Source organism: Bradyrhizobium brasilense, from assembly GCF_029714345.1.
Classification (GTDB): Bacteria; Pseudomonadota; Alphaproteobacteria; order Rhizobiales; family Xanthobacteraceae; genus Bradyrhizobium; species Bradyrhizobium australafricanum.
Genome location: NZ_CP121669.1, coordinates 3,383,799 through 3,440,474 on the forward strand (window position 1 = coordinate 3,383,799; position 56,676 = coordinate 3,440,474).

The window sequence follows — 56,676 nt, forward strand, 5'->3', positions numbered from 1 at the left end:
AACTCTTCGTTGAGATCGACGATGTAGCGCGCCATGTCTTCCTTCTCTTCGAAGTTCATGCCGGCCATCGGCTCGTCGAGCAGGATGAGTTGCGGCTCGAGCGCCATCGCGCGGGCGAGCTCGACGCGCTTGCGCAGGCCGTAGGGCAGGGTGCCGGCGGTCGCCTTGCGCACCGATTGCAGATCGAGGAAGTCGATGATCTCCTCGACCTTGCGGCGGTGCTCCAGCTCCTCGCGGCGCGCGCCGGTCAGCCAGTACAGCGATCCCGTGATGAAGTTGTTCTTCAGGAGGTGATGGCGGCCGACCATGATGTTGTCGAGCACGCTCATATGGTGGAACAGCGCGAGATTCTGGAAGGTCCGGCCGATGCCGAGCCGGGGCCGCGCGTTCGGGTTGAGGCCGGTAATGTCCTGGCCGCGATAGAACAGCTGGCCTTCGGTCGGCCGGTAGCGGCCGGAGATACAATTGACGATCGAGGTCTTGCCGGCGCCGTTCGGGCCGATGATGGAGAACAGCTCGCCCTCGTTGACGCCGAAGCTCACTTCGGTCAGCGCGCGGACGCCGCCAAAGCGCAGTGAGACTCCGCGCACCTCGAGACTATTAGCCACCCTGTTCCCTCCAGATACGGGCGCTTTGGCGCGCTCTTTATCTTCGCTTCGATCTTACTCTTCGATCTTACATGGGCCGCCGAAGGGAGACCATCCGACTAATGATGCCGGCGTTCGGGAGATCGCTCGCCCCGATCGCCTGCGTCATGCGCGGTAACGCCGCACCCGCCTGCAAGCCCGTCCCTCGCGTCGTCTGCCTTCAGCGATCCATCGAGGAGCTGCGCGACGTTACGCGAGGTGGCTCTGAATACGAGAAAGCGATAGGTTGAATTGTCATGTGCCCGACATTTGGTCAGGAATTTTCGCTGGCATTCCAGGCCTCGGGTCCCTGGCTTCGCGCACGGCGTTGCTGCGGTGCAATATCGTTGCAGTCTCTTGGGGTAGGACGCCGTCGCTAGAATGATTGCTGCTGATTACCTGAGGCGCATCGCGGCCTGGTCGCGCGAACTGAGCGAGCAAGAAATCGAAATCGCACGCGCCGGCATTTCCGAGAAATCCTATCGCGCCAACGAATTCATCTTCATGCGCGGCGACAACTTCCAGTACTGGACCGGCATCGTCACCGGGCTGGCGCGCATGGGCATCGTCTCGCGCGGCGGCAAGGCGGCGAGTTTCGCGGGCCTCACCGCAGGCGCCTGGTTCGGCGAGGGGACCGTGCTCAAGAATGAGCCCCGGCGCTACGATGTGGTCGCGCTGCGCGACACGCGACTGGCGATGATGGATCGCCGGACCTTCGTCTGGTTGTTCGAGAACAGCGTCGGCTTCAACCGATTCCTGGTCGGCTCGCTCAATGAGCGGCTCGGCCAGTTCATCGCGCTGCTCGAATATGGCCGCACGCTGGACGCCACGGCACGGCTGGCGCGCTCGATCGCCTCGCTGTTCAATCCGATTCTCTATCCCGACCTGACGCTGCACCTCGAGATCACCCAGGAGGAGATCGGGGCGCTGTCGGGAATCTCCCGGCAGAATGCCAACCAGTGCCTGAAGCGGCTCGAGCGGGAAGGACTGTTGCGGCTCGAATATGGCGGGGTGACCATCCTCAACCTCGACCGGCTGCGCCACTATGGCGAGTGACTGGTTCCGGGCGCATTGAGCCGTTTTCGCAGGCCTAAAGTCCTGATTTCAAACGATTAAGCCATTAGACTTGGGGCAGGCTGGATGCTACAGACCGGCCTCGTCGGGATCGCGCGGTTTTCGCGCTCTCTGGAGATGACATGGCGGTTAAGGATTCGGCGGCTCAGGACTCAAAGCGGCGCGTTGCGCTGATCACCGGCGTGACCGGGCAGGACGGCGCGTATCTCGCCGAATATCTGCTCGGTCTCGGCTACACCGTGCACGGGATCAAGCGCCGGTCGTCCTCGTTCAACACCGCGCGCGTCGACCATCTCTACCAGGATCCGCACGCCGGCAACGTGCCGTTCCTGATGCACTATGGCGACATGACGGATTCGACCAATCTGATCCGCCTGGTGCAGCAGATCCGGCCGACCGAGATCTATAACCTCGCCGCCCAGAGCCACGTCCAGGTCAGTTTCGAGAGCCCGGAATACACCGCCAACGCCGACGCGATCGGCGTGCTACGGCTCTTGGAGGCGATTCGCATCCTCGGCATGGAAAAGGAAACGCGGTTCTACCAGGCTTCGACCTCGGAGCTTTACGGGCTCGTGCAGGAGGTGCCGCAGAAGGAAACCACGCCGTTCTATCCGCGCTCGCCCTATGGCGTCGCCAAGCTCTACGGCTACTGGATCACGGTGAACTACCGTGAGGCCTATGGCATGTTCGCCAGCAACGGCATCCTGTTCAACCATGAGAGCCCGATCCGCGGCGAGACCTTCGTGACGCGCAAGATCACCCGCGCCGTCGCCCGCATCGAGGTCGGCCTCGAGAACAAGCTCTATCTCGGCAATCTCGACGCCAAGCGCGACTGGGGCCACGCCCGCGACTATGTCGAGGGCATGCACAGGATCCTGCAGGTGGACGAGCCCGGTGACTTCGTGCTCGCGACCGGCGAGACGCGGTCGGTCCGCGAGTTCGTCGAGCTCGCGTTTGCCGAGGTCGGCCGCAGCATCGAATGGCGCGGCAAGGGCGTCGAGGAGGTCGGTGTCGACAAGGCGTCCGGCAACACCCTGGTGCAGATCGATCCGACCTATTTCCGCCCGACCGAGGTCGATCTTCTGATCGGCGACGCCAGCAAGGCGCGCGCCAAGCTCGGCTGGACGCCGAAGACGCCGTTCGCGCAGCTGGTGAAGGAAATGGTCGCCAGCGATCTCGTCGAGGCCAGGCAGGACGCGGCCAATGGCAAGCACGGCGTTTGAGCTGAAGGGCAAGACGGTCTTCGTTGCCGGCCATCGCGGCATGGTCGGCTCGGCGCTGATGCGCAGGCTGGCGCGTGAGGAGGCCGATCTCCTGACGGTGTCGCGCAGCGAGGTCGATTTGCGCGACCAAACCGCGGTCAACGCGTGGTTTGCCGCGAAGCGGCCGCAGGCTGTATTCCTCGCTGCCGCCAAGGTCGGCGGCATCGTCGCCAACAACACGCTGCGGGCGGAATTCCTCTACGACAATCTGGCGATCTCGAGCAATGTGATCGAGGCGGCCCACGCCAATGGCTGCGAGAAGCTGATGTTCTTCGGCTCCTCCTGCATCTATCCGCGCCTGGCGCCGCAGCCGCTGCGCGAGGATTCGATGCTGACCGGCCCGCTGGAGCCGACCAACGAGCCCTATGCCATCGCCAAGATCGCCGGCATCAAGATGGCCGAGGCCTATCGCAGCCAGTACGGCGCCGATTTCATCAGCGTGATGCCGACCAATCTCTACGGCCCCGGCGACAATTATCACCCCGAATACAGCCACGTCGTCGCCGCGCTGATCCGCCGCTTCCACGAGGCCAAGGTTTCGGGCGCCGGCAACGTCGCGGTGTGGGGCACCGGCACGCCGCGCCGCGAATTCCTCTATGTCGACGATCTCGCCGACGCCTGCGTTCATCTGATGAAGACCTATTCCTCGCCCGAACTGGTCAATATCGGCACCGGCGAGGACATCACCATTGCCGAGTTCGCGCGCGTCGTCGCGGCCGCTGTCGGCTATCGCGGCGAGATCAGCTTCGACACATCGCGCCCGGACGGCACGCCGCGCAAGCTGCTCGACGTTGGTCGGCTGGCGAGGCTCGGGTGGCGCGCCACCACCTCGCTCGAGGATGGCATCGCCCTCGCGTACCAGGCCTATCTGCGCGAGACGAAGTGACGCGGTAAACCTCCCGCCCTCCGACTGAGAATATCTGTCGGCTTGGCGACGCCGCGCGGCTAGGATGCGCGTGCCCAAGCGTGCCGCAAGAGCCGCCAGTGCGTCGGAGGAGACATCATGAAGGTTCTACGCCGCGAGTTCCTGCAACTTGCAGCCGCTACGGCGGCGCTTCCGCTCACATTTGGAAAAGCGATTGCCGAGGCCTATCCGGCGCGGCCGGTTCGCCTCGTGATCGGCTATACCCCCGGCGGTTCGGCGGACCTGACGGCGCGCCTGATGGGGCAGTGGCTGTCGGAAAAGCTCGGGCAATCCTTCATTGTCGAGAACCGGCCGGGCGGCGGGACCAACATCGCCACCGAGCAGGCGCTGCGCGCGGCGCCCGACGGCTACACGCTGCTGCTGGTCGCGCCGGCCAATGCGATCAACGCGACGCTCTACCAGAAGCTGCCGTTCGATTTCATGCGCGAGATGGAGCCGATAGCGGGCATCATTCGCTTTCCCAACGTCGTGGTGGTGCACCCCTCGCTGCCGATCAAGTCGATTCCCGAATTGATCGCCTATGCAAAGGCCAATCCTGGCAAGCTCAACATGGCGTCCTCAGGCAACGGTTCGACGATCCACATGTCGGGCGAACTGTTCAAGATGCTGACCGGCATCAACATGCAGCACGTGCCCTATCGGGGCGGCGCGCCGGCGCTCACCGATATGCTGTCCGGCGTGATGCAGGTGATGTTCGATAATCTTCCGACCTGCGCCGAGCACGTCAAATCCGGCAAGCTGCGCGGACTTGCGGTCACCAGCACGACCCGTTCGGACGTGCTTCCGGACCTGCCGCCGGTCGCCGACTTCCTGCCGGGTTACGAGGCCAGCGCCTGGTACGGTCTCGCGGCGCCGAAGAACACGCCGCCTGAAATCGTCGACAGGCTCAACAGGGCCGTCAATGAAATCCTCGCCGATCCCAAAGCCAAGGCGCGCTTTACCGAGATCGGCGCGATCATGCTGCCGGGCTCGGCTGCTGACTTCGGCAGGCTGGTGGCTGACGAGACCGAGAAGTGGGGCAAGGTGGTCAAGTTCGCCGGCGCCAAGGTGGATTAGCTTCGCGCCGCCGCGCGCGGCGGCGCCTTCGACAGCGCCGTCGCCATGGCCGAGATCAGCGGCTTCATGAAGAACGCATCGTTCGCCGGGTAGATGTCGGTGGATAGGCCATAGGTTTTCAATTCGTCCGACACCACGGGCCCGACCGAGGCGATCGGCGTCTGTTGCAGGCCTTCGCGCAATTGCGCCTCGCATCGATGCGCCTGCGCCACCTCGAGCAGGCGGCGAACCTGTCCCGAACTCGTGAGCGCGATCGCGTCGATGCGGCCGCGCGCCATCTCCTCGATCGCGGTGACGATGTTGGCGTCGGCGGCCTGCGCATCATAGACATAGGGCAGCACCGCATCGACCTCGGCGCCCTGTGCCTTGATCGCGCCGATCAGGGTGGCGTGATCCTTGTCCGGATAGAGCTGCAGGCCGAGCCGATGGCCGGTCAGGTCGAGCTTCGACAGCATCTCGGCGACGCCTTCCGACGTCGGCTTCTCGGTCGTCATTTGCGGTTCCAGGCCGATCTCGCGCAGTGCCCGGCCGGGTTTGGGGCCACGGGCGAATTTGCGCGCCTTGGCGAGGCCATCGACGAACTCCTGCTCGACGCCGATCCGGTGCACGACCTTCATCAGCCGGCGCAGGCCTTCGCCAGTCATCAGCACGAGGTCGTCGAGCGGCCGTTCGATGGCGCGGCGAATCCAGCCCTCGATCGGCGCCGCATCAGGCGCATCGTGGATGGTGAACATCGGGCATTGCAGCACGTCGGCACCCTGCTCGGCGAGCAGGCGGGAAAACTGCGCCTCCTCGCGCGTCTCGAGGATCAGGATGCGGTAGCCGTTCAGCCGTTCAGCCATGATGGTCCCTAACAACATTGTCGTCATTTGTTCGATTTGACCCCCGCGCCGGGATTGGCGCAAGGCCGCCTGCGGTGTAGACGAGGGCCGAAAATGACCGTTCCACCAATCTGCTCAAGCTTTGGTCAATTGGCATGCCCGACCATCAATTCGTTTTGACCCTGTCCTGTCCGGACCGCCCGGGGATCGTCTCGGCGGTCTCGACGTTTCTTGCCCATAACGGCCAGAACATCCTGGACGCCCAGCAGTTCGATGACGTCGAAACCGGCAAGTTCTTCATGCGCGTGGTGTTCACCGCGGCCGACCTCGCGGTCGAGCTCGCGGCGCTGCAGACCGGCTTTGCGGCGATCGCCGAACGTTTCGGCATGGAATGGCAGATGCGCGATCGCGCCAGCCGCCGCCGGGTGATGCTATTGGTGTCGAAGTCCGATCACTGCCTGGTCGACATCCTTTACCGCTGGCGCACCGGCGAGCTCGAAATGATCCCGACCGCTGTTGTCTCCAACCATCCGCGCGAGACCTATGGCTCGCTCGATTTCGGCGATATCCCGTTCCATCATCTGCCGGTGACCAGGGAGACCAAGCGGCAGCAGGAAGACGCGGTGTGGAAGCTGGCCCAGGACACCAAGACCGATCTCGTGGTGCTGGCCCGCTACATGCAGATCCTGTCGGACGAGATGTCGGCGCGGCTGTCGGGCCGCTGCATCAACATCCATCATTCCTTCCTGCCGGGCTTCAAGGGCGCGAGGCCCTACCACCAGGCCCATGAGCGCGGCGTCAAGCTGATCGGCGCCACGGCGCATTACGTCACCAGCGATCTCGACGAGGGGCCGATCATCGACCAGGACGTCGAGCGTATCAGCCATCGCGACACGCCTGAGGATCTTGTGCGCAAGGGGCGCGACATCGAGCGCCGGGTGCTGGCGCGCGCGATCCGCTACCATCTCGCCGATCGCGTCATCCTCAACGGACGCAAGACCGTGGTGTTCGTGGACTGATCCGCGCTTCGCTCGGCCCGCACAAGGCGATGCGGGCTCTGCGGCCGGCCGACCATACGCTCAGTGGGGCGCGTCCTGCGGTGCCGTTGCCGGCTTCGCGTCGTCGCCGCGCTGGGCCGCGGGCATCAGCCGCTTGCGTTCCCGATCCTGCATGAACTTGTCGTATTCGGGGGTGCCCGGTCGCGGCGGCGCATCCGCCGGCAGGCCGCCGGCCCAGGATGGAATGGTATCGGCCATGCCGGCCGAGAGCTTCTGGTTCATGGAGCTGCATCCCCCGAGCGCGCCAGCCGCGAGCGCGAGGGCAGTCAGGACAGCGATGGGACGCGAGACGATTGGCATGGGAAGCAGGATACAGCCCCGGTCTTTATGGATGATGATCTCGGGCGCGACCGTTCGGCTGCAATTGTGCTTGTTTGTTGACATTGCCGCTGCGTTTGTACGATCGTACAAATGAATCGAGCCGGCGGCGGCCTTGAATGCGCGAGACCGCTTCTCGCGGAGGCATTGAGTCTTGTGGAGCGATATTGGTATCCTGATACTTGTCTCTGCAACCAGACCCGATCGCGTCGCGCGCGGCACGCGTCCATCGTCCGATTGACAGAGGGCACGGGGAGACGCCTTGTCGCGTTGCGGCTTGGCCGTGCATGCTTGAGTTAAAACAAGGCAAGAGCCGGGGACCAAGGCTCGATGCAGAACAGCGGAAGGGGGAGGGACGTCGATGTTCAATCGTCGCAAAATGTTGCTGTGGGGCGCCGCTTCGGCCGTGCTTCCCGGGTTGTGTGCCAGCGTGCCGGCGTGGGCGGACGACGCCGTCAAGATCGGGCTGATCCTGCCGATGACCGGCGGTCAGGCGTCGACCGGCAAGCAGATCGATAACGCCATCAAGCTCTACATGCAGCAGAAGGGCGACACCGTCGCCGGCAAGAAGATCGAGATCATCCTGAAGGACGACGCCGCGGTGCCGGACAACACCAAGCGGCTCGCGCAGGAACTGATCGTCAACGACAAGGTCAATTTCATCGCCGGCTTCGGCGTGACGCCCGCAGCGCTCGCCGCGGCGCCGCTGGCGACGCAGGCCAAGATCCCGGAAGTCGTGATGGCGGCCGGCACCTCGATCATCACCGAGCGTTCGCCCTATATCGTGCGTACCAGCTTCACGCTGGCGCAGTCCTCCACCATCATCGGCGACTGGGCCGTGAAGAACGGCATCAAGAAGGTCGCGACGCTGACCTCCGACTACGCGCCCGGCAACGATGCTCTGACCTTCTTCAAGCAGCACTTCACCGCCGGCGGCGGCGAGATCGTCGAGGAGGTCAAGGTCCCGCTCGCCAATCCGGACTTCGCGCCGTTCCTGCAGCGCATGAAGGATTCCAAGCCCGACGCGATGTTCGTATTCGTGCCGGCCGGGCAGGGCGGCAACTTCATGAAGCAATATGCCGAGCGCGGGCTCGACAAGAGCGGCATCAGGGTGATCGGACCGGGCGATGTCATGGACGACGATCTGCTCAACAACATGGGCGATGCCGCGCTCGGCGCGGTGACGGCGCATCTCTATTCGGCCGCGCATCCGTCCGCGATGAACAAGGAGTTCGTCGCCGCCTACAAGAAGGCGTTCGGCAACCGCCCGGGCTTCATGGCGGTCAGCGGCTATGACGGCATCCATCTGATCTACGAGGCGCTGAAGAAGACCAATGGTGCGACCGACGGCGACAAGCTGATCGAGGCGATGAAGGGCATGAAGTGGGAGAGCCCGCGCGGCCCGATCTCGATCGATCCGGAGACCCGCGACATCGTGCAGAACATCTATATCCGCAAGGTCGAGAAGGTCGACGGCGAGCTCTACAATGTCGAGTTCGCGACTTTCGAGGCCGTCAAGGATTCCGGCAAGACCAAGAAATAGCATCGTCATCGGCGGCGTGCGCCCCGGCCCTCACCACGTCATGCCCGGCCAAAAGCGCGAAGCGCGTCTTCGCGCAGGTGTGCCGGGCATCCATGTCTTTCTTCCCGGCGAGCAGAAAGACGTGGATGGCCGGGACAGGCCCGGCCATGACGATGACCTTGACGTTCGAGCTGTTGTTCATGTTGCGTCCTCACGGCTAAGCTGACTTCATGGCCTCTATCCTGACCAACCTGTTCGACGGCGTCGCCTACGGCATGCTGCTGTTCGTGCTTGCCTGCGGGCTTGCGGTGACGCTCGGGCTGATGAATTTCGTCAACCTCGCGCATGGCGCCTTCGCCATGGCCGGCGGCTATATCTGCGCCGTGCTGGTGAACAATTCCGGCTGGCCGTTCTTCGCAGGCCTGCCGCTCGCCTTTGTCGGCAGCGCGGTGATCGGCATCGCGCTGGAGCGCACGCTGTACCGCCATCTCTATAGCCGCAGCCATCTCGATCAGGTGCTATTCTCGATCGGCCTGGTGTTCATGTCGGTCGCGGCGGTCGACTACATCATGGGATCGTCGCGGGTCTTCATCAAACTGCCGGCGGCGCTGGAAGGCCAGATCGACCTGTTCGGCGTCGGCATCGGCCGTTACCGGCTGATGATCGTCGTGATCTGTGGCTTGCTCACGCTGGTGCTGCAGTTGATCCTCGCCAAGACCCGGTTCGGCAGCCGGCTGCGCGCCGCGGTCGACGATCCGCGCGCTGCGATCGGGCTCGGCATCAACGTGCCGCAGGTGTTCGCCTTCACCTTTGCCTTCGGCTGCGGCCTCGCAGGTCTCGGCGGTGCGCTGAGCGCGGAGATCCTCGGGCTCGATCCGTATTTCCCGCTGAAATTCATGATCTACTTCCTGATCGTCGTCACCGTCGGGGGCTCGTCCTCGATCACCGGACCGTTCCTGGCGTCGCTGCTACTCGGCATCGCCGATGTCGCCGGCAAGTATTACGTGCCGAAGCTCGGTCCCTTCGTGATCTACACTGTCATGATCGTGATCCTGCTCTGGCGTCCGAACGGCCTGTTCGGCCGTACCGCGGCGCGGTGAGGCTGATATGACCGCGCTGTCCGACGTCTCCACCCACGCGATGGCCAGCGCGCGCTGGCGGATCAGCGAGGTCGCGTTCTGGGCGCTGGCGCTCGCCTGCGCCTTCCTGTTCCCGTCGCGCTATTTGATCATGACCGACATCGTGCGGCTCGGCTTGTTCGCGCTGTCGCTCGACCTGATCCTCGGCTACGCCGGCATCGTCTCGCTCGGCCACGCTGCCTTTTTCGGCGTCGGCGCCTATTCGGCCGGCTTGCTGGCGCTGCACGGCATCATCAACGAGCCCGTGATCGCACTGGTCGCCGCCGGTCTGGTCGCGGCGGTGCTCGGCATCCTGACTAGCTTTCTCGTCATCCGCGGTGTCGATCTGACGCGGCTGATGGTGACGCTCGGCATCGCGCTGCTGCTGGAAGCGCTCGCCGAACGCTTCTCCAACATCACCGGCGGCACCGATGGGCTGCAGGGCATCGAGATGCAGCCGATCCTCGGTCTGTTCACGTTCGACATGTTCGGCAAGACCGGGTTCTTCTACTCGCTGATCGTGCTGTTCATCCTGTTCCTGCTCGCGCGACGCGTGGTGCATTCGCCGTTCGGCCTGTCGCTGCGCGCGATCCGGAACAATCCGCTGCGCGCGGCCGCCATCGGCGTGCCGGTCAACCGCCGCCTGATCGCGGTCTATACGCTGGCCGCCTTCTATGCCGGGATCACCGGCGCGCTGTTCACCCAGACCACGGCGCTCGCCTCGCTCGACGTGTTTTCCTTCGAGCGCTCCGCCGACCTGATGCTGGTGCTGGTGATCGGCGGCACCGGCTATCTCTATGGCGGCCTGATCGGCGCCGTCGTGTTCAAGATGCTGCAGGAGCTGTTTCAGAGCATCACCCCGCAATACTGGCTGTTCTGGATCGGCCTCGTGCTGGTCGTGATCGTGCTGGTCGGCCGTGCGCGCATCCATCGCTGGGTGCTGTTCGTGCCCAACCTGATCATCCGCCAGTTCGCCGGCCGCAAGGCCGCCGTTGCCGTACCGGAGAGCGACGCGTCATGACGATCGCGCTGGAAACACGTGGCCTCGAAAAATCCTTCGGCGCCCTTCGCGTCACCCGCGATCTCTCGCTCAAGGTGATGCAGGGGGCCCGCCACGCGCTGATCGGGCCGAACGGCGCGGGCAAGACCACTGTCATCAATCAGCTGACCGGCGTGCTGACGCCGAACAGCGGGCGCATCCTGCTCGAAGGCAGCGACATCACCGGCCTGTCCGTCCACAAGCGGGTGCTGCGCGGGCTGTCGCGCACGTTCCAGATCAACCAGCTCTATCCCGACCTGACCCCGCTCGAAACCATCGGGCTTGCGGTCTCCGAACGGATGGGGCGCGGCGGCGACTGGTGGCGACGGATGGGAACGCGGAGCGACGTCAATGCCGAGATCGCCGAGATACTGTCGCGCTTCCATCTGCTCGACGTGATGACGGAGCCCACCTCGACCTTACCCTATGGCAAGCAGCGCCTGCTCGAGATCGCGGTCGCGATCGCCGCCAAGCCGCGCGTGCTGCTGCTCGACGAGCCCGCGGCCGGCGTGCCCGAGAGCGAGCGTCACGACATCCTGGCGGCGGTGGCGGCACTGCCGCGCGACGTCACCGTGCTCCTGATCGAGCACGACATGGACCTCGTGTTTTCCTTCGCCGACCGCATCTCGGTGCTGGTCAATGGCGGCCTGCTCACCGAGGGCCCGCCCGATGAGGTCGCGCGCGATCCGCAGGTGAGGGCGGTCTATCTCGGCGAGGCCGCCGATGCCTGACCTTCTTTCTATCGAGGGCCTGCGTGCCGGATACGGCGAGGCGGTGGTGCTGCCCGATATGTCGCTGGCGCTTGCGGAGGGCCAGGTGCTCGCGCTGCTCGGCCGCAACGGCACCGGCAAGACCACGCTGATCAATTCGATCGTCGGCATCGTCAGGCGCCTCAGTGGCAGCGTCGCGCTCGCCGGCCGCGACATCACGGCGATGCGGCCCGACCAGCGCGCCCGCGCCGGGATCGGCTGGGTGCCGCAGGAGCGCAACATCTTCCGCTCGCTGACGGTGGAAGAGAACATGACCGCGGTGGCGCAGCCCGGGCCGTGGACGGTCGAGCGGGTTTACGAGATGTTTCCGCGGCTGCAGGAGCGGCGGCGCAATTTCGGCAACCAGCTGTCCGGTGGCGAGCAGCAGATGCTGGCGATCGGCCGCGCGCTGACCCTGAATCCGAAAGTGCTGCTGCTCGACGAGCCAACCGAAGGCCTCGCGCCGATCATCGTTGAGGAATTGTTAAAGGCGATCGGAACCATCACGCGCTCGGGTGGCATCTGCTCGATCATCGTCGAGCAGAACGCGCAAAAGATTCTGGGGCTGGCCGACCGCGTTGTGATATTGGAACGCGGCACGATCGTGCACGATGCTGCAAGCAGCGCGCTGAAAGCCGATCCCTCCGTCCTCGAGCGCCACCTCGGCGTCTCAGGGGCCAAGGCACATTAGAAGGCACATGAGAAACGTCCGGGAGTTGACCATGCAGCGAACCAAGCCTCCGTTCCGCGCCGACGAGGTCGGCAGCTTGTTGCGGCCGCCGAAGATCAAGGAGGCCCGCGCCAGATTGGAGAAGGGCGAGATCTCGGCCGACGAACTGCGCAAGGTCGAGGACATGGAGATCGAGAAGGTCGTGCACAAGCAGGCCTCGGTCGGCCTGAAGCTTGCGACCGACGGCGAGTTCCGTCGCTCCTGGTGGCACTTCGATTTCCTCAGCCATCTGACCGGCTGCGAGCTGTTCCATCCCGACATGGGCATCCAGTTCGCCGGCGTGCAGACCCGGCACGACGCCATCAGGGTGATCGGTAAGCTGGATTTCTCCGATCATCACCCGATGCTCGATCACTTCCGCTTCCTGAAGAAGTACGCCGACCAGGCGCATGTCACGCCGAAGATGACGATCCCCTCGCCGGCGGTGCTGCATTTCCGCGGCGGCCGCAAGCTGATCTCGAAGGAGGTCTATCCGGACCTCGAGGAATTCTATCAGGACCTCGGCAAGACTTATCGCAAGGCGGTCAAGGCGTTCTACGATGCCGGTTGCCGCTATTTGCAATTTGACGACACGGTGTGGGCCTATCTGTGCTCGCAGGAGGAATTGCAGAAGTCGCGCGACCGCGGCGACAATCCGGACGGCCTGCAGGACATCTACGCCCGGGTCATCAACTACGCGATCGCCGACCGTCCGTCCGACATGGTGATCACGACCCATGTCTGCCGCGGCAATTTCCGCTCGACCTGGATATCCTCCGGCGGCTACGAGCCGGTCGCCGAGACCCTGCTCGCCGGCACCAATTACGACGGCTATTTCCTCGAATATGATTCCGACCGTGCCGGCGGCTTCGAGCCGCTGCGCTTCCTGCCCAAGGGCAACAAGGTCGTCGTGGTCGGCGTGATCACCTCGAAGTTCGGCGAGCTCGAGAAGAAGGACGACATCAAGCGGCGGCTGGAGGAGGCATCCAAGTTTGCCCCGATCGAGCAGCTCGCGGTGTCGCCGCAATGCGGCTTCGCCTCGACTGAGGAAGGCAACATTCTCTCCGAGGAAGAGCAGTGGGCCAAGCTGCGGCTCGCGGTCGAGGTCGCGAACGAGGTGTGGGGGAAGTAAGGCCGCATTCTCCGTCATTGCGAGGAGCGAAGCGACGAAGCAATCCATCTTTCCCCTGCATGGAGGTATGGATTGCTTCGCTGCGCTCGCAATGACGTGGAGAGCGCCGTGTCACTGCTCCGCCAGATAGACCTCACCGAGCAGCGAGGAGTTCGACCACGGCACCTGCTTGCCCTTGGTCGCGGCGACGACCTCGGCGCGGACCCGGGTCAGCATCTGCTGCACCTCGAGGCCGGGCGTGCCGACATGGCGCGACAGCGCCGCCGAGAACGGGCTGTTGGCGCCTTCGCCGTCGAGCGCGACCTGGCCCGGCGCGGTCGCAAACGCGATCAGCGTGCCGGCGCCGAGCGTCGAGCCCGATCCGAGCGAGGCGGGCGCGGCAAGGCCGGAGCCCGCTTCGATGCCGCGGCTTGGACCTGCGGAGGCCAGCTGCGGTGCCATCGGATTGTTGCGGCAGGCATCGAGGATCAGGATGTTGGTGCGGATCTGGTCGTCGAGCCCGGCCATGATCGTGTCCATGTCGACCATCGCGTCGGTCATGCGCGCGCCCGCCCTGAACTCGATGTCGACCGGCACGAGATAGTTGCGGCCGTCGACCTGCACGCCGTGACCGGCATAGTAGACCACGGCGATCTGCGACCGCGCCGCCTCGCGCAGGAAATCGTTGATCGTCTTCCGCATCGTGTCGCGATCGAGATCGAGCCCCTCCGAGACGGTGAAGCCGATGTCGCGCAGGCTCCTGGCGATGGCGCGCGCATCGTTGGCCGGATTGGGCAGCGCCTTGACATGCGCATAGGCGCCGTTGCCGATCACCAGCGCGAGGCGTCGGCCGGTTGCTGCCGCCGGGGCCGCCGCGGCGGGCGGCGCCGGTGCCGGTGTCTTGACGGAAGCGGCCGGTGGCGCGGCCGGGCTGCTCTCAGCGGCCGGCGCTGCCGCGGTCTTGCGCGGTGCCGCGTCGGCCTCCTTGAGCAGCGCGAGCCGTACCTTCGCGGTGGCCTGGTTGGCCTTGCTGCCGGCATCGGATGCCACGCCTTCGAGCACCGAGGCGTAATCTTCCTTGGCATGCGCAGCATCACCCTTCGCTTCATAGCTGAGGCCGCGCTGGGTATAGGCCGAGATCAGCACGCTGCCGGGCGGCGTCATGATGTTGACGGGCGCTTTGGCTTTGGCGAGCCGGATCGCTTCCGTCGTGTCCGCAATCGCGCGCTCGATCTCGCCCTTGGCGCGCCAGATCACGGCGCGGCTGATCAGCGGCTGCGGCAGCGACGGGTCGATCCTGACCGCCTCGTTGATGTCGGCGAGCGCGCCGTCGAGATCGCCGAGCGCCCGCTTCGAGGCGCCGCGGTTCTGATAGGAGAAGGCCGACTTCGGACCGGCCTTGATCGCGGCGTCATAGTCGGCGATCGCTTTGGCATAGTCGCCCTTGCTGCGATAGGCGTTGCCGCGGTTGTGAAAGATGATGCCGCTCGGCGGCCCCAGGCGCAGCGCATCGTTGAAGTCGGCGATCGCGATGTCGTACTCGCCTTTGTCGAAATAGGCTGAGCCGCGCAAATTGTAGACGGCGGTGCTGGGCTTGAGGCGCAGCGCATCGGTGGCGTCGGATATCACCTGGGCGTAGTTGCCCTTCTTGTTCCAGCCGACCGCGCGCCAGAAATAGATGGTCGCGAGCTTTTCGCCGGAAAACACCTTCAGCGCGATGATCTTGGTGCAGGCGTCGATCATCTGGTCGGCCGGCGTGGTCTCGGTCGTGCAGAGCGGACCGAGCTGGGAGCGCGCCTGGGCGAAACAGGGCGCCGACCAGAGCAAGGCGGCAAGGAGGGTGGGGATCAGGAGCAGGCGGCGCATCGGTCATCCGGGTGGTAAAGCCGTCATGGCGATCGATGACGGTAGGGCGATCCAAGAGACGGTCCAGGGGGCGGTCCTGACTGTTTGGTGATCGGGCAGCAGAGGGGGGTTCAACTGGTGGGAAAATGGTGATAAGACGCTGCCAGTCATCATTTCTGCCCACTCCCGTCCCACTCGCCGCTGCCCACCCAAGGCGCCATGAAGAACGACGAAATCCTCAGCCAGATCACGGATTTCTGCCGCCGCTCCGACATGGCGGAGACGACGTTCGGCCGCCGTGCCGTCAATGACGGCAAGCTGGTGTACCGGCTGCGGGAGGGTAAGCGCATCACCATCGATACGCTCGACCGCATCAACGCCTTCATCGCGACCTCGACGCCGGGCGGCGTGGCGCCGCCGCGCGGCCTCGTGGTGCCGCCGGAAAAGCGCGATCCACGGGGCAATTTCCGGTTTTTCGAGAACCGCCAGCGCTATTTGCTGTTCGTCCACACCTGCAGCGAGAAGCGGGTGATCGCCGACCGGGTTGCGCTGGAGCTGGCGGCCATCCACCCGCGGCCGCCGGCGCTGCGGGTGTTCGATGCCGGAATGGGCGACGGCACGGTGCTGGCCCGGGTCCTGCGCGCCATGCATGGCCGCTTCCCACATATGCCGTTCTATGTCGCCGGCAAGGAACTGAGCCTGGAGGACGTCCGCCTCACCCTCGACAAGGTCCCCGACCGCCTGTTCGAGCATCCGGCCAGCGTCTTCGTGTTCACCAACATGTATTACGCCGAGGCGCCGTGGCTGACGCCCAAGAACTCCGCGGCGGCCGCCAGCATGATCTGGCACGACGTGGCCCTGCGGGGCGCGTCCTCGGGTGAGTTCGAGGCCCAGATCGCCGAACTCGGTCCGTTCCTAGAGCAGAACTGGCGCGCCAATCTCAGCCCCGGCAATGCGATGCCGATCTATGAGCGGCCGGTGGCGCTGGTCCTGTACCGGGACGATCACCGGTTCCTGCTCGATTCCATCATTCCGCGGGCCGGCCGCACCGAAGCCAATTTCGATCTTGTGATCGCCTCGCAACCTTACCGTGCCAAATCCTCGGTGAACTTCCGCGCCAAGCGGATTATCGCGCCGCTGGCCCGCGCGCTGCGCGGCGGCGGGCGGCTGATAGGAATCCACTCCCACGGCGGCGATCCCGGGCTTGAAATGATTCAAGCGGTCTGGCCCGGAGAAAATCCTTTCGCCGTCAGCCGCCATGAGATACTGCGCGCGGTGAAATACGAACTGGGCTCCGCCGGCCGCGAGCTGAACTTCAACGCCTACGCCGATAACCGTTCGATCTTCCGATATGATATGGAAGCGCTGCCCAATGAGGTGACCGGCACGATCGGAACCTCGACGGCCTTTGCTGCGTGGAATGCGGCGGTGTATGTCGCGCAGATCGAAGATGAGCGGTTGACCGAAACGACCGAAAACGGACGAGCTCTCGAGGCCACACGCGAAGTTCTCCGCAAACACAACGGGCTGTGGTTCTACGACGAATCCTACGTCATCTCGCGGCGACGAGACTGACATGCCGGGGACATATTCACCAACCAACGTCGGACTTCGACTTAACAAGGGGTTTGCTTGATGCGCGCGTCTTACCTGTTCACCAGCGAGTCGGTCTCGGAAGGCCATCCGGACAAGGTCTGTGATCGTATTTCGGATGAGATCGTCGATCTGTTCTATCGCGAGGGACCGAAAGCGGGCATCGACCCGTGGCAGATCCGCGCGGCGTGCGAGACGCTCGCGACCACCAACAAGGTGGTGATCGCCGGCGAAACGCGCGGCCCGAGCTCGGTCACCAACGACCACATCGAGAGCGTGGTTCGCTCTGCAATCAAGGACATCGGTTACGAGCAGGACGGCTTCCACTGGAAGAACTGCGACATCGAGATCCTGCTGCATCCGCAGTCGGCCGACATCGCGCAGGGCGTCGACGCGCTGCAGCCGGGCGAGGTCAAGGAAGAGGGTGCCGGCGACCAGGGCATCATGTTCGGTTACGCCACCAACGAGACGCCGGACCTGATGCCGGCGCCGATCTTCTACGCCCACAAGATCCTGCGGCTGATCTCTGAAGCGCGCCACTCCGGCCGCGAGAAGGTGCTGGGTCCGGACTCCAAGAGCCAGGTTACGGTGCAGTACGAGAACGGCAAGCCGGTCGGCGTCCGCGAGATCGTGGTCTCGCACCAGCATCTGATCGAGGACCTGTCGTCCAAGCAGATCCGCGACATCGTCGAGCCCTATGTCCGCGAGGCGCTGCCGAAGGAATGGATCAGCGACAAGACGATCTGGCACATCAATCCGACCGGCAAGTTCTTCATCGGCGGTCCCGACGGCGACTCCGGCCTGACCGGCCGCAAGATCATCGTCGACACCTATGGCGGCGCGGCTCCGCATGGCGGCGGCGCGTTCTCCGGCAAGGATCCGACCAAAGTCGACCGCTCGGCCGCCTATGCCGCGCGCTACGTCGCCAAGAACATCGTCGCGGCCGGTCTCGCCGACCGCTGCACGCTGCAGCTCGCCTATGCGATCGGCGTGGCGCGTCCGCTGTCGATCTACATCGACACCCACGGCACCGGTAAGGTGTCGGAGGATCAGCTTGAGAAGGCGGCGGCAAAGGCGATGGATCTGACGCCGCGCGGCATCCGCAGCCATCTCGATCTCAACCGCCCGATTTACGCGCGCACCTCGGCCTACGGTCATTTCGGCCGCACGCCCGACAATGAGGGCGGCTTCTCCTGGGAGAAGACCGACCTCGTCGAGCAGCTGAAGCGCGCGCTCTGATACTTGCGTCATTCCGGGGCGCTCGCGGGAGCGAGCGAACCCGGAATCCCTAATCATCACCTCGAGATTCCGGGTTCGCCTCTTCGAGGCGCCCCGGAACGACCAGTTCAACAACAGGACGCTCAAATGAACGCCCCCACGAAGCCCGGCTTCACCGACTACATCGTCAAGGACATTGCGCTCGCCGATTTCGGCCGCAAGGAGATCTCGCTGGCCGAGACCGAGATGCCCGGCCTGATGGCCACCCGCGAGGAGTTCGGCCCCAAGCAGCCGCTGAAGGGCGCGCGCATCGCGGGCTCGCTGCACATGACGATCCAGACCGCGGTCCTGATCGAGACGCTGGCCGCGCTCGGCGCCGACATCCGCTGGGTCTCCTGCAACATCTATTCGACCCAGGATCACGCCGCGGCCGCGATCGCCGCCGCCGGCATTCCGGTGTTCGCGATCAAGGGCGAGACGCTGACCGAGTACTGGGACTACACCGCGAAGCTGTTCGACTGGCACGGCGGCGGCACGCCGAACATGATCCTCGATGACGGCGGCGACGCCACCATGCTGGTGCATGCCGGCTACCGCGCCGAGCAGGGTGATACCGCCTTCCTCGACAAGCCGGGCTCCGAGGAAGAGGAGATCTTCTACGCGCTGGTCAAGCGCCTCCTGAAGGAGAAGCCGAAGGGCTGGTTCGCCGAGATCGCCAAGAACATCAAGGGCGTCTCGGAAGAGACCACCACGGGCGTGCATCGCCTCTACGAGATGGCCAACAAGGGCACGCTCCTGTTCCCGGCGATCAACGTCAACGACAGCGTCACCAAGTCGAAGTTCGACAACCTCTATGGCTGCCGCGAGTCGCTGGTCGACGGCATCCGCCGCGGCACCGACGTGATGCTGTCGGGTAAGGTCGCGATGGTTGCCGGCTTCGGCGACGTCGGCAAGGGCTCGGCCGCCTCGCTGCGCCAGGCCGGCTGCCGCGTCATGGTCTCCGAGGTCGATCCGATCTGCGCGCTGCAGGCGGCGATGGAAGGCTATGAGGTCGTGACGATGGAAGACGCGGCGCCGCGCGCCGACATCTTCGTCACCGCCACCGGCAACAAGGACATCATCACCATCGAGCACATGCGCGCGATGAAGGATCGTGCCATCGTCTGCAACATCGGTCACTTCGACAACGAGATTCAGATCGCCGCGTTGCGCAATCTGAAGTGGACCAACATCAAGCCGCAGGTCGACGAGATCGAATTCCCCGACAAGCACCGCATCATCATGCTGTCGGAAGGCCGCCTCGTGAACCTCGGCAATGCGATGGGCCACCCGTCCTTCGTGATGTCGGCCTCCTTCACCAACCAGACGCTGGCGCAGATCGAGCTGTTCGCCAACAACAAGGACAGCAAGTACGCCAAGAAGGTCTACGTGCTGCCCAAGACGCTGGACGAGAAGGTCGCCCGCCTGCACCTCGCCAAGATCGGCGTCAAGCTGACCGAGCTGCGCAAGGACCAGGCCGACTATATCGGCGTCAAGCAGGAAGGTCCGTACAAGTCGGATCACTACCGCTACTGATCCGCGGTCATCGCGAGCGATGAAGTGAAGAGCCCCGGCATGGTCCGGGGCTTTTTGCTGGACTTGCAGGCGCCTCTCCATTCGTCAGGGCGACACCGATTGTGTGGCGTGGCCTGCATCTACAAGCCGTCGTCCCGGCGAAGGCCGGGACCCATACGCCGCGGCGGATGTTGTCGGCGGGACTCGTCATTCCAGCATCGCACAACAATGAACTTCGGTGGTTATGGGTCCCGGCCTTCGCCGGGACGACGATGAGGATGGTTCTCGGTTCATGATGTCTGCCAAGCTCTCGGTGTAATCACCCGCGCATGCGCATGAGAGAGCGGCTGAACACTCTGATCACTTCACCTCAATATCGACACCCCGTGCCGTGCCGTGCCCCAGCTGCCGCGAGATATCGCCCGCGCAGCCCCGCAACGCAGTTGCGATCGCGCTGTCCCAGCTGGCGTCGAAGGTGCCTTCCGGCCCCATCGCGGTGATGACCAGCGCGACGTGGCCGGCGTGATCGAACACCGGCGCGGCGAAGGCGTTGACGCCGGGCAGGGGATCGCCGATCGCGCGCGCCAGCCCGCGGCTGCGGACCTCGGCGAGGATCTCGGCCGTCTTCGCGTCCGCCGGCGGACGCTTCGGATTGTAGCCGACGCCGAGGCGATCGAGGCCGCTCTCGAGTGCGGTCCTGATCGCGTTCGGCGGCATGAAGGCGGCGAAGGCGCGGCCGGTCGCGGTCTCGAGCAGCGCCACCACCGATCCGACGCGCATCGCGATGTGCACCGGATGGCTCGGCTCCTCGAGCCGCACCACGGTCGCGCCGTGGGTGCCCCAGACCGACAGCGACACCGCGTGATTGATGCTGTCGGCGAGCGCTGCGATCCGCGGCGTTGCGATCCGCACTGCGGACTGCCGGCGCAGGCTGATCAGGCCAAGCTCCAGCGCCAGCGCCCCGATCTCGTAACGGCCGGTGGTCTCGTCCTGCTCGATCAGGCCGATGCGGGAAAAGCTGACGAGATAGGGATGCGCCTTGGCCGGCGGCATGCCGGCTTCGCGGGCGAGATCGCGCAGCATCATCGGTTCGCCGCTGCGGGCCAGCGCGCGGAGCAATTCTCCGCCGACCTCGATCGACTGTATGCCGCGGCTCTCTCTCGTCATGTGGCCCTGTTTGGGTTCGCGCGTTCGCACTTAGCAGGAAACTTTGCCGTCCGCGAGACGTCGATCTGCGCGGGAAGTCGTTGTGAGTGACAGGTCCCCACCCGTCATCCTGAGAGCCTGACTGAAAAATGGGTGAGTGATCTGAGTGGGGTGTGATTCCATCGGATTTGCAAAGATTCGAGGGAGAGCACGATGCCCTGGACCAAGATCACTCGGGAGCAATATCGGCGGGACGATCTGCGTTATGCAAGCGATATGACCGATGCGGAGTGGGCGCTGATCAGACGCCTGTTGCCGCGAGCGAACCGGCGCGGCCGGCCGCGTAAGACGGAGCTGCGTCGTGTGATCGAAGCGATCCTCTATATCGTTTCGACTGGCTGCCAGTGGCGGGCGTTGCCGCAGGAGTTCCCGCCCTATTCGACGGTGCAGGGCTATTTTTATAGATGGCGGGATACAGGCCGGTGGCAGAGGATTGTCAGCGTGCTTGTCCGACGGGCGCGAAAAAAGCTTGGACGGACACCGAAGCCGACGGCAGCCGTGATCGACAGTCAAAGTGCGCCAACCACGCAAGCTGGCGGACCGCGCGGCTACGATGCAGGCAAGCGCATCTACGGCCGCAAGCGGCATATTGTGACGGATACCAATGGCCTCCTCCTCGGGGTTCATGTTCATCCGGCCAACGTTCAGGACTGCCATGGCGCCGTACCGCTGCTGAAGAACGTGCGGATGAACTTCCCCCGGCTGCGCCACGTCTTTGCCGACCGGATCTACCGCGGAAATCAACTCCTCGACGCACTCTCAGACTGCGGTCCATGGACTATCGAGATCGTCGAGCGGCCTCAAGGCGTCAAAGGCTTCCAGCTCCTGCCGAGGCGGTGGGTGGTTGAACGCACATTCGCTTGGTTCGGCAGATGCCGCCGCCTCGCCAAGGACTTCGAGGCGACGGTCGCAACCGAAGCTGCCTGGCTGCTGATTGCACACATCAGGCTCCTGACCCGCAGACTCGCGGCTGCAGCTAAGGTTGGGTGATTTATGAGTCAGACTCTGAGGAGCCCGCGAAGCGGGCGTCTCGAAGGATGCACGGCCCGGCTGGTGGCCGATCCATCCTTCGAGACTCGCTCCGCTCGCACCTCCAGCGACAAAGGCGAAGCCTTTGCGCGGGGATGACGGTACTCACAACTTGCTTCTCTCCGCCGCCGTCTCACCTGCAATGTGCTTGCCCGCGATATAGCCAAAGGTCAGCGCGGGCCCGAGCGTGATGCCGGCGCCGGGATAGTTGCCGCCCATGATGCTCGCCATGTCGTTGCCGGCGGCATAGAGGCCGGCAATCGGCTGGCCGTCGGCGTCGAGCGCGCGGGCGTTGGCGTCGGTCCTTATGCCGGCATAGGTGCCGAGATCGCCGATCACCATCTTGATGGCGTAGAACGGCCCGTGCTGGATCGGCGCGATGCAGGGATTGGGCCCGTGCAGCGCATCGCCCTGGTAGCGGTTATAGGCGCGCGAGCCCTTGCCGAAGGCGGGATCGCGGCCCTCCGCCGCGGTGGTGTTGAACTCCGCGACGGTCGCCTCGAGCGCCTTGGCGTCGATGCCGGCCTGCGCGGCGAGCTCCGCCAGCGTCGCGCCGCGCTTGAGATAGCCGGTCTTCAGATGATGGCCGAGCGGCATCGGGCGCGGCGGCACGCAGCCGAGGCCGTATTTGCGCAGCGTCCCGTGATCGCAGATGAGATGCGCCGCGATCTCCTCGCCGGGCTTCGCCGCCTTGATCATCGCCTGCACGAAGTCGTGGTAGGAATTGCCTTCATTGGCAAAGCGCCTGCCGTCGGCCATTACCGCGATCACGCCCGGCTTGGCGCGATCGATGAAATGCGGCATCACGCCTTTCGAGCCGTCCTTGCGCGTCGTGACCGAGACCGGCACCCAGGCCGCGGCGTTCGGCAGCGAGTCGTCGACGCGGCCGCCGGCGGATTCCGCAAGGCGCAAGCCGTCGCCGGTGTTGCCGGTCGGGCCCGGCGAGTAATGCTCTTTTCCGGTCGGCGCATGCGGAAACATCTTCTGCCGTCGCGCGACGTCATGCGGGAAGCCGCCGCAGGCGAGCACCACGCCACGCTTGGCGTTGACGCGGATCGTGCGTCCTTCACGCACGACGACTGCGCCGCGCACCGCACCGTTCTCGACGATCAATTCGCGCACCGGCGAGTTGAGCCAGAGCGGGATCTTGAGGTCGAAGGCGGATTTCGCCAGCCGTCCGGCGAGCGCGTTGCCGTTGGTCAGCGTCATGCCGCGGCCGTTGCGCATCACGTCGATGGCGTGCTTCGACAGCCGTTTGGCGACATAGGCCGCCGAGGTCAGCGACCGGGTCGCGCGCATGAAATGCACGATCTCCTTGCCGGAGCCGAGCATCATGCCGAACACGGTGAGCTCGGGCAGGGGACTGCCGAGATTCTTGAGGGCGTCGCCGAGTTCGTGGGCGTCGAACGGCCGCGTCACCATCGAGCGGCCGCCCTGCGCGCCGCCCGGCGCTTCCGCATGATAGTCGGGGAAGGTCAGCGGCATGTCGAAGCGTATCGCGGTGCTGGTGGTGAAGAAGTCGACCGCCTTCGGCCCCTCGGTCAGGAACGCATCGACACGGGCGGCGTCAAAACTGTTGCCGGCCTCGTGGCGCAGATAGGTTTTGGCCTGATCGGGGCTCTCCTCGATGCCCCAGGCCTTGGCCAGCGAGGTGCCGGGGATCCATAGCCAGCCGCCGGAGCGCGCGGTGGTGCCGCCGAACCGCGGCTCCTTCTCGACCACCAGGACCTTGAGGCCGTGATGGCCGGCGGTGACCGCCGCCGACAGCCCGGCGCAGCCGGAGCCGACGACCAGCGCGTCGCAATCATAAGCTTCTTCGTTGGCCACGCGATCGATCCTATTTCTTGAGCAGCGGGCACTTCGACTCGGAGACCGGACGATAGGCGTCCTCGCCCTTCACCGTCTTGACGATGTCGAGATAATCCCACGGCTCCTTGGACTCCGAAGGCTTCTTCACCTTCGCCAGATACATGTCGCGGATCACGCGGCCGTCCTCGCGCAGCTTGCCGCCATGCACGAAGGTGTCCTCGATCGGCAGCTCGCGCATCTTGGCCATCACCGCCTTCGGATCGTCGGTGCCGGCGGCCTGGATCGCCTTGAGATAATGCAGCACCGAGCCGTAGACGCCGGACTGGATCATGGTCGGCATCACATTGGCGCGGGCGTAGAACTTCTTCGACCAGGCGCGCGTCTTCTCGTCCATGTTCCAGTATGACGCCGTCGTCATGTAGGTGCCCTGCGCGGCGTTGAGGCCGATCGCATGCACGTCGGTATCGAACATCAAGAGGCCGACCAGCTTCTGGCCGCCCTGCACGAGGCCGAACTCGCCGGACTGCTTGATCGAATTGTCGGTGTCCTGGCCGGCATTGGCGAACGCCACCACGTCGGCCTTCGAGCTCTGCGCCTGCAGCGCAAAGGAGGAGAAGTCGGCGGTGTTGGTCGGATGCTTGACGCTGCCGAGCACCTTGCCGCCCATCTCGTTGATGAAGCGCGTCGCGTCCTTCTCGAGCTGCTGGCCGAAGGCGTAATCCGCGGTGACGAAGAACCAGGACTTGCCGCCTTCCTTGATCACCGCCGAGGCCGTCACCTTGGACAGTGCGTAGGTGTCGTAGGCGAAATGCACCGTGTTGGGGCTGCACAGTTCGTCGGTCAGCGAGCTCGCGCCGGGACCGGACAAGAGCGCGATCTTGTTGCGCTCGCGCACCATGTTGTGCACGGCGATCGCGATGCCGGAATTCGGGATGTCGACGACCGCGTCGACCTTGCCGTTGTCGAACCAGCCGCGCACGACCTGCACGCCGACATCGGTCTTCATCTGGTGGTCGGCGGAGATGATCTCGATCGGCTTGCCGAGCACGGTGGGGCCGAATTCCTCGACCGCCATCTTGGCCGCCTCGACCGAGCCCGGGCCGGAATTGTCGCGGCCCCAGCTCGACAGGTCGGTCAGCACGCCGATGCGCACGACGTCATCGGAAACCTGGGCGTGAGCGGCCGTGGTGATCGCCGCGACAAGGGCTGCCGCCAGAAACTGTCTCATCATTCCTCCCTTTGGATGTCCGCGCTCTTCGGCGGGCCATCTCAGGATTAGGAATTGTCTAATCGGTTTGTCAATGGCGAATTAGGTGTGTGAATAGTGTCACAAAGGTGGCGCCCGCGCGGCGCGACGCTTCACATTTGGTGAGCGAACGCTTACATGGCTCGTCCGGGACGGCACCGCGGCAAGGCTTCCGGCTCATTCGCCAGACTGCGCCGCAGCGCCAAGTCACTATGAAACAGGGGAATTTTCGCGGACGGCGACGCGTTTCGCCGCCCGGACTGGGCCGCCCGTCAGGGGAACGGCTCCTGCGGGGCGGGGCATGAAGAGCGTCGGCGGGCAGCGATCATAGACGGATCATGTTGAGACAGCTCTTCGCGCCGCAGCTCGTCATTCTTTACGTGCTGGTGGCCTCTACGCTCTACGTCCACTTCCGTGGCAAGCAGCGGTTGCGCTTCGCCCGCCAGCTCGGCGATCACTCGACCTACCTCGCGCCCTACAATGTGCTGATGTATGCCGGCTCCGCCGTGCCCAACACGCCGGTGATTCCGGTCGAGCAGTTTCCCGAGCTCAGGAAGCTCTCCGACAATTGGGAGACGATCCGCGACGAGGCCACGCGCCTGTTCGACGAAGGCTTCATCCGCGCCGCGGCCAGGAACAACGACTGGGGCTTCTACTCCTTCTTCAAGAGCGGCTGGAAGCGCTTCTATCTGAAATGGTACGACGATTTCCTGCCGTCGGCGCGGACGTTGTGTCCGAAGACGGTGGAGCTGCTCAACTCGATCCCGAACGTGCATGGCGCGATGTTCGCGATGCTGCCGCCGGGCGGCAAGCTCGGGGCGCACCGCGATCCCTTCGCCGGCTCGCTGCGCTATCACCTCGGCCTCGTGACGCCGAACTCGAACCAGTGCCGCATCCTCGTCGACGGCGTCGAATGCGTCTGGCGCGACGGCGAGGCCTTCATGTTCGACGAAACGTTCATCCACAGCGCCGAGAACAAGACCGACGTCAACCGCATCATCCTGTTCTGCGACGTCGAGCGCCCGATGAAGTTCGGCTTCATGACGGCAATGAACCGCTGGGTCAGCCACAACATCGTCAAGGCGTCGGCGACCGAGAACGTCGACGGCGAGCATGTCGGCGCGCTGAACAAGGTGTTCGGCAAGCTCTACGAGATCCATCTCGCCAGCCGCAAGGTCAAGGAGTGGAATCGGAACGTGTATTACACGCTCAAATATTCCGCGACCGCGCTGATCCTCGGCCTGATCGTGATGTCGGCGCTGCACTGATTGCAGAGGCGTTGCCGCGTTGAAAGCAAAAGCCCCGGAGCACGCTCCGGGGCTTTCTGTCTGGGACGAGAGCTGTGAGGCGGAACAGCGTCAGTCGCGCTCGAAAACCTTGGCGCCGGGGTAGATTCGTCTGGCGTAGGCGACGACCCACTCGCGGTCCTGGGTCTCCAGGAACGGAGTTCGGATCTTGCACGACCCGACGATCAGGTGCCACAGGCCGTTCAGCTTCTGAATGTTGACGATCATCTGAGTGTCCCTCGAAACCCGCGTTCCAGTCGACACCTGCTACCCGTGACAGTCTTGCGATTGACGGCTCGGAGCAGTGATCCTGATCACGCTGGAGTAGCCGCGAGTGTAAAAATCTCTCGCCATCGCTCAACTGTACGGGCGTAAGCACGGGCCATCACAAGGAATCAGGCGGGCTATACCAAGGTATGTTGGTGTCGGTCCGCAGCTGCAGCCGCAGCGTCGGGGCCGTTCAACTTTGCGCGGCGGCGCGCCTTCGCACTCCGATCCGTTACATGGGCGTGATAACGTCCGATCTGGCGTTTCGCATTGAGGGGACCTTGCCATGTCGGAGTCATCAGGAGCTTTTGCGACCACTGCGCTGAGCGGCTACGAGCTGCTGGCCGATCCGCAGCTGAACAAGGGCACGGCGTTCTCCGAGGCCGAGCGCGAGGCGTTCGACCTGCATGGCCTGTTGCCGCCCAATATCCTGACGCTGGACGAGCAGGTGTCGCGCCGCCTCGAGGCGCTCCGCGGCTTTGAGACCGACATCGAGCGCTATGCCTTTCTGCGCGAGCTGCAGGACACCAACGAGACGCTGTTCTACGCGCTCCTGGTCGGCAACCTGGAAGAGCTGTTGCCGATCGTCTACACGCCGACCGTCGGCGAGGGCTGCCAAAAATTCAGTCGGCTGTTCCGCAAGCCTCGCGGGCTGTTCCTCAGCATCCCACATCAGCACCGGATCGACCGCATTTTCGCCCATCCGCGCTTCGATCACGTCGAGGCGATCGTGGTGACCGACGGCGAGCGCATCCTCGGCCTCGGCGACCAGGGCGCCGGCGGCATGGGCATCCCGATCGGCAAGCTCGCGCTCTATACCGGCTGCGGCGGCCTGCATCCGGCAACGACGCTGCCGATCATGCTCGACGTCGGCACCGACAATCCCGATTGCCTCGCCGATCCGCTCTATGTCGGCTGGCGCAACGAGCGCGTCCGCGGCCAGGCTTATGACGACTTCATCGAGGCTTTCGTCGCGGCGGTGGTGAAGCGCTGGCCGCGCGTCCTGCTGCAGTGGGAGGATTTCGCCAAGAACAACGCGACGCGCATGCTCGAGCGCTATCGCGACCGGCTCCTGACCTTCAATGACGACATTCAGGGCACCGCGGCGGTGGCGACCGGCGCCTTGCTCTCCGCGATCAACGTCACCGGCGTGCCGCTCACCGAGCAGCGCGTCGCCGTGCTCGGCGCAGGCTCGGCCGGCTGCGGCATCGCCAGCCTGATCCGCGCCGCGATGATCGATGCCGGCCTGCCGGAGAGCGAGGCGGCGAAGCGCTTCTTCATGGTCGACCGCGACGGGCTGCTGCTCGAGGGCATGGGCGGGCTCGCCCCGTTCCAGCTTCCGTTCGTGCAGGACAGGCAGGCGATCGCGGGCTGGCAGCTCAGCCATCCTGACAAGATCGCGCTGCTCGACGTCGTGCGCAACGCGAGGCCGACGGTGCTGATCGGCGTCTCCGGCCAGGCCGGCGCGTTCTCCGAGCCGATCGTCCGCGCGATGGCCGAATGCAACAAGCGGCCGGTGATCTTCCCGCTGTCCAATCCGACCTCGCGCGAGGAGGCGATGCCGGTCGATATCGAGGCGTGGACCGAGGGGCGGGCGCTGATCGGCGTCGGCAGCCCGTTCCCGCCGATCATGCGCGACGGCGCGCGCTTCAAGGTCGACCAGACCAACAACTCCTACATCTTCCCGGGCGTCGGCGTCGGCGCGCTCGCGGTCGGTGCCAGCCGGGTCAGCGACGGCATGTTCATGGCCGCCGCCAAGGCGCTGGCCAGCGTCTCGCCGGCGCGCGACAACCCGAAGCACAATCTGCTGCCGCCGGTCAGCGCGTTGCGCGACGTCTCGCAGACCGTGGCGCTCGCGGTCGCGCTGCAGGCGCACAAGGAGGGATTGGCGAGGGACGTTCCGATCGACCAGGTCGAGGCGCGGATTCACGCCAAGGTCTGGACGCCGCGCTACGTGCCGTACCGCCGCAGCGATCGGGCTTAGAGCTCGGCGCGGCGGCGCGGCGCGATCTTCCGCGCCGCGCGCGGGCCGCATCGATTTTGCGACCATCATGATCGGGGTGGGCCGGGCTCGACCCCGCTCGCGTCTACTCGATGGGCTTGACCGAAGTAAGAATTTTCTTCAATCTTGGCATGCCAAATGCCAGTGGCGGTCCTTCGGGGATTTGGACGTCGCGGTGTCCGCAGCCCGCGATCGCACAACATCGACACAACGAGGAAACGGGGAGGGAAGTCGAATGGCCAATCTTGGCATGTCGCGCAGGGAGTTGCTGATCGGGTCCATGCTCACGGCGGTCGCCGCGGCGGCGCCGCGACCGCTCCGGGCCCTCGACAATACGGGCGCGCTGGCGCGATCGAAGACTGGCATGGTGACGAGCCCGCACGAACTTGCCACGCAGGCAGGGCTCGAGGTGCTGCGCAAGGGCGGCAATGCGATCGAGGCGGTCATCGCCATCGGTGCCACGCTGTGCGTGACCTATCCGCATTTCAGCGGCCTCGGCGGCGACAGCTTCATGGTGATCAGCGACCGCAAGGGAAACGTCCGGACGCTGTCCGGCGCAGGTCAGGCCGCGCTCAATTTGCCGAACTACAGCGGCTCGGTCCCGATCCGGGGGCCTGGGTCGGCGCTGACCGCGGCCACGACCGTCGACGTCTGGGACCAGGCGTTCGATTTCAGCCGCAAGTCCTGGGCCGGAAAGCAGAGCTGGGCGTCGCTGTTCGCGCGCCCGATCGAATACGCCGGCAAGGGCTTCCCGGTCACGCCGTCGCAGCGCTTCTGGCAGGACATGGAAGCGAAGAACCTGAAGGACTGGCCCGACATCCAGCGCATCTTCATGCCCGCCGGCCGGATGCCTGAAATCGGCGAGCCGCTGGTCCAGGCCGAGCTCGCGAAATCGCTGGAGATGCTGGCGGCAAATGGCGGGCGTGATTTCTACGAAGGAAAGCTCGCCGCGCGCATTGCGGCCGGACTGAAGCAGATCGGCTCGCCGCTGACCGCCGACGATCTGGCACGCTGCCGCGCGCGCGACGAGACGCCGTTGCGCGTCGGCTATCGCGGCGGCGAGCTGCTCGGGCTGCGCCCGCCGACGCAGGGTCTCACAACGCTCGAGATCATGGGTATCCTCGACCGCTTCGAGCTCGCGAAATATCCGGAAGGGAGCGCGGACTACTATCACCTGCTGGTCGAAGCGGTGAAGCAGGCCTTCATCGACCGCAGCCGCTACATCAGCGATCCGGAATTCGTCGACGTTCCGGTCAATCAGCTGCTCTCGGCGAGCTACCTCGACGCGCGCGCGAAGGCGATTAACCTCGAGAAGGCGATGCCGTGGCCGCACGTGTTCAAGAAGGGCGACACGGTTTATCTCGCCGCGACCGACCGGGACGGCAATTGCGTCAGCATGCTGCAAACCGTCTACTACGATTGGGGAAGCGGCATGGTGGCCGGCGACACCGGCATCATCTGGCACAACCGCGGTGCGTCGTTCAACCTCGACCCGGCGAGCCCCAACTGCCTCAAGCCAGGCAAGCGGCCGTTCCACACGCTCAATCCGGGAATCTATCTCAAGGGCGGACGGCCGCACCTGCTGTACGGCACGCAGGGAGCCGACGGCCAGCCGCAGACGCTTGCGGCGGTGCTGACCAGGCTGATCGACTACAACATGGATCCGCTCACCGCGCTGTCGCGACCGCGTTTCCTGCTCGGCAAGACGTTCTCCGATGCGCGCGACAGCCTGAAGCTGGAGAAGGATGCCGGTGAAGAGGTCTTCAAGGCGCTCGCCGGGCGAGGCCACGAAATCAGTCCGATACCAGCCCAGAGCCCGCTCGCAGGACATCCGGGTGCGATCCGGATCGACGCCGACGGGAGCATCACCGGGGCGCATGATCCGCGCAGCGACGGGCGGGCCCTCGGGCTGTCATGAGACGAAGCGCGGTGGATTGACGGAGCCGCCCGGCGGTTGCCGGGCGCATCCGGCAGCCATGTGCGAAGCATGGTCCCCCCGTGGGCGAGCGGTGGCGGACGACGCCCTCGACGCGTTGCGATCTGTCGCTCGCCATGGCCGACTGAAGGCCGACTAAAGTTCAAGCCTCGACGTTCCGTTCCGGTGGAACTTTCCGGCGCGCCTTATCGTTTGTGCTCAAACAAACCAAGTCAATATCCGTCCGGGGGCCTGTGCGAGGGAGACACCCCCATGGCAAGATTTGGCCCAACGCTTGGTCTGACCCCCGGCCTCGACGCCAACCGGCTCACACCATCCGAGCATCAGCTGCAGATGCGCCGTGCGGTGATCGCCTCCACCGTCGGGACCGCGATCGAGTGGTATGACTTCTTTCTCTACAGCACCGTCACCGGCCTGGTTTTCGCAAAACTGTTCTTTCCGCATTCCGATCCCTGGGTCGGCACGCTCGAGGCCTTCGCCATCTATGCGGTCGGCTTCGTCGCGCGGCCGATCGGGGCCGCGATCTTCGGGCACTATGGCGACCGCATCGGCCGCAAGTCGACGCTGATCGCGACGCTGCTGTTGATGGGACTGGCGACCGCGGCGGTCGCATTGGTGCCGACCTATTCCAGCATCGGCATCTGGGGCGCGGTGATCCTGACCGTGTTGCGCTTCATCCAGGGCGTCGGCGTCGGCGGCGAATGGGGCGGCTCGGTGCTGATGTCGATGGAATGGGCGCGCAACGATCGCTCCCGCGGCCTGATCGCGTCATGGCCGCAATTCGGCGTGCCCTGCGGACTGTTCCTCGCCAATCTCGCGGTGCTGGCTTTCAGCCAGATGTCGGGCGACCAGTTCCTGTCGTGGGGCTGGCGCATTCCGTTCGCGCTCAGCATCGTCCTGGTCGGTGTCGGCCTCTACATCCGGCTCGGCATTCTGGAAACGCCTGTGTTCAGCAAGCTGCTGGCCGAGCGTCAGCTCGACCGCACGCCGATGCTGACGGTGATCCGCGATCATCCGAAGGAGATCCTCCTGTCCGCCTTCGCGCGGATGTCCGAGCAGGCGCCGTTCTACATCTTCACCGCCTTCGTGTTCTCCTACGGCGTCGGAACGCTGCACGTGTCGCGCGACTTCCTGCTGACCGCGGTGCTCGCGGCCTCGGTGCTGTCGTTCGTCTCGATCCCGCTGTGCGGGCACATCTCCGATCAGATCGGCCGCAAGAACATGTACATGATCGGCGCTGCCGTGACCGGCGTGTTCGGCTTCATCTATTTCGCGATGCTTAACACCGGATCGGAAACGATCATCTTCCTTGCGATCTTCCTGTCGCTGATTCCGCACGACATGCAGTACGGCCCGCAGGCGGCCCTGATCGCAGAGAGCTTTACTGGTCGCCTGCGCTACAGCGGCGCCTCGCTCGGCTATCAGCTTGCTTCCGTGATCGCCGGCGGTCCGGCACCGCTGATCGCGACCTGGCTGTTCGGCACGTTCCATTCGGCGACCGCGATCGCGGCCTATATCGCGGCTTGCGCAATCATCACGCTGGTCGCGACCGCGATGATGACCGACTACACGGGCAGGGACATCAATGCGCCCGAGGCGCATCAGCAGCGGGTTTGAGTAGCAAGGGAGCAATCGATGATGAAGTGGCGAAAAGAATCGGCGCTCGATCTCTATAACCTCGTCGCCGCGATCTTCCTGCTCGCCGCGCCGTGGCTGTTCGTGCGGGCCGATCCGACCGCGGCGATCGATCTCAGGATCAGCGGCGCGGCGATCGCGATCATGTCGCTGGCGGCGATCGTCGCGTTCTCGATCTGGGAAGAATGGATCAACCTGGTCGTCGGCTGCTGGCTGATCGTCTCGCCCTGGCTGCTCGGCTTCACGCATACCCGCGCGATGCATTTTGCCATCGCCGCCGGCGCGGTGGTGGCGTTCATGGCGCTGCTCGAGCTGTGGCTCGAATACGAGAAGACGCATTTCGGCCCGGCGGCGCCGCAGGCCGCCGAAAGGCCGTAGGATCCGCCACCGGCGAGACCGAGGGGTGTGGCTCCTTGTCTTTGAGCATGACCTCCTCGGAAAACCGCTTCGCGCTTTTCCGGATCATGCTCTAGCAGCCGCGGCAAATCCCCTTGATCTTGCGGTCGACGATCGCGTCCTCCTGATCGATGATCTGCTGCGATGTCGATGTCGTCGCCGGAATATCGGCGGCGCGCGGCTGGCGATGGCCGACCGGCGCCGACCACGGCCTGCTCGCGGTTTCGTTTGACGCGTAGGCGCGGGGCTGCTGGACCGCCGCCTGTGCGAAGCAAGCGGTCGCCATTGCCGCGGACATAATCGCAGCCAAGCCAAGTCGTACGCCGGGTCGTTGAAGATCGATCATGAAAACCTCCATACCGTCATCGCCGCGTTTTGCGCGCGGCCTTGATGACATGGAGTGCCCCGGTCGCTCCGGTATTCCCCGCTCCATCTGATGTGATCGGGCGCTCGCGGCGCGGTGATCGCGCGTGATGAAATAATTTCCGGGCGCGCGCGGTCCTGATCACAGGAGCCGAGCTAGGTCGGCTTCATCCACCGTACGGAGAAATCCCATGACCAAATTGACCCTCGCAGTGCTTGCGCTGGTTGCGGCAGCCGCCTGTTCGACGCAGGCGTCCGCCGCCGGCAACAACGCTGCGGTGCGGCGCGCCAATGCTGCGATGACGACAACGACGGTCAGCAGCAAGACCACAGATTGCGTGCGCGCGCCGAAGGTCGGATCGTTCGCGACCGCCCCCTTCACCGAGCCGCCCTGCATGCCCGGCACGATGCGCTGACGGCGCACAGCAAAAAGCCCCGGACCTGAGGTCCGGGGCTTTGGGCCTGGCCTTGTTCCTGAGGCGGTTATTCCGGCTTGCCGATCGTCACCGCGAGCTTGCCGACGCCGTCGACGCCGCATTCGAGCTTGTCGCCCACCTGCAGCTGCGAGACGCCGGCTGGCGTGCCGGTCATGATGATGTCGCCGGCGGCGAGCTTCACCTGCTGCGAGAGCTGCCAGATGATTTCAGGCACGTTCCAGATCAGCTCGGTGAGGTCGCCCTTCTGGGCTTCCTTGCCGTTGACGGTGAGCCAGATCTTGCCCGCGGTCGGGTGGCCGATCTTCGCGGCCGGCTGGATCGCCGAGCAGGGCGCGGAATAGTCGAACGACTTGCCGATCTCCCAGGGCCGCTCCTTCTTGCGCGAGGCGATCTGCAGGTCGCGGCGGGTCAGGTCGATGCCGACGGCATAGCCGTAGACATGCTCGAGCGCCTTGTCGGCGGGAATGTTCAACCCGCCGCTCTTCATCGCCACCACCAGCTCGACCTCGTGATGCAGGTCCTTGGTCAGCGGCGGATAGGGGATGGTCGTGCCGTCGGGCACCAGCATGTCGGCATGCTTGCCGAAGAAGAACGGCGGCGCGCGCTCGTCATTGCCCATCTCCCTGATATGCTCGAGATAGTTGCGGCCAACGCACCAGATGCGGCGGACCGGATAGGTGCCGGATTCGCCGACGACGGGAAGCGAGGGCTGCGGGGGAAGCGGAATGACGGTGGATGCGGCGTTCATGAACGGGTCCCGGAGGGTTGAAGGAGGGAGCGCGGGCGGTATTTACGCGCTTACGCCGCTCAGGGCTAGTGGCCGCGGCTGCATCCGGCGCAGAGGTGAGGCCAGCTTTCCGCCGAGCGCGGCCGCCTTTGGTCGACAAAGGCGGTGGTGCCCATGAGGAAATGGCTTTCGATGGGCCTGGCGCTGGTCGCCGTGGTCCTGATCGCCGCCGCCGTTCGCTTTTTCGCGGTCGTTCCGGAGCGGATCGATCGGGCGCAGAACAGGGTCCAGCGCGTGGCGCTGGATATCACGCCCGCCGCAACGGCCCTGCAGGCGACGCTCGACGTGGCGGACATGCATACGGACAGCCTGCTGTGGAAGCGTGACCTGATCGCGCGATCTGATCGCGGCCATATCGACCTGCCGCGCCTGATCGAGGGACACTACGCGCTGCAGGTGTTCTCGTCGGTCACCAAGTCGCCCAAGGGCCAGAACTATGATGCCAACGGCGCCGATACCGACACCATCACGAACCTCGCCATCATCGATCTGCAGCCGCCACGGACGTGGTTCTCGTTGCTGCAGCGCTCGCTGTGGCATGCCGAGAAATTGCACAGCTTCGCCGAGCAGTCCGCCGGGCGGCTGCGCCTGATCGCGACGCCGGCCGACTTCGATCGCCTGGTCGCCGACCGCAAGAGCGGCGCGACGGTGGTTGGCGGCATGCTGTCGATCGAGGGTTTGCAGGACATCGAGGGCAATATCGGCAATCTCGACGTGCTCTACGCCGCCGGATTCAGAATGGCCGGTCTCGCTCACTTCTTCGACAATGATGTCGCGGGCTCGATGCACGGCGTCGCAAAGGGCGGGCTGACGCCGCTCGGCCGGCAGGTGGTGCAGCGGATGGAGGCGATGGGCATGATCGTCGACCTCGCGCATGCGAGCCACGCGGCGGTCGGCGAGGTGCTGGCGATGGCGACGCGTCCGGTGGTCTCGAGCCACGGCGGCGTTCAGGCGACCTGCAAGGTCAACCGCAACCTCACCGACGACGAAGTCCGCGGCGTCGCGCGGACCGGCGGCGTGGTCGGCATCGGTTTCTGGCAAGGCGCGGTCTGCTCGCTCGATCCGAAGGACGTGGCGAGGGCGATCGCCCATGTGCGCGACCTGGTCGGAATCGACCATGTCGGCCTCGGCTCGGATTTCGACGGCTCGACCACGACGGGCTTCGATGCCAGCGAGATCGTCGCCGTGACCCAGGCGCTGATGTCGCGCGGGTTCTCGGAGGACGACATCCGCAAGGTCATGGGCGGCAACGTGCTGCGCGTGCTCCGCGCAGGCATTGCCCCGAAGGGATGAGAGGCGGGCCCTAGCCGGTGGCGCTGATCGGCGCCAGCGCCAGCGGCGACGGGTCGTGGTGGTGCTGCAGGCGGAAGAACGAGGCGTAGCGGCCGCCGCGGCGCAGCAATTCCTCGTGCCGTCCGCGCTCGACGATCTCGCCGCCCTCGACCACCAGGATGGCATCGGCATGCATGATGGTGTGCAGGCGGTGCGCGATCACGATCGTGGTGCGGCCCTGGCAGAGATGCTCGATCGCTTCCTGCACCTGCTTCTCGGACTCCGAGTCGAGCGCGGCGGTGGCCTCGTCGAGCAGGATGATCGGCGCGTTCTTGATCAGCGCGCGGGCGACCGCGATGCGCTGGCGTTGCCCGCCGGACAGCTGGGTGCCGTGCTCGCCGACCGGCGTGTCGTAGCCGAGCGGGAAGCTCATGATGAAGTCGTGCGCGCAGGCGGCCTTGGCGGCGTCGACGATCTCTTGCTCGGTGGCGCCCTGCTTGCCGAAGGCGATGTTGGCGCGAATGGTATCGCGGAACAGATAGACGTCCTGTCCGACATAAGCGGTCTGCTGTCGCAGCGATTTGCGCGACACTGACGAGATCGGCTGTCCGTCGATCAGGATGTCGCCCTCGCGCGTCTCGTAGAAACGCAGCAGCAAGGCCAGCACGGTCGATTTGCCGCCGCCGGAGGGGCCGACCAGCGCGGTCACCTTGCCGGGCTCGGCGACGAAGCTCATGCGGTTCAGCACCGGCTCGCCCGGCCGATAGGCGAAGCTGACGTCGCGCAGCTCGATCCGCGCGTCGGAGAGTTTCAGGGCCGGCTTGTCGTCGTCGGTCTGTTCGCTCGCCGGGCTATCGACCACCTCGAGCAGCATCCGCGCGCCGACCAGCTGGCTGTTGAGGTCGATGTTGAGCCGCGCCAGCCGCTTGGCCGGCTCGGTCGCCATCAGGAAGGCGGTCAGGAACGTGAAGAACTGGCCCGGCGTGGAACCGAGCGCCACCACGCTGTAGCCGCCATACATCAGGCAGCCGGCGACCGCGAAGCCGCCGAGCATTTCCATCAGCGGATTGGAACGGTTGGCGACGCGCGCCATCTTGTTGGCATTGCTCTCGACGGTTGCGATGTGCTCGTCGATCCGCTGCTGCATGGTGCCTTCCAGCGTGAACGCCTTCACGGTGCGGATGCCCTGCAGCGATTCCTGCATCGTCTCCATGATGTCGGCGGTGCCGGTGAACTGGTTGTAGGCGAGCGCCTTGATCCGCTTCACCAGCCTGCGCAGCATCAGCATCGCCGGCGGCACCGCCACGAGCCCGATGAACGACATCAGCGGGTCCTGCCAGACCATGACGGCGACCATGCTGATCAGCATCAGGAAGTCGCGGCCGATCGCATTGACCAGCATGTTGAGTACGTCGGTGATCGACTTGGCGCCGGCGGTCAGCCGCGCCAGGAATTCCGACGAGTGCCGCTGCGAGAAGAAGCCGATGCTCTCGCTCATCAGCTTGGCGAATAGCTGCCGCTGGTTGCTGGCGAGGATGGCGTTGGAGATCTTGTTCAGGATCACCATGTGGCCGTAGGTCGCCACGCCCTTGATGAACAGCAGCACCACCGTGATCCCGGCGAACATGGCGATGCCGGGGATGTTCTTGTCGACATAGGCCTGGTTGATCACCTGGCCGAGCACGTAGGTGGCGCCGGCCGTCGAGCCGGCCGCAACGGCCATCAGGGCGAACGCCGTCAGATAGCGCCGCCAATAGGTAATCCCTTGTTCCATGACCAGGCGGCGAATCAGGATCGCCGCGCCATAGGGATCGTCGGTAATTTTCTTTGGAAACTGGGCCATCCGCGTTCCATTGACGGCGGGGCAGCGCCGGCCGTCAGGGTTGCGGGACCTCCTTGCCCGCTTGGCGGGGCTTTTTCAAGCACAATAACTGCTTGATAACGGTTTGTTTTTTAGGCCGATTCCGCTTGTCGTGCGGAGCCGGCGCGCTCCCGGAACAGCTTCTCCTCCCAGGCCAGTGCGTGGCTCGCGATGGTCTCGAGATCATCGTAGCGCGGCGTCCAGTCAAGCAGCGAGCGGATCCTTGTCGTGTCGGCCACCATGGTCATGATGTCGCCAGGCCGCCGCGCGGCGTAGGCGACCGCGAAATTGCGCATCGAGACCCGGCGCACCGCCTCGATGGTTTCGAGCACGGAATAGCCGCGGCCATAACCGCAATTCATCGTCACCGATTGCCCGCCGGCGCGCAGATAGGACAGCGCCGAGCGATGCGCCTCGACGAGGTCGCTGACATGGATGAAGTCCCTGATGCAGCTGCCGTCCTGGGTCGGATAGTCGGTGCCGAACACGTCGATCTTGGCGCGCTGGCCGGTCGCGGCCTCGACCGCGATCTTGAGCAGATGGGTGGCGCCGATGGTGGCAAGGCCGACGCGGCCCTTCGGGTCGGCGCCGGCGACGTTGAAGTAGCGCAGCACGACGTAGCTCATGCCATGAGCGGATGCGACGTCGTGCAGCATGATCTCGGTCATCAGCTTCGACGAGCCGTAGGGCGACAGCGGACGCGTTGGTGCGATCTCCGGCACCGGCACCTGGTCCGGATTGCCGTAGACGGCCGCGGTCGAGGAGAAGATGAAGCGGCCGACGCCGCCCTTCACCGCCGCGTTGAGCAGGCTGCGGGTCGTCATGGTGTTGTTGCGGTAGTAGCCGAGCGGATCGCGCATCGAGTCCGGCACCACGACGGAGCCCGCGAAATGGATGATGCTGTCGATGCCGTGCTGGGCGATCACGCCCTCGACGAGGTTCTCGTCGCCGGCATCGCCGATGAACAGCGGCACGGCTTCGGGCAGGAACGCGGAGAAGCCGGTGGAAAGGTTGTCGATCACGACGACGCTCTCGCCGGCATCAACCAGCGCATGAACCATGTGACTTCCGATATAGCCGGCGCCGCCGGTCACGAGCACGGTCATGGATAGAGCTCTCCCGATGTTCTTTAACCGGTGATGCTAGCGGGAGTGCGGTGAAGAGGGGGTTTCGCCGCGGCCGAACTGGCCACTATGCTTAATGTTGCGTATAGGAACTGGCACGAAACGGAGACTTGCGTGCCGATCGAGAACACACCTGCCGGCGAGCTCGAGCTCATCGTGCCCAATCTGCACCGACGCTATTCGGGTGTCACCGCGACCAACCGCATGGTCGCGCCGAAGCTCGCAAAGATGTTTCGCGCAGCCTGGCTCGGCTCGCATCGGCCCGACGGCATCGACGCGATCGGATTCGCCGGTCTCCTGCGGCTGTGGCGGCGCGCGTCGCCGCTGATCTGGCATGCGCGGCGCAACGACGAGATGATCGTCGGGCTCGCGCTGCGTATGCTTGGCTGGCCGCTGAAACTGATCTTCACCTCAGCGGCGCAGCGCCATCACACCTGGCTGACGCGCTGGCTGATCCGCAACATGGATGCGATCATCGCCACCAGTCCGCTGTCGGCCTCCTATCTGAAGCGCGACGCGACCGTCGTGATGCACGGCGTCGACACCGATCGTTATGCGCCGCCGGCCGATCGCGCGAGCGCCTTCGCCGAGAGCGGACTGCCGGGACGCTATGCGATCGGCTGTTTCGGGCGGGTGCGCGCGCAGAAGGGCAGCGACGTCTTCGTCGAGGCGATGTGCAGGCTGCTGCCGCGCTATCCCGATTTCACCGCCGTCATTGTCGGCGCCGTGGTGCCGGAGCAACTGGCCTTTGCCAACGAGCTGAAGCGGAAGATCGAGGCCGCCGGCCTGCAATCGCGCATCATCATCACGGGCGAACTGCTGATCGAGGATGTCGTGCGCTGGTACCAGCGGCTGACGATCTACGCCTTCACCTCGCGCAATGAAGGCTTCGGCCTGACCCTGATCGAGGCGATGTCGGCGGGCGCGGCGCTGGTGGCCGCGCGCGCCGGCGCGGCCGAGTTCGTCGTCGAGGACGGCGTCACCGGCGTGCTGACGCCGCCTGGCGACGCCGACGCGCTGGTGGCCGCGCTGGAGCCCTTGATGCGCGATCCGGCAGCGGCCGCGGCGATGGGGGCGCGGGCTCGGCAACGAGTTGTGGATAAGTTCAGCCTCGATGCCGAGGCGAACGCGATCGCGGCGGTCTACCGCGCGCTGAGCTGAGCCAGCACGCGCTGCGCAATCTCCACGACCTCTTCGGGGGCGATGTCGCGCATGCAGCGATGATCGTTCATGGTGCAGACCGTGCGCTGGCACGGCTGGCACGACAGCTTGCTCCTGGTCTGCAGCACCGTCGCGGCGAGGCCGTTGAGGGGCGCCCAGAGCTTGGGATCGGTCGGGCCGAAGATGCCCATGGTCGGCGTGCCGATTGCGGCGGCGATGTGCATCAGGCCGGAGTCGTTGGTCACAGCGACGCTGGCCGCGGCCATCGCAACGATGCCGTTGCGCAGATCGCTGCCGGTGAGGTCGCGGACCCGCGCGCCGCCGGCTGCCGCGATCTCCTGCGCCAGCGCCTTCTCGCCGGGGCCGCCGACCACCCAGACGTCGAAGCCATGTTCGGCGAACAGCCGCGCGGCCTCCGGATAATAGGTCCAGCGTTTCGAGGCGCCGACCGAGCCGGGGCCGAGCGCGATGGCGGGACCGCGGCCGAGGCCGTTGGCCTGCCGCCAGCGTTCGATTTCGTCCGCGGGAACCCGAAGCTGCGGCACCGGCCACTCCGGCGGGCGGGCGGCGCCGTCGGGCAGCGCCAGGATCGCGTTCTTGTCGATGAAGCGCGGCTGCCGCTTTTCGCCCCATCGCATCGCGTTGATGAGGCCGAACCGCACCTCCCCAAAGAAGCCGACCCGTTCCGGGATGCCCGCCAGCGCCGGTGCGAGAGCGGCCTTCCAGGTCCGCGGCAGCACCAGCGCGGTGGCGTAGTTCCGTCGGCGGAGCTCGGCCGCGAGCGCCTGCTGCTGGGCCAGCGCCAGCCGGCTGCGCGGCAGGTCGGACACGATCCCGGCGCGAACATCGGGCATATAATCGACCAAAGGGGCGCAAAGCCTGGATGTCAGAAGGTCGATCGGCCGGTTCGGCCAGCGCTTGCGGAGCACCCTGACCACCGTGTGGCCGCGCACGAAATCGCCGATCCAAACATAGGGCACCACGAGGATAGGTCTGGTATCCCCGGTATCCTGTGTTTCGATATCAGGTGTTGAATCAATATTCATTTCTAAATAGGCCAGGACCGATCGGGCGCGGCCAAGTCGGTAACCGGTTCGCGATGAGAGGTAAAGCCGTCGTTGCCTGCGGCGCGGGAGTGGGGCAAAGCTGACGGCTGCAAAGGAATCTGGCGGGATTTCATCATGTTTCTGGTAACCGGGGGCGCCGGTTTTATCGGATCGAACGTCGTGGCCGCGTTGAACGACGCCGGGCGCAGCGACGTCGCGGTCTGCGATCTGCTTGGGCAGGACGGCAAGTGGCGGAACCTGGCCAAGCGCCAGCTTGCCGATGTCGTTCCGCCGGCCGAGCTTGGCGACTGGCTGAAGGGGCGGCGGCTCACCGCCGTGATCCATCTCGGCGCCATTTCCGAGACCACGGCGACCGATGGCGACCTGGTGATCGAGACCAATTTCCGTCTCTCGATGCGGCTGCTCGACTGGTGCACGGCAAATGCCACGCCGTTCATCTATGCCTCCTCGGCCGCGACCTATGGCGACGGCGAACGGGGGTTTGACGACGACGCGTCGGTCGAGGCGCTGAAGCGGTTGCGGCCGATGAACCTGTACGGCTGGAGCAAGAACCTGTTCGACCTTGCGGTCGCCGAGCGCGCGGCGAAGGGCGAGCCTCTGCCGCCGCAATGGGCCGGGCTGAAATTCTTCAACGTGTTCGGCCCCAATGAATATCACAAGGGCCCGATGATGAGCGTGCTCGCGCGCCGCTTCGACGACATCAAGGCGGGCCGCGTCGTGCAGCTCTTCAAGTCGCATCGCGAGGGCATCGCCGACGGCGATCAGCGCCGCGACTTCATCTATGTCGACGACGTCGTGCGGGTGATGATGTGGCTGATCGCGACGCCGCGGGTCTCCGGGCTGTTCAATGTCGGTACCGGCAAGGCGCGCAGCTTCAAGGACCTGATCGTCTCGGCCTATGGCGCGCTCGGGCTCGAGCCGAACATCCAGTATGTCGACATGCCCGAGCAGATTCGCGGCAGTTACCAGTACTTCACCCAGAGCGTTGTCGATCGTCTCGGGCGCGCTGGATACAATGGCGGCTTCACGCGCCTGGAAGACGCAGTCGGGGCCTATGTGAAGGGCTTTCTCGATCGCGCGGATCGCTATCGCTAGAGCGGATGACGGTGACTGATGTTCGATTTTGAAGCGATCTCGCGTGCCATGTCCGGCCAGACCGTGCTCTGCGTCGGCGACCTCATGCTCGACGAGTTCGTCTATGGCGAGGTGTCGCGGATCTCGCCGGAGGCGCCGGCGCCGGTGATCGCGGTCAGGCGCAGCGAGACCAATATCGGCGGTGCCGGCAACGTCGCGCGCAACATCGCCGCGCTTGGCGGGCGCTGCATCTTCGTCGGCCTGATCGGCGAGGATGCCGCCGGCGCGATGCTGGCCGAGGCGCTGGGGAAGGAGGCCGCTATCGAGACCGTGCTGGTGAGCGACGCCACGCGTCCGACCACGCGCAAGGTGCGCTTCGTCTCCGAGCAATTCTCGACCCACATGCTGCGCTCCGACTGGGAGCTCGCCGCGCCGGCCGCGCCGGCGATCGAGCAGCAGCTGATCGATGCGATCCTGCCGCGTCTTGCGCGGGCCGACATCGTGCTGCTGTCGGACTATGCCAAGGGCGTGCTCACCGCGCGCGTGATCCGCAACGTGATCGACGCGGCGCGCCAGGCGCAAAAGCGCGTCATCGTCGACCCCAAGAGCGCCAATCTCGCGATCTATCGCGGCGCGACCGTGCTGACGCCGAACCGCAAGGAATTCGCCGAGGCGACCCGCAGCCGCGCCGATAGCCAGGACAGCATCGCGCAGGCCGCGCCCGATGCGATGTACCTCGCGGATTGCGAGGCGATGCTGGTGACGCAGGGCGAGCGCGGCATGACGCTGGTGACGCGGGGCGGCGAGTCGATCCATGTGCCGGCGCTGCCGGTCAAGGTGCGCGACGTCTCCGGCGCCGGCGATACCGTTGCCGCGGCGCTGGCGCTGGCGCTGGCAGGCGGGGCCGACTGGGAAGGCGCGCTGCGGATCGCGAGCGCGGCGGCGGCGGTTGCGGTCGGCAAGACCGGTACCGCGATCGTCAAGTCCGCCGAATTGCGCCGAAGGATCCTGCCGCACGCTTCGCTGGCGGCCGAGGAGAAGATCGTCCCGGCCGGCGGCGACATCGATGCATGCCTCGAGGAGTGGCGCAGGCAGGATCTGCGCATCGGCTTCACCAATGGCTGCTTCGACATCCTGCACCCCGGCCACGTCAAGGTGCTGACCGCCGCGCGCGGCGCCTGTGACCGCCTGGTCGTCGGGCTGAACAGCGACGCCTCGGTGAAGCGGCTGAAGGGCGAGGGACGTCCCGTGCAGAACGAGCGCGCCCGCGCCGAGGTGCTGGCGGCGCTGGAAGCCGTCGACCTCGTCGCGATCTTCGAGGAGGACACGCCGATCAATCTGATCACGCGGGTGCGGCCGAGCGTGCTGGTCAAGGGCGGCGACTATACCCGCGAGCAGGTGGTCGGCCACGAGATCGTCGAGGCCGCCGGCGGCGAGGTGGTGCTGGTCGAGATCCTGCCCGGCCACAGCACGACGTCGCTGGTTGCGCGGGCCCGTGAGGGCAAGGCGTGAGCGCAAGCATGGCATCCCCGGCAGGCGCCGCGGCGTGTCCGGCCTGGCGCGATCCGGCGCGCTGGCAGACCGCGACCGATGTGGTCGCGGTCCTGATCGCGCTGTCGCTGCCGTGGTCGACCTCGCTGGTCGGCATCTTCGGCGTGGTGCTGCTGATCGCGATCGCGCCGACGGTCGATCTGAAGGCGTTCTGGGCGCTGCTGAAGCGGCCGATCTGCCTGGCGCCGGTCGCGTTGTTTTGCCTCGCGCTTGTCGGCACGCTCTGGTCGGACGCGGCCTGGGGCTTGCGATTCTACGCGGTCGGGCCGACCGCAAAGCTCCTGGTGCTGCCGGTCCTGCTCTATCATTTTCAGCGCTCGACCCGCGGGACCTGGGTGTTCGTCGCTTTCCTCGTCTCCTGCACGCTGTTGATGCTGATGTCCTGGCTGGTGCTTGCCTATCCGCACCTCGCGCTGCGGGCGCCCGCTCCGGGCGAGCAGGGAGTCTTCGTCAAGAACTACATCGACCAGAGCCAGGAATTCACGTTATGCGCGGTCGCGCTGGCCTATCCGGTCGTGATGCTGCTGCGGACCAAACGCATCCTGCCGGCCATGTTGCTGATTGCGATTGCGCTCAGCCTGTTCGCCAACATGGCGATGGTGGTGGTGTCGCGGACTGCATTGGTGACGGTTCCGATTATGTTCGCGGTGTTTGCGCTGCTCCATCTGCGCTGGCGCAGCATCGTCCTGATCCTTTGCGCGGCCGCTGCGTTCGCCGTGGTGGCGTGGTATGGCTCGCCGCAATTGCGCTCGACGGCGGAGTCGTTCGAGCGCGACTACAAGCTCTACATGCAGCGCAACGAGCCGACCTCGCTCGGCTTGCGGCTCGAATTCTGGCGCAAGTCGCTCGGCTTCTTTGCCGAGGCTCCGGTCATCGGCCATGGCACCGGCGCGACGCGGGGCCTGTTCGAGCGCGTCGCGAAGGGCGGTGCGACCCAGGCTTCCGGCGAAGTGATCGGAAACCCACACAATCAAACGTTGAACGTCGCCGTGCAGTGGGGCATTGTGGGTGTAGCGATACTGTACGCGATGTGGCTCCTGCACCTTTTGCTGTTCCGCGGCGACGGTCTCGTCAACTGGATCGGGCTTCTCGTCGTGGTACAGAATATTTCTAGTTCGTTGTTTAATTCACACATCTTCGACTTTCATGAGGGCTGGATGTATGTGCTGGGCGTTGGAGTTGCGGGCGGCATGGCGTTGAAGGGGCAATTGCGGGCCAATATGGAACCCGAACCTCCTGCTCGTCCATGATCGCTGGCAAGGGCCCTGCAGATACGCTATCAGCCTGCCAATGTCCCATCGCGAACTCCCAGTTGCCGGCAACCCGTCCGTTAGATGACGCGCCTTTCACAACTCACCCTGCGCAATTTCCTGATTTTGGTGCATGACGCGCTCGCGACGACGTTCGCGTTGCTGGCGAGCTTCTATCTGCGTTTCGAGGGCAGCCTCCTTACCGATCGACTGCCGCATCTGCTGCTCATCCTGCCCTGGTTCGTGCTGTTCAGCGTTTTCGTCAGCTATTTCTCCAATCTGACCACGGCGAAATGGCGCTTCACCTCGCTGCCGGACGCGCTGAATATCCTGCGGGTCGCAGCCGTGCTGACGCTGGCACTGGTCGTGCTGGACTACGTCTACTTCTTCACCGGAACGAATTCGCAAAGCCCGGTGTTTCTCGGCCGGGTCACGATCATCCTGTTCTTCTTCCTGGAGGTGTTCGCGCTGAGCGCGTTGCGCCTCGGCTACCGCTATTTCCGTTATTCGCGCACGCGGCTGCATGCCCGATCCGACAATGCCGCGCCGGCGCTGCTGGTCGGACGTACGGCCGATGCCGAAGTCGTGCTGCGCGGCATCGAGAATGGCGCCATCAAGCGGCTCTGGCCGGTCGGCGTGCTCTCGCCGTCGGACGCGGACCGCGGCCAGATGATCCGCAACATTCCCGTGGTCGGCGGCGTCGACGACATCGAGGCCGTGATTCGGGATTTCGAGACCCGCCAGCGGCCGATCAAGCGTGTGGTCATGACACCGTCGGCCTTCGAACCCGAAGCGCATCCGGAGAGCGTGTTGATGCGCGCCCGGCGGCTCGGCGTGATGGTCAGTCGCCTGCCGTCGCTGGAGGGCGGCGACGCGCCGCGACTGACCAACGTCGCCGTCGAGGACCTGCTGCTGCGCCCAAGCCAGAAGATCGACTACGCGCGGCTCGAGACGCTGGTGAGGGGCAAGTCCGTCATCGTGACCGGCGGCGGCGGCTCGATCGGCGCGGAAATCTGCGAACGGGTCGCGACCTTCGGCGCGGCGCGTCTCCTGGTCGTCGAGAATTCGGAGCCGGCGCTCTATGCGGTCACCGAGGCGCTGTCCGCGCGCGACTCCGGTCCCGAGATCGAAGGCCGGATCGCCGATATCCGGGATCGCGAGCGCATCACGCGGCTGATGAGCGAGTTCAAGCCCGACATCGTGTTCCATGCCGCGGCGCTCAAGCATGTGCCGATCCTGGAGCGCGACTGGAGCGAAGGCGTCAAGACCAACATCTTCGGGTCGGTGAACGTGGCCGACGCCGCGCATGCCGCGGGCGCGAGCGCGATGGTGATGATCTCGACCGACAAGGCGATCGAGCCGGTGTCGATGCTGGGCCTGACCAAGCGGTTCGCCGAGATGTATTGCCAGGCGCTGGACCATGACCTGATGACCGAGGCAAAGGGTAGGCCGCACATGCGGCTGATCTCGGTGCGGTTCGGCAATGTGCTGGCGTCCAATGGATCGGTGGTGCCGAAATTCAAGGCGCAGATCGAGACCGGCGGACCGATCACGGTGACCCATCCGGACATGGTTCGCTACTTCATGACGATCCGCGAGGCCTGCGATCTCGTGATCACGGCTGCGACACACGCCGTGACGCCGGCGCGGCCCGACGTCTCGGTCTATGTGCTGAACATGGGGCAACCGGTGAAGATCGTCGATCTCGCCGAGCGGATGATCCGTCTGTCGGGCCTGCAACCCGGCGTCGACGTCGAGATCGTGTTCAGCGGCATCCGTCCCGGCGAGCGGCTGAACGAGATTTTGTTCGCAAGCCAGGAGCCGACGCTCGAGATCGGCGTCGCCGGCGTCATGGCCGCCAAGCCGAACCAGCCTCCGATGTCGACGCTGCGCAAGTGGCTCGCGGCGCTGGAGGATGCGATCGAGAGAGATGACCGTGTGACCATCCGCGCCGTCCTTCAGGACGCCGTGCCCGAGTTCGGATCGAATGCCGCCTGACCGCGCCGTTCTGCGGACGCCGAGACAGGACCGTTTCGAAAGCCATTGATGCGTAGTTCTCGAAAAGTCGTGGTCGTCAGCCAGCACTATCCGCCGGACCACAGCACGACCGCCGCGATCATGTCCGCGATCGCCGAACGGATCGCGCAGGAGTCGGAGGTGATGGTGGTCTCCGGGATGCCAGGCTCGGCGCGGGCGCCGGCGCCCGGGCGGCCCGCCGTCGTCGAGATCAGGAACTGGCTGCCGGGAAAGGCGGCGCTGATCAAGCGCGCGCTGGCCGAGGCGCTGTTCACCGGCCGGATCTTCTTTGCGCTGTTGTCGCGCCTGAAGCGGGGCGACGTTGCGCTGACGGTGACCGCTCCCTTCGCGCTGCCCTATGCGGTTGCCGCCGCGGCAAGGTTGAAGGGGGCCAAGTCGGCGCTGATTCTGCACGACCTGTTTCCCGACGTGCTGGTGATGGCCGGGCTGCTGCGGCCATCCTCGCTGGTCGCGCGGGCGATGCGCGCGATCAACGCGCTGATGTTCCGGGCCCTGAACGCTGTCATCGTGATCGGCCGCGACGCCGAGAAGCTGCTGCTGCGCTATGGCGGAATGACACAGGACAAGATCAGGTTCATCCCGAACTGGGCCACGCTCGCGCCCGGCAACCGTCCCGTGAGCCCCGACAATCCGTTTCGCAAGGCCATCGACGCCCGCTTCGTCGTCGGGCTGTCCGGCAATCTCGGCTTCACCCACGATCCGGACATCGTCTTCCAGGCCGCGCGGCTGCTGCGTGACGAAGGCGAGATCCATTTCCTGCTTTCGGGATGGGGCATCGGCTTCGCGCGGCTCAAGGAGCTGCAGGCCACCGCGCGGCTTGCCAACGTCACGCTGGTCGACCGCGTCGCGGACGGCGAGCTGGATGCGCTGCTCTCCAGCGCCGACGTCTGGCTCATTCCCTATCGGAAGGACGTCGCCGGCGTGTCGGTGCCGAGCCGGTTCTATAATCTGCTCGCAGCCGGGCGCCCCGTCATTCTGGTCTCCGAGCCCGAGGCTGAGGCCGCGCTCACCGTCAGCGAGAGCCGGCTCGGCTGGGTCGTCACGCCGGGAAGGCCAGATCAACTCGCCGATGCCATCCGCCTGGCGTCGCGATCGCAGGACGCCGCGATGGCCGAGCGCGCGGTCGCGACCGCGCGGAACTTCAGTCCCGAGCGGGCGCTGGCGAGCTACGCTGCGCTGGTCCGGGAGCTGCTATCCAATCGCGATGTGGAGCGGACGGTATGAATGATGGTCGCCGGACGGTTCTGGTCACGGGCGCCAGCGGCTTTGTCGGCCGCCATGTGGTGCCCGTATTGGCGCGCAACGGCTGGGTGGTGCGACGCGCGGTGCGAACGGCGCCGCAGGATGCGAACGACGTGACGATCGGCTCGCTCAGCCCGGTCACCGATTGGAGCGCCGCGCTCGATGGCGTGGACGCGGTGGTTCATCTTGCGGCCCGCGTTCACCAGCAGTCCGACGAACAGGCGATCGAGCTCTACCGCAACGTCAATATCGAGGGCACGCTGCATCTGGCGCGCTCCGCGGCCGCCGCCGGCGTGCGCGATTTCATTTTCGTCAGCACGATCCTGGTGCATGGCCGCAGCAATTACGGGCGTCCTCCGTTTCGCGAGGACGATGTCCTGACACCGCGCGGCCTCTACGGAAACTCGAAGGCGGCCGCCGAGGTTGGCTTGAAGGAAATTGTGCCGGGCAGCGGCATGAGGGTGACCGTCATCAGGCCGCCACTGATCTACGGCGCCGGCGCGAAGGGAAATTTCGCGTTGCTCAAGCGTGCCGTGATCAATCGCATGCCGCTACCGCTCGCGTATGTGAAGAATCGCCGCGCGTTCGTGTCGGCGGAAAACCTCGCGTCGTTCATCTTGCACCGGTTGTCGCACCCGGGAAACGATTTCGACGTGTTCCTGGTGGCTGACCGCGAGCAGGTCTCGACGCGGGAATTCGTCGAGCGCCTAGCCCGGGCGGCGGACACCTCGCCGCGTCTGTTCTGGCTGCCGGCGCCGCTCTTGAAGATGGCGCTCGGCATCAGCGGCCGCAAGGAAGCCTATGACAGCCTGTTCGCCTCGCTCGAGCTTGATCTTTCCAAGATCGCGGGCACCGGATGGCAGCAGCCGATCAGCCTCGACGAAGGGCTGCGGCGTGCGCTGCGTCAAACGGACAGCTGAGGCAATCAGAGCGGTCGCGAGAACCGCCGCAACTGCCAGGCGACGGCGAGCGCGCCGGCCAGCAGCAGCGCGATGTCTGCGGTGAGTGAATTGAGGGCGACCGCGGCGAACGCGAGCAGCGCCAGCACCGCGTTAAGCGCAAACACCTCGCCGACGACGCGCCACACCGTGAATCCGTTGTCGGTCGCGCGCTGGTAGAAGTGCGAGCGATGCGCGGCCCAGAAAGGCTCGCGCCGTGCCATGCGACGAAACAGCGTGACCGTCGCATCCGTCAAATAGTACAGCGGCAGCAGCAGCGCGGCGGCGAACTGCCGGTGCAGGGCGAGCTCGAGCAGGCACCAGCCGAGCAGCAGGCCGATCGGCAGGCTGCCGACATCGCCGAGGAATATCCTTGCGACCGGTCGGTTGAACGGCGCGAAGCCGAGCAGCGCGCCGCACAGCGCTGCCGCGACCAGCGCGGGAGCTGCGGGGAGATAGCCGAAGCTGCCGAGCAGGGCGATCGCCACGGTGATCGGCACGGCCTCGGCCGCGGTCATCAGGTCGAGCCCGTCCATGAAGTTGACGAGGTTCACGAACCAGAGGCCGGCGATCAGCAGCAGGCCGCGTTCGAGCCAGACCGGGCCGGCCGGAACCAGCCTGAGACCATCAGGCGCGGAAAACACCACGGCCGCAACGGCGGCGGCCTGCAGCAACAGCCGCGGGACGACGGGCAGCGAGCGGATGTCGTCGGCAAAACCCACCACCGCGATGAACAGGCAGGCCGCGAAGACGATGAAGGGAATCGTCAGGTCCTGCGATCCGGCCAGGACGATGACGATCCCGCCCGCCAGCAGCGTCGCCGCCGTGACCGCGATGCCGGCACCCTGCGGCGTCGGAATACGGTGCGACGAGCGCGCATTCGGCTTCGCCAGCGCCACACGCAGCAGCAGCGGCCGCGTCGCCTGGATCAGGACAGCCGAGATCGACGCAGCCAGGACCGCTGCGATCAATGACAGGAGGATTTCGAAAGCGCTCATTGTGGTCCGGCTATTGCGATCCCGGGATTCGCGGTTGCGATCCGGGGACTTCGATCGGTTCTGTGCCCTTGGCGGCCTTTTCCGGGCTCAGGATCCACACCAGGCCGCCAAACACGCCAACCACGAACGATACCGCGCCGAACAACAGCGAGACGTTGACGCCCTCATTGGCGATCAATCCGGCGTAGCCGAAGGCCAGCGCCATTGTGGCCTCGCGTACGCCCCAGCCCGCGATCGAGATCGGCATCATCGTGATCAGCATCACCGGCGGCAACAACTGGAAGATCTGGCCGAAGGTGACAGGGGCCGTGATCGACTTCACCACGCACCAGGCGATCACGACGGTCACGACGTGAATGGCGATCGATAGGATTGCGACCCTCAATCCGCGCTTGCGGCTGAACAACACCCGGTTCGCGATGACCGCGCAGGCGTGGATGTGATGCGTCGCCCACCATTGCTTCAGCCAGGCCCACGGCAACACACCGATCAGCAGGAAGCCAAATCCGGCTGCGAGTGCGGCGAGGTCGAGGAGCAGCAACGCCATCCAGCCGTGGGAATCGGAAATCAGCCGATAGCTCCAGGGCAGGGTGGCGGCGATGACGACGGCGAGGGCGATCAGTCCGATCGCGCGGTCGACGAAAATCGAATAGGTGGCTGCGCGCCAGCCCGCACCGGCGCGCGCGACGAGCCAAAGCCGGACCGCGTCACCGCCGATCGAGGACGGCAGTGTCTGGTTGAAGAAGGTGCCGATCACATTGAAGCGCATGGCCTGACCGGTCTCCAGCGGGGCGCCGCACTCGACGCTGATCTCCCGCCAGCGCAACACCCCGAGGAAGATCTGCAGGAACGTGACCGCGATCGCGAGAGCGAGCCAGCCCAGGCTCTCGACCTGGATACGGGAGGCAAGGTCGTACAGATTGACCTTGCGCAGCGAGAAATACAGCAGCGCGGCCGAGATCAGGATCTTGACGGTCGAAAGCAGGATTCGGCGCATTTCCGTTCGCGCTGCCAGGTTTCAGAATGTGTCAAAAACAGCGCAAAACGCTTTCGCGCGCCCAAATTCGCCGCCTTGGTATGGTTTCCGCGCCGATCTGGCAATACCCGTACTGGTCCCTATTGCGGCAGGCGCGAAGGGGTGGCTAAAGAGGCCCGAACGGGGGACGGCCGGCCACTCACCGGGGGTTTACGTTACCGGTAAAATCCGACCAGACGTGCGGGGGGCGCGTGCTACTGCTTGGATAGTGCTTCCGAGGCAACAGGGCCGCCGGCCGCGACGGCCCGGGCCGATTTGGTGTGTCGTCCGCAGGCGGACACGACAGGACTTGCACGACAGGATTTGAGGCATCGATGGATCGACGAATTATTCCCCTGATCATGTGCGGCGGCGCAGGCACGCGATTGTGGCCGGCGTCACGCGAGGTGCATCCGAAACAGTTCCTGTCGCTGTTCGGGGCCCGCTCGACCTTCCAGGAGACGCTGCTGCGGGTTTCCGACGCCGGCCTGTTCGAGCGTCCGATCGTGATCACCAACGAGGCCTATCGCTTCATGGTGCTGGAGCAACTGGCCGAGATCGGCCGTGAGGCCGACGTGCTGCTGGAGCCGATGCGCCGCGACTCGGGGCCGGCGATCGCGGCCGGTGCGGCGTTCGCGCAGAGCCGCGACAGCGAAGCGATCGTGCTGGCGCTGGCCGCCGACCATCTGGTGCGGGACACCGCGGCCTTCGTTGCCGCGTGCCGCGGCGGGTTGGTGGCCGCGGACGCCGGCCGCATCGTGACGTTCGGCGTCAAGCCGGAGCGGCCGGCCACCGAATACGGCTACATCAATCCGGGTGAGGCGGTCGCCGGCGAGGTGCGCACGGTGGCGAAATTCGTCGAGAAGCCGGATGCGGCGACGGCGGCGGGCTATATCGATGCAGGCTATCTCTGGAACAGCGGCAACTTCATGTTCCGCGCCGGCGTGCTGCTCGACGAGTACCGCAATGTCGATGCGGACAGCGTCGCCTCGGTGGAGCAGTCGGTTGCGTCGGCGGCGCGCGATCTCGGCTTCGTCAAGCTCGATGCGCAGGCCTTCGGCGCGGCGAAGGCGATCTCGATCGATTACGCTGTGATGGAGAACACTTCACATGCCGCGGTTGTGCCTGTCGCGTGCGGCTGGTCCGACATCGGCTCGTGGCGCCAGGTCTGGGAGCTCGCCGACAAGGACAGCCTCGGCAACGCGGCGCGCGGCAAGGCGGTGTTCGAGGACTCCCGCAATTGCAACGTCTCGACCGACCGGGCGCTGGTTGCGCTCGAAGGCGTCGATGATCTCGTCGTGGTCGCGACCCAGGACGCCGTGCTGGTGTCACGCCAGAAGGACGCCAACGGGCTGAAACGGCTGGTCGCGAAATTGAAAGTGGCGGCGCCGGAGGTGACCGAGAACCACATCAAGGTGCATCGCCCCTGGGGCTCCTATCAGTCGGTCGACAATGGCGATCGCCACCAGGTCAAGCGCATCGTCGTCAAGCCGGGCGGACGGCTGTCCCTGCAGAAGCACCATCACCGCTCCGAGCACTGGATCGTGGTGCGCGGCACCGCGCAGGTCACCGTCAACGAGCTGATCAAGACGGTGCACGAGAACGAATCGATCTACATCCCGATCGGCGCGGTGCACCGGCTGGAGAACCCGGGCAAGATCCAGCTCGAGCTGATCGAAGTGCAGACCGGCAGCTATCTCGGCGAGGACGACATCATCCGCATCGAGGATGACTATCGGCGCACCTGAGGCGAACGGCCCCGCGCTCAAGATCGAGTCGCGGGCGATGTAACTCTTTGAATCAAAACGTGTCCGGATTTCGCCGTTGGCATTCGCCACATTTGTGACGCCGTGCTATAGCGGCTGCCAACGAAGCGGGTCGTGATTTGCGCCAAAGGCGCGGATCGGGCAGAGGGGCCTTGGTGCTGATTCCCTCGGAGCCGGGATGGCTCCCTGAGAAGCCGGGACAACCGCCAGAACGTTACTTGGGGTCTACGATATGAATGCAAAAGTGTCCGCGGCCGGCGCGAAAGCCGATATCGGCCGCGCATTGCGCGTCGGCGTGATCGGCGCCGGCGTGATGGGCAGCAACCATGCCCGCGTGCTGGCCGGACTGCCCGGGGTGCTGTTGATCGGCATCGTCGATCCGCTGCCGGAGCATCGCACCCGCGCCATCGACCTGGTCGGCTGCCGCGCCTTCGAAAGCCTCGATCAGCTGTTCGCCGAGGGCGTCGATGCGGTGACGATCGCAGCTCCCACCCATCTGCATCACGAGATCGCGCTCGCCTGCATCGCGCGCAACATTCACATCCTGGTCGAGAAGCCGGTCGCATCCACGGTCGAAGAGGGCCGCGAGATCGTCGCCGCCGCCGAGCGGGCCGGCGTCACGCTGATGGTCGGCCATGTCGAGCGCTTCAATCCGGCGGTCGCCGCGATCAAGAAGGCGATCTCGGGCGAGGACATCCTGTCGATCGGCATCACCCGGGTCGGCCCGTTCCCGCCGCGAATGTCCAATGTCGGCGTCGTGATCGATCTGGCCGTGCACGACATCGACCTGATCCGCTGGTTCACCGAGTCCGACATCGTCGAGGTGCAGCCGCAGCTCTCGAGCGCCGTCGCCGAGCGCGAGGACATCGCGCTGCTGCAGTTCCGCACCGCTTCCGGCGTGCTCGCCCACATCAACACCAACTGGCTGACGCCGTTCAAGGCGCGCAACGTGACGGTCGCAACCCGCGGCAAGTATGTGATGGGCGATCTGCTCACGCGTCAGGTCACCGAATGCTTCGGCTTCAAGCCGGACGGCAGCTATTCGATGCGTCATCTGCCGGTCGGTCACGACGAGCCGCTGCGCGCCGAGCTGATCGCCTTCCTCGATGCCGTACGTAGCGGCAAGCTGCCGGCCGTGTCCGGCGACGAGGGCGTGGCGAGCCTCGAGATCGCGATCCGCTGCCTGGAATCGCCCGCCAGACCCGCCGCCTCGACGATGCGCAAGGGACCGCGCCGCATCGCCGGCTGATTGTCATTCATTCAATACGTGCAAAGAGCTTCCATGAACCAGCATATGCAGCTTGAGCCCATTCCCTTCATCGATATCGCCGCGCAACGCCGGCGGCTCGGCAAGTCGATCGATGACGCGGTCGCGCGTGTGCTCGACCATTGCCAGTTCATCAACGGTCCCGAAGTGACCGCTCTGGAGAGGGCGCTGGCGGACTATAGCGGCGCAAAGCATGTGGTCAGCTGTGCGAGCGGCACCGACGCACTGCTGATGGTCCTGATGGCGAAGAATGTCGGGCCGGGCGATGCGGTATTGTGCCCGACCTTCACCTTCTGTGCGACCGGCGAGGTCGTGACGCTGACCGGCGCGACGCCGGTTTTCGTCGATGTCGATGAGGAGACCTTCAACATCGACGTCAACTCGCTGAAGCGCGGCATTGCGACGGCGCGCGCGCGCGGGCTGAAGCCGGTCGCCGTGATCCCGGTCGACCTGTTCGGCCAGAGCGCCGATCACGATGCGATCGGCGCGGTCGCCGAGGCCGAGGGCCTGTTCGTGCTCGATGACGCCGCGCAGGGCTTTGGCGCAACCTACAAGAACCGCAAGCTCGGCACCTTCGGGCTCGCGACCGGGACCAGCTTCTTCCCGGCCAAGCCGCTCGGCTGCTTCGGCGACGGCGGCGCGATCTTCACCGACGACGAGGAGCTCGCGCGCACGCTGCGCAGCATCCGCGTGCACGGCCAGGGCTCGGACAAGTACGACAACGTGCGGCTCGGCCTCACCGCGCGGCTCGACACCATGCAGGCGGCGATCCTGCTCGAGAAGCTGAAGATTTTCGACGACGAGATCGCGGCGCGCAACAGGGTGGCGGAGCGCTATTCGCGCGCGCTCGGCAACCTCGTCGCGGTGCCGCGCCTTGCCCCGGGCTGTACCTCGGTGTGGGCGCAATACACCATCCGCCTGTCCGACGGCATCGATCGTGACACCTTCGCGGCGGCCCTGAAGGCGCACGGCGTCCCGACCATGATCTACTATCCCAAATCGGTGCACCAGCAGACGGCCTACAGCCACTATCCGGTCGCCGACGGCGGTCTGCCGGTCAGCGAGCGCCTGTCGAAGGACGTCATCGCCCTGCCGATGCACCCCTATCTCGACGAGGCGACGCAGGACCGTGTCATCGCGGCTGTGCGCAGCGCGCTTTCGGCCTGATAGGAAACTTTTTCAGACCGCAATCATGCGCTAGAAGCAGCGCATGCTTGGGCGCATCTTCACCGTCGGCGGCTATACCCTGCTATCGCGGGTCACCGGGTTCGCGCGCGACATCATGCTCGCGGCGATCCTCGGTGCCGGGCCGGTTGCCGACGCCTTCTTCGTGGCGCTGCGGCTGCCCAATCATTTCCGCGCGATCTTCGCCGAAGGCGCCTTCAACGCCGCCTTCGTGCCGGCTTATGCCCATGTCCATGGCGAGCGCGGCGAGGCGTCGGCGCGGCTGTTCGCCGACCGCATCTTCACGCTGCTGTTCGCCTCGCAGGTGATCCTGCTGGCGGTGGCGATGGTGTTCATGCCGCAGGCGATGAGCATCCTCGCGCCGGGCTTCACCGAGGACGCGGCGCAGCGCAAGCTCGCGATCGAGCTGACGCGGATCACCTTTCCCTATCTGCTGCTGATCACGCTGGTGACGCTCTATGGCGGCATGCTCAACGTGATGCATCGCTTCGCCAGCGCCGCCGCGGCGCCGATCTTCCTCAACCTCGCCATGATGATGACGCTGGCGCTCGCGGCGTTCTTCCCGAGCGCGGGCCATGCCGCGGCCTGGGGCGTCTTGATCTCGGGCTTCCTGCAATTCTTCCTGCTCGCCGGCGACCTCGCGCGCCACGGCGGCCTGCCGCGGTTCGCGCCCCTGAAGCTCGACGAGGACGTTCGCGGCTTCTTCCGCGCGCTGGGGCCGGCGACGCTGGGCTCGATGGGCACGCAGGTGGCGCTGTTCGCCGACACCATCATCGCGACCTTCCTGCCCGCAGGCGCGCTATCGGCGCTGTATTATGCCGACCGCCTCAATCAGTTGCCGATCGGCGTGATCGGGATCGCGATCGGCACCGTGCTGCTGCCGGAGATGTCGCGGCGGCTGAGCGCCGACGACCACGCCGGCGCGATGGCGGCGCAGCGCCGCGCCTTCGATTTCACGCTGCTGTTCTCGGTGCCGTTCGTGGCGGCGTTCCTGACCGTGGCCGATCCGATCATGCGCGCGATGTTCGCCCGCGGCGCGTTCTCCAAGGCCGATGCCGCAAGTGCCGGCGCCACGCTGGCGGCCTATGCGGTCGGGCTCATCCCCTTCGTGATGATCCGCAGCGCGGTCGCGACCTTCTACGCCCGCAAGGACACCGCAACGCCGGTGAAAGCGGCGCTGACCGGGGTCGCGGTCAACGTCGCGCTGAAGATCGCGCTGGTCGGCACGCTGGCGCAGGTCGGGCTCGCGCTCGCGACCGCAATCGGGGCCTGGGTCAATCTGCTGCTGGTGCTGATGTTTGCCGTGCGCCGCGGCTACCTCGCGCTCGATCGCGCGCTGATCCGCTCGTTCGGCACCTTCGCGCTATGCGGGGTGCTGCTCGCGGTCGCGCTGTGGCTGACCTCGCATTTCGCGGTGGTGTGGTTCGCGCCGATGCAGATCTTTCGCGATGAGCTGATCCTGCTGCTGCTGATTGCGGTCGGCGTCTTCGTCTACGCCCTCCTGATCCTCACGCTGTTCGGCCGCGGCTGGCTGTTCGCGCTCCGCCGCGTATAGTTTTACCTGTCAAATCAAATGCATAGGAAGTGGCTGTGTGATAGCGCCGCGCGCGGCGGAAAGCGGTTTGCGCTTCGCCGACAACCACGCCAATATGCGCAAAACACACCAAGGCAATTGGAGAGACGATGGCAGCTCCCATCAAATTCGGCGTCGGACAAAGTGTGCGGCGCAAGGAGGACGACGCTCTGATTCGCGGCAGGGGCCGCTACACCGACGACGTCGCGCCGTCTCCCGCATTGCACGCGCTGATGCTGCGCTCGCCGCACGCGCACGCGACCTACACGATCGATGCCGGCAAGGCCCGCGGCATGCC

50 protein-coding genes (2 of these 50 running past the window's edge) are annotated in these 56,676 nt (G+C 65.5%); 34 read left to right on the top strand and 16 right to left on the bottom strand.

Going from position 1 to position 56,676, the window contains the following annotated elements; translation table 11 throughout:
- Positions 1 to 608, bottom strand: the 5' portion of a protein-coding gene (locus tag QA635_RS15680) for an ABC transporter ATP-binding protein (protein ID WP_028338338.1). 214 nt of this gene lie to the left of the window's left edge; only the first 608 of its 822 coding nucleotides appear in the window; its start codon is at positions 606 to 608; its stop codon lies off the left edge, out of view.
- Positions 609 to 1,007: 399 nt separating this feature from the next.
- Between QA635_RS15680 and QA635_RS15685 the strand changes: the two genes are divergently transcribed.
- The 4 genes from QA635_RS15685 (at position 1,008) to QA635_RS15700 (ending at position 4,943) form a co-directional block, all read left to right on the top strand.
- Positions 1,008 to 1,682, top strand: a complete 675-nt coding sequence (locus tag QA635_RS15685) for a Crp/Fnr family transcriptional regulator (protein WP_028343069.1) — start codon at positions 1,008 to 1,010, stop codon at positions 1,680 to 1,682.
- Positions 1,683 to 1,822: 140 nt separating this feature from the next.
- Positions 1,823 to 2,923 (top strand): GDP-mannose 4,6-dehydratase, encoded by a 1,101-nt coding sequence (gmd, locus tag QA635_RS15690; protein ID WP_038380771.1) that lies wholly within the window; start codon positions 1,823 to 1,825, stop codon positions 2,921 to 2,923.
- On the top strand, positions 2,904 to 3,848 hold the full coding sequence (fcl, locus tag QA635_RS15695; protein WP_283070169.1) for a GDP-L-fucose synthase: 945 nt from the start codon (positions 2,904 to 2,906) through the stop codon (positions 3,846 to 3,848). The genes gmd and fcl overlap by 20 nt, the downstream gene beginning before the upstream one ends.
- Positions 3,849 to 3,965: 117 nt before the next feature.
- A complete protein-coding gene (locus QA635_RS15700; protein WP_283070171.1) occupies positions 3,966 to 4,943 on the top strand; it encodes a tripartite tricarboxylate transporter substrate binding protein in 978 nt (325 codons plus the stop codon).
- On the opposite strand, the gene QA635_RS15705 is transcribed toward QA635_RS15700, so the two are convergent.
- Entirely contained in the window at positions 4,940 to 5,785 is an 846-nt protein-coding gene (locus tag QA635_RS15705; RefSeq protein WP_283070172.1) for a uroporphyrinogen-III synthase, read from the bottom strand. The genes QA635_RS15700 and QA635_RS15705 overlap by 4 nt on opposite strands.
- Before the next feature lie 134 nt (positions 5,786 to 5,919).
- Here QA635_RS15705 and purU point away from each other — a divergent pair, with 134 nt between their 5' ends.
- Positions 5,920 to 6,783, top strand: coding sequence for a formyltetrahydrofolate deformylase (gene purU / locus QA635_RS15710; protein ID WP_283070173.1), 864 nt, complete (start codon positions 5,920 to 5,922; stop codon positions 6,781 to 6,783).
- Between the two features lie 60 nt (positions 6,784 to 6,843).
- Here the strand turns inward: purU and QA635_RS15715 are convergent, their stop codons facing one another.
- Complete coding sequence (locus tag QA635_RS15715) at positions 6,844 to 7,122, bottom strand: hypothetical protein (protein WP_283071656.1); 279 nt, start codon at positions 7,120 to 7,122, stop codon at positions 6,844 to 6,846.
- A gap of 379 nt (positions 7,123 to 7,501) precedes the next feature.
- On the opposite strand from QA635_RS15715, the gene QA635_RS15720 reads away from it, so the two are divergent.
- Positions 7,502 to 8,683, top strand: a complete 1,182-nt coding sequence (locus QA635_RS15720; protein ID WP_141343202.1) for an ABC transporter substrate-binding protein — start codon at positions 7,502 to 7,504, stop codon at positions 8,681 to 8,683.
- Here QA635_RS15720 and QA635_RS15725 read toward each other — a convergent pair.
- Positions 8,655 to 8,864 carry a hypothetical protein gene (locus QA635_RS15725; protein WP_283070174.1) on the bottom strand — a complete coding sequence of 70 codons (210 nt, stop codon included), beginning with the start codon at positions 8,862 to 8,864 and terminating at the stop codon, positions 8,655 to 8,657. The two genes, QA635_RS15720 and QA635_RS15725, sit on opposite strands and share 29 nt — an antisense overlap.
- 28 nt (positions 8,865 to 8,892) lie before the next feature.
- Between QA635_RS15725 and QA635_RS15730 the strand changes: the two genes are divergently transcribed.
- Genes QA635_RS15730 through QA635_RS15750 form a run of 5 tightly spaced genes read left to right on the top strand, consistent with a single transcriptional unit; the run spans position 8,893 to position 13,409 of the window.
- Positions 8,893 to 9,762, top strand: a complete 870-nt coding sequence (locus QA635_RS15730) for a branched-chain amino acid ABC transporter permease (RefSeq protein ID WP_283070175.1) — start codon at positions 8,893 to 8,895, stop codon at positions 9,760 to 9,762.
- A gap of 7 nt (positions 9,763 to 9,769) precedes the next feature.
- Complete coding sequence (locus tag QA635_RS15735) at positions 9,770 to 10,801, top strand: branched-chain amino acid ABC transporter permease (RefSeq protein ID WP_283070177.1); 1,032 nt, start codon at positions 9,770 to 9,772, stop codon at positions 10,799 to 10,801.
- On the top strand, positions 10,798 to 11,550 hold the full coding sequence (locus tag QA635_RS15740) for an ABC transporter ATP-binding protein (protein ID WP_283070179.1): 753 nt from the start codon (positions 10,798 to 10,800) through the stop codon (positions 11,548 to 11,550). The genes QA635_RS15735 and QA635_RS15740 overlap by 4 nt, the downstream gene beginning before the upstream one ends.
- On the top strand, positions 11,543 to 12,259 hold the full coding sequence (locus QA635_RS15745; RefSeq protein ID WP_283070181.1) for an ABC transporter ATP-binding protein: 717 nt from the start codon (positions 11,543 to 11,545) through the stop codon (positions 12,257 to 12,259). The genes QA635_RS15740 and QA635_RS15745 overlap by 8 nt, the downstream gene beginning before the upstream one ends.
- A gap of 31 nt (positions 12,260 to 12,290) precedes the next feature.
- Positions 12,291 to 13,409, top strand: a complete 1,119-nt coding sequence (locus tag QA635_RS15750) for a cobalamin-independent methionine synthase II family protein (RefSeq protein ID WP_283070182.1) — start codon at positions 12,291 to 12,293, stop codon at positions 13,407 to 13,409.
- A 111-nt stretch (positions 13,410 to 13,520) separates the two neighbouring features.
- Here the strand turns inward: QA635_RS15750 and QA635_RS15755 are convergent, their stop codons facing one another.
- Complete coding sequence (locus tag QA635_RS15755; RefSeq protein ID WP_283070183.1) at positions 13,521 to 15,254, bottom strand: caspase family protein; 1,734 nt, start codon at positions 15,252 to 15,254, stop codon at positions 13,521 to 13,523.
- A gap of 198 nt (positions 15,255 to 15,452) precedes the next feature.
- Between QA635_RS15755 and QA635_RS15760 the strand changes: the two genes are divergently transcribed.
- The 3 genes from QA635_RS15760 (at position 15,453) to ahcY (ending at position 19,619) form a co-directional block, all read left to right on the top strand.
- Positions 15,453 to 16,808 (top strand): hypothetical protein, encoded by a 1,356-nt coding sequence (locus tag QA635_RS15760; RefSeq protein ID WP_283070184.1) that lies wholly within the window; start codon positions 15,453 to 15,455, stop codon positions 16,806 to 16,808.
- A 60-nt stretch (positions 16,809 to 16,868) separates the two neighbouring features.
- Positions 16,869 to 18,065 (top strand): methionine adenosyltransferase, encoded by a 1,197-nt coding sequence (gene metK / locus QA635_RS15765; RefSeq protein WP_050384612.1) that lies wholly within the window; start codon positions 16,869 to 16,871, stop codon positions 18,063 to 18,065.
- A 126-nt stretch (positions 18,066 to 18,191) separates the two neighbouring features.
- Complete coding sequence (ahcY, locus tag QA635_RS15770) at positions 18,192 to 19,619, top strand: adenosylhomocysteinase (protein ID WP_057016727.1); 1,428 nt, start codon at positions 18,192 to 18,194, stop codon at positions 19,617 to 19,619.
- A 339-nt stretch (positions 19,620 to 19,958) separates the two neighbouring features.
- Here the strand turns inward: ahcY and QA635_RS15775 are convergent, their stop codons facing one another.
- On the bottom strand, positions 19,959 to 20,765 hold the full coding sequence (locus tag QA635_RS15775) for an IclR family transcriptional regulator (protein ID WP_283070187.1): 807 nt from the start codon (positions 20,763 to 20,765) through the stop codon (positions 19,959 to 19,961).
- A gap of 192 nt (positions 20,766 to 20,957) precedes the next feature.
- Here QA635_RS15775 and QA635_RS15780 point away from each other — a divergent pair, with 192 nt between their 5' ends.
- Entirely contained in the window at positions 20,958 to 21,794 is an 837-nt protein-coding gene (locus QA635_RS15780; protein WP_283061922.1) for an IS5 family transposase, read from the top strand.
- A 144-nt stretch (positions 21,795 to 21,938) separates the two neighbouring features.
- Here the strand turns inward: QA635_RS15780 and QA635_RS15785 are convergent, their stop codons facing one another.
- Both QA635_RS15785 and QA635_RS15790 read right to left on the bottom strand, forming a co-directional pair.
- Positions 21,939 to 23,660, bottom strand: coding sequence for an FAD-dependent oxidoreductase (locus tag QA635_RS15785; RefSeq protein WP_283070189.1), 1,722 nt, complete (start codon positions 23,658 to 23,660; stop codon positions 21,939 to 21,941).
- A 10-nt stretch (positions 23,661 to 23,670) separates the two neighbouring features.
- A complete protein-coding gene (locus QA635_RS15790; protein ID WP_425249157.1) occupies positions 23,671 to 24,873 on the bottom strand; it encodes an ABC transporter substrate-binding protein in 1,203 nt (400 codons plus the stop codon).
- Between the two features lie 353 nt (positions 24,874 to 25,226).
- Here QA635_RS15790 and QA635_RS15795 point away from each other — a divergent pair, with 353 nt between their 5' ends.
- Complete coding sequence (locus QA635_RS15795; RefSeq protein WP_283070190.1) at positions 25,227 to 26,156, top strand: aspartyl/asparaginyl beta-hydroxylase domain-containing protein; 930 nt, start codon at positions 25,227 to 25,229, stop codon at positions 26,154 to 26,156.
- Positions 26,157 to 26,246: 90 nt separating this feature from the next.
- Here QA635_RS15795 and QA635_RS15800 read toward each other — a convergent pair whose 3' ends face one another.
- Entirely contained in the window at positions 26,247 to 26,402 is a 156-nt protein-coding gene (locus tag QA635_RS15800) for a hypothetical protein (protein ID WP_016843659.1), read from the bottom strand.
- Between the two features lie 325 nt (positions 26,403 to 26,727).
- Between QA635_RS15800 and QA635_RS15805 the strand changes: the two genes are divergently transcribed.
- The 4 genes from QA635_RS15805 to QA635_RS15820 all read left to right on the top strand — a co-directional run bounded on the left by QA635_RS15805 (position 26,728) and on the right by QA635_RS15820 (position 32,392).
- Positions 26,728 to 28,425 (top strand): NAD-dependent malic enzyme, encoded by a 1,698-nt coding sequence (locus tag QA635_RS15805; protein ID WP_283070191.1) that lies wholly within the window; start codon positions 26,728 to 26,730, stop codon positions 28,423 to 28,425.
- Positions 28,426 to 28,678: 253 nt separating this feature from the next.
- On the top strand, positions 28,679 to 30,361 hold the full coding sequence (ggt, locus tag QA635_RS15810) for a gamma-glutamyltransferase (RefSeq protein WP_425249158.1): 1,683 nt from the start codon (positions 28,679 to 28,681) through the stop codon (positions 30,359 to 30,361).
- Between the two features lie 270 nt (positions 30,362 to 30,631).
- A complete protein-coding gene (locus QA635_RS15815; protein WP_283070192.1) occupies positions 30,632 to 31,996 on the top strand; it encodes an MFS transporter in 1,365 nt (454 codons plus the stop codon).
- A gap of 18 nt (positions 31,997 to 32,014) precedes the next feature.
- Positions 32,015 to 32,392, top strand: coding sequence for an SPW repeat protein (locus QA635_RS15820; protein WP_283070193.1), 378 nt, complete (start codon positions 32,015 to 32,017; stop codon positions 32,390 to 32,392).
- Between the two features lie 91 nt (positions 32,393 to 32,483).
- Here QA635_RS15820 and QA635_RS15825 read toward each other — a convergent pair whose 3' ends face one another.
- Entirely contained in the window at positions 32,484 to 32,756 is a 273-nt protein-coding gene (locus QA635_RS15825) for a hypothetical protein (protein ID WP_283070194.1), read from the bottom strand.
- Positions 32,757 to 32,964: 208 nt separating this feature from the next.
- Here QA635_RS15825 and QA635_RS15830 point away from each other — a divergent pair, with 208 nt between their 5' ends.
- On the top strand, positions 32,965 to 33,189 hold the full coding sequence (locus tag QA635_RS15830) for a hypothetical protein (RefSeq protein WP_283070196.1): 225 nt from the start codon (positions 32,965 to 32,967) through the stop codon (positions 33,187 to 33,189).
- 67 nt (positions 33,190 to 33,256) lie between these two features.
- On the opposite strand, the gene QA635_RS15835 is transcribed toward QA635_RS15830, so the two are convergent.
- On the bottom strand, positions 33,257 to 33,958 hold the full coding sequence (locus QA635_RS15835) for a fumarylacetoacetate hydrolase family protein (RefSeq protein ID WP_283070197.1): 702 nt from the start codon (positions 33,956 to 33,958) through the stop codon (positions 33,257 to 33,259).
- Positions 33,959 to 34,111: 153 nt separating this feature from the next.
- On the opposite strand from QA635_RS15835, the gene QA635_RS15840 reads away from it, so the two are divergent.
- Positions 34,112 to 35,290, top strand: a complete 1,179-nt coding sequence (locus tag QA635_RS15840; RefSeq protein ID WP_283070198.1) for a dipeptidase — start codon at positions 34,112 to 34,114, stop codon at positions 35,288 to 35,290.
- A 10-nt stretch (positions 35,291 to 35,300) separates the two neighbouring features.
- On the opposite strand, the gene QA635_RS15845 is transcribed toward QA635_RS15840, so the two are convergent.
- Positions 35,301 to 37,112: an ABC transporter ATP-binding protein gene (locus tag QA635_RS15845; protein WP_283070199.1), complete on the bottom strand. Its 1,812-nt coding sequence runs from the start codon at positions 37,110 to 37,112 to the stop codon at positions 35,301 to 35,303.
- A gap of 110 nt (positions 37,113 to 37,222) precedes the next feature.
- On the bottom strand, positions 37,223 to 38,236 hold the full coding sequence (gene galE, locus QA635_RS15850; protein ID WP_283070200.1) for a UDP-glucose 4-epimerase GalE: 1,014 nt from the start codon (positions 38,234 to 38,236) through the stop codon (positions 37,223 to 37,225).
- Between the two features lie 138 nt (positions 38,237 to 38,374).
- Between galE and QA635_RS15855 the strand changes: the two genes are divergently transcribed.
- On the top strand, positions 38,375 to 39,415 hold the full coding sequence (locus tag QA635_RS15855) for a glycosyltransferase family 4 protein (protein ID WP_283071661.1): 1,041 nt from the start codon (positions 38,375 to 38,377) through the stop codon (positions 39,413 to 39,415).
- Here the strand turns inward: QA635_RS15855 and waaF are convergent.
- On the bottom strand, positions 39,397 to 40,461 hold the full coding sequence (gene waaF, locus QA635_RS15860; RefSeq protein WP_283070201.1) for a lipopolysaccharide heptosyltransferase II: 1,065 nt from the start codon (positions 40,459 to 40,461) through the stop codon (positions 39,397 to 39,399). The genes QA635_RS15855 and waaF overlap by 19 nt on opposite strands.
- A 135-nt stretch (positions 40,462 to 40,596) precedes the next feature.
- Between waaF and rfaD the strand changes: the two genes are divergently transcribed.
- From rfaD to QA635_RS15890, 6 genes are all read left to right on the top strand, one after another.
- Positions 40,597 to 41,577, top strand: coding sequence for an ADP-glyceromanno-heptose 6-epimerase (rfaD, locus tag QA635_RS15865; protein ID WP_283070203.1), 981 nt, complete (start codon positions 40,597 to 40,599; stop codon positions 41,575 to 41,577).
- Between the two features lie 18 nt (positions 41,578 to 41,595).
- Positions 41,596 to 43,068 (top strand): D-glycero-beta-D-manno-heptose-7-phosphate kinase, encoded by a 1,473-nt coding sequence (rfaE1, locus tag QA635_RS15870; RefSeq protein ID WP_283070205.1) that lies wholly within the window; start codon positions 41,596 to 41,598, stop codon positions 43,066 to 43,068.
- Positions 43,069 to 43,076: 8 nt separating this feature from the next.
- Positions 43,077 to 44,357, top strand: a complete 1,281-nt coding sequence (locus QA635_RS15875) for an O-antigen ligase family protein (protein ID WP_283070206.1) — start codon at positions 43,077 to 43,079, stop codon at positions 44,355 to 44,357.
- A gap of 84 nt (positions 44,358 to 44,441) precedes the next feature.
- Positions 44,442 to 46,355 (top strand): nucleoside-diphosphate sugar epimerase/dehydratase, encoded by a 1,914-nt coding sequence (locus QA635_RS15880; RefSeq protein WP_283070208.1) that lies wholly within the window; start codon positions 44,442 to 44,444, stop codon positions 46,353 to 46,355.
- A gap of 48 nt (positions 46,356 to 46,403) precedes the next feature.
- Positions 46,404 to 47,618, top strand: coding sequence for a glycosyltransferase family 4 protein (locus QA635_RS15885; protein ID WP_283070209.1), 1,215 nt, complete (start codon positions 46,404 to 46,406; stop codon positions 47,616 to 47,618).
- Positions 47,615 to 48,556, top strand: a complete 942-nt coding sequence (locus QA635_RS15890) for an NAD-dependent epimerase/dehydratase family protein (protein WP_283070211.1) — start codon at positions 47,615 to 47,617, stop codon at positions 48,554 to 48,556. The genes QA635_RS15885 and QA635_RS15890 overlap by 4 nt, the downstream gene beginning before the upstream one ends.
- A gap of 5 nt (positions 48,557 to 48,561) precedes the next feature.
- Here the strand turns inward: QA635_RS15890 and QA635_RS15895 are convergent, their stop codons facing one another.
- Both QA635_RS15895 and QA635_RS15900 read right to left on the bottom strand, forming a co-directional pair.
- Positions 48,562 to 49,572, bottom strand: a complete 1,011-nt coding sequence (locus QA635_RS15895; RefSeq protein ID WP_283070213.1) for an MraY family glycosyltransferase — start codon at positions 49,570 to 49,572, stop codon at positions 48,562 to 48,564.
- A 10-nt stretch (positions 49,573 to 49,582) separates the two neighbouring features.
- On the bottom strand, positions 49,583 to 50,569 hold the full coding sequence (locus QA635_RS15900) for a lysylphosphatidylglycerol synthase transmembrane domain-containing protein (protein ID WP_283070214.1): 987 nt from the start codon (positions 50,567 to 50,569) through the stop codon (positions 49,583 to 49,585).
- A gap of 353 nt (positions 50,570 to 50,922) precedes the next feature.
- Between QA635_RS15900 and QA635_RS15905 the strand changes: the two genes are divergently transcribed.
- From QA635_RS15905 to QA635_RS15925, 5 genes are all read left to right on the top strand, one after another.
- Positions 50,923 to 52,335: a mannose-1-phosphate guanylyltransferase/mannose-6-phosphate isomerase gene (locus tag QA635_RS15905; protein ID WP_283070215.1), complete on the top strand. Its 1,413-nt coding sequence runs from the start codon at positions 50,923 to 50,925 to the stop codon at positions 52,333 to 52,335.
- 250 nt (positions 52,336 to 52,585) lie between these two features.
- The gene (locus tag QA635_RS15910) at positions 52,586 to 53,602 is read left to right on the top strand and encodes a Gfo/Idh/MocA family protein (protein WP_283070217.1); all 1,017 of its coding nucleotides are present in this window, start codon (positions 52,586 to 52,588) and stop codon (positions 53,600 to 53,602) included.
- 33 nt (positions 53,603 to 53,635) lie between these two features.
- Positions 53,636 to 54,787, top strand: a complete 1,152-nt coding sequence (locus tag QA635_RS15915) for a DegT/DnrJ/EryC1/StrS family aminotransferase (protein ID WP_283070218.1) — start codon at positions 53,636 to 53,638, stop codon at positions 54,785 to 54,787.
- Positions 54,788 to 54,830: 43 nt separating this feature from the next.
- Positions 54,831 to 56,360 (top strand): murein biosynthesis integral membrane protein MurJ, encoded by a 1,530-nt coding sequence (gene murJ / locus QA635_RS15920; protein ID WP_283070219.1) that lies wholly within the window; start codon positions 54,831 to 54,833, stop codon positions 56,358 to 56,360.
- A gap of 128 nt (positions 56,361 to 56,488) precedes the next feature.
- A protein-coding gene (locus QA635_RS15925) for a xanthine dehydrogenase family protein molybdopterin-binding subunit (RefSeq protein WP_283070220.1) crosses the window boundary here: on the top strand, positions 56,489 to 56,676 show its 5' portion. It continues 2,122 nt past the right edge of the window; only the first 188 of its 2,310 coding nucleotides appear in the window; it begins with the start codon at positions 56,489 to 56,491; its stop codon lies beyond the right edge, outside the window.

Bases quoted from the DNA above. Each gene is read 5' to 3' on its own strand.
- QA635_RS15685 (WP_028343069.1), top strand. From the start codon at position 1,008: ATGATTGCTGCTGATTACCTGAGGCGCATCGCGGCCTGGTCGCGCGAA.
- gmd (WP_038380771.1), top strand. From the start codon at position 1,823: ATGGCGGTTAAGGATTCGGCGGCTCAGGACTCAAAGCGGCGCGTTGCG.
- fcl (WP_283070169.1), top strand. From the start codon at position 2,904: ATGGCAAGCACGGCGTTTGAGCTGAAGGGCAAGACGGTCTTCGTTGCC.
- QA635_RS15700 (WP_283070171.1), top strand. From the start codon at position 3,966: ATGAAGGTTCTACGCCGCGAGTTCCTGCAACTTGCAGCCGCTACGGCG.
- QA635_RS15705 (WP_283070172.1), bottom strand. From the start codon at position 5,785: ATGGCTGAACGGCTGAACGGCTACCGCATCCTGATCCTCGAGACGCGC.
- purU (WP_283070173.1), top strand. From the start codon at position 5,920: ATGCCCGACCATCAATTCGTTTTGACCCTGTCCTGTCCGGACCGCCCG.
- QA635_RS15715 (WP_283071656.1), bottom strand. From the start codon at position 7,122: ATGCCAATCGTCTCGCGTCCCATCGCTGTCCTGACTGCCCTCGCGCTC.
- QA635_RS15720 (WP_141343202.1), top strand. From the start codon at position 7,502: ATGTTCAATCGTCGCAAAATGTTGCTGTGGGGCGCCGCTTCGGCCGTG.
- QA635_RS15725 (WP_283070174.1), bottom strand. From the start codon at position 8,864: ATGAACAACAGCTCGAACGTCAAGGTCATCGTCATGGCCGGGCCTGTC.
- QA635_RS15730 (WP_283070175.1), top strand. From the start codon at position 8,893: ATGGCCTCTATCCTGACCAACCTGTTCGACGGCGTCGCCTACGGCATG.
- QA635_RS15735 (WP_283070177.1), top strand. From the start codon at position 9,770: ATGACCGCGCTGTCCGACGTCTCCACCCACGCGATGGCCAGCGCGCGC.
- QA635_RS15740 (WP_283070179.1), top strand. From the start codon at position 10,798: ATGACGATCGCGCTGGAAACACGTGGCCTCGAAAAATCCTTCGGCGCC.
- QA635_RS15745 (WP_283070181.1), top strand. From the start codon at position 11,543: ATGCCTGACCTTCTTTCTATCGAGGGCCTGCGTGCCGGATACGGCGAG.
- QA635_RS15750 (WP_283070182.1), top strand. From the start codon at position 12,291: ATGCAGCGAACCAAGCCTCCGTTCCGCGCCGACGAGGTCGGCAGCTTG.
- QA635_RS15755 (WP_283070183.1), bottom strand. From the start codon at position 15,254: ATGCGCCGCCTGCTCCTGATCCCCACCCTCCTTGCCGCCTTGCTCTGG.
- QA635_RS15760 (WP_283070184.1), top strand. From the start codon at position 15,453: ATGAAGAACGACGAAATCCTCAGCCAGATCACGGATTTCTGCCGCCGC.
- metK (WP_050384612.1), top strand. From the start codon at position 16,869: ATGCGCGCGTCTTACCTGTTCACCAGCGAGTCGGTCTCGGAAGGCCAT.
- ahcY (WP_057016727.1), top strand. From the start codon at position 18,192: ATGAACGCCCCCACGAAGCCCGGCTTCACCGACTACATCGTCAAGGAC.
- QA635_RS15775 (WP_283070187.1), bottom strand. From the start codon at position 20,765: ATGACGAGAGAGAGCCGCGGCATACAGTCGATCGAGGTCGGCGGAGAA.
- QA635_RS15780 (WP_283061922.1), top strand. From the start codon at position 20,958: ATGCCCTGGACCAAGATCACTCGGGAGCAATATCGGCGGGACGATCTG.
- QA635_RS15790 (WP_425249157.1), bottom strand. From the start codon at position 24,873: ATGATGAGACAGTTTCTGGCGGCAGCCCTTGTCGCGGCGATCACCACG.
- QA635_RS15795 (WP_283070190.1), top strand. From the start codon at position 25,227: ATGTTGAGACAGCTCTTCGCGCCGCAGCTCGTCATTCTTTACGTGCTG.
- QA635_RS15800 (WP_016843659.1), bottom strand. From the start codon at position 26,402: ATGATCGTCAACATTCAGAAGCTGAACGGCCTGTGGCACCTGATCGTC.
- QA635_RS15805 (WP_283070191.1), top strand. From the start codon at position 26,728: ATGTCGGAGTCATCAGGAGCTTTTGCGACCACTGCGCTGAGCGGCTAC.
- ggt (WP_425249158.1), top strand. From the start codon at position 28,679: ATGGCCAATCTTGGCATGTCGCGCAGGGAGTTGCTGATCGGGTCCATG.
- QA635_RS15815 (WP_283070192.1), top strand. From the start codon at position 30,632: ATGGCAAGATTTGGCCCAACGCTTGGTCTGACCCCCGGCCTCGACGCC.
- QA635_RS15820 (WP_283070193.1), top strand. From the start codon at position 32,015: ATGATGAAGTGGCGAAAAGAATCGGCGCTCGATCTCTATAACCTCGTC.
- QA635_RS15825 (WP_283070194.1), bottom strand. From the start codon at position 32,756: ATGATCGATCTTCAACGACCCGGCGTACGACTTGGCTTGGCTGCGATT.
- QA635_RS15830 (WP_283070196.1), top strand. From the start codon at position 32,965: ATGACCAAATTGACCCTCGCAGTGCTTGCGCTGGTTGCGGCAGCCGCC.
- QA635_RS15835 (WP_283070197.1), bottom strand. From the start codon at position 33,958: ATGAACGCCGCATCCACCGTCATTCCGCTTCCCCCGCAGCCCTCGCTT.
- QA635_RS15840 (WP_283070198.1), top strand. From the start codon at position 34,112: ATGAGGAAATGGCTTTCGATGGGCCTGGCGCTGGTCGCCGTGGTCCTG.
- QA635_RS15845 (WP_283070199.1), bottom strand. From the start codon at position 37,112: ATGGCCCAGTTTCCAAAGAAAATTACCGACGATCCCTATGGCGCGGCG.
- galE (WP_283070200.1), bottom strand. From the start codon at position 38,236: ATGACCGTGCTCGTGACCGGCGGCGCCGGCTATATCGGAAGTCACATG.
- waaF (WP_283070201.1), bottom strand. From the start codon at position 40,461: ATGAATATTGATTCAACACCTGATATCGAAACACAGGATACCGGGGAT.
- rfaD (WP_283070203.1), top strand. From the start codon at position 40,597: ATGTTTCTGGTAACCGGGGGCGCCGGTTTTATCGGATCGAACGTCGTG.
- rfaE1 (WP_283070205.1), top strand. From the start codon at position 41,596: ATGTTCGATTTTGAAGCGATCTCGCGTGCCATGTCCGGCCAGACCGTG.
- QA635_RS15875 (WP_283070206.1), top strand. From the start codon at position 43,077: ATGGCATCCCCGGCAGGCGCCGCGGCGTGTCCGGCCTGGCGCGATCCG.
- QA635_RS15880 (WP_283070208.1), top strand. From the start codon at position 44,442: ATGACGCGCCTTTCACAACTCACCCTGCGCAATTTCCTGATTTTGGTG.
- QA635_RS15885 (WP_283070209.1), top strand. From the start codon at position 46,404: ATGCGTAGTTCTCGAAAAGTCGTGGTCGTCAGCCAGCACTATCCGCCG.
- QA635_RS15890 (WP_283070211.1), top strand. From the start codon at position 47,615: ATGAATGATGGTCGCCGGACGGTTCTGGTCACGGGCGCCAGCGGCTTT.
- QA635_RS15895 (WP_283070213.1), bottom strand. From the start codon at position 49,572: ATGAGCGCTTTCGAAATCCTCCTGTCATTGATCGCAGCGGTCCTGGCT.
- QA635_RS15900 (WP_283070214.1), bottom strand. From the start codon at position 50,569: ATGCGCCGAATCCTGCTTTCGACCGTCAAGATCCTGATCTCGGCCGCG.
- QA635_RS15905 (WP_283070215.1), top strand. From the start codon at position 50,923: ATGGATCGACGAATTATTCCCCTGATCATGTGCGGCGGCGCAGGCACG.
- QA635_RS15910 (WP_283070217.1), top strand. From the start codon at position 52,586: ATGAATGCAAAAGTGTCCGCGGCCGGCGCGAAAGCCGATATCGGCCGC.
- QA635_RS15915 (WP_283070218.1), top strand. From the start codon at position 53,636: ATGAACCAGCATATGCAGCTTGAGCCCATTCCCTTCATCGATATCGCC.
- murJ (WP_283070219.1), top strand. From the start codon at position 54,831: ATGCTTGGGCGCATCTTCACCGTCGGCGGCTATACCCTGCTATCGCGG.